Below are 57,671 nucleotides of genomic sequence, written 5' to 3' on the forward strand. Positions count from 1 at the left end.
TAAGACCAAAGTCTATGAGCCTTCCCTGCTGGCAGACGGTAAATATGTGTACGGCGTGACCGATGACGGGATTGCCTACTGCTGGTCGGCCGGATCGGGAGAGGTCATGTGGCGGAACCGACTGCGGGGGTCCTTCAGTGCGTCACCGATTTTGTGCAACGGGCTGATCTATGTCTCGAATCTGTCGGGGGAGACGTTTATCTTCAAAGCGACTCCTGACGGATATGAAGAGGTCGGCTTCAACAAGATTGGTGATGACTGCTACGCGAGTCCCGCGGTGGCGGATGGCGAACTGTTCCTGAGGATCGGTAAAGAACAGGGAGGCAAACGACAGGAGCAACTGGTCTGTCTGGCTAAGATGTCTGAATCCAAAGCTGCCGAAACCGACCAGGCCAGGTAAACCTCGGACTGACGAAACTGAATCTGACCAATTTATTTCTGATTCGGTTTCGTTTCCGGCAGTTTTTTGAAATGCTGTTCTGCTCTTGGAAGTTGGTGTGCCCAGTCAGGGCTGAGAAATTCGCGGATGCGTTTCTGATCGCGGGTGAGAAATGCACCGTGCTTCTGCGTGGTCCAGTAAGCGTAAAACTCGGTGTGAAGCCGGGGATCATCAATGCTGAATTCCCCCTGCTTTTCCCGAGCCTGCAGCCAGCGGTACATGCCGTCGAATGCTTCGATGCCGGCCTGTTGCCAGAGAATTCTTCCTTTGCCGTAAGTCAGATAAATATGTCGCTGGAATTTCCAGCGGTCGAGCATGAAACGGGCAAAGGTGCGGCAGGGCATGTCCAGACAAGCCCGGAGTTCGGTCTGCTGTTCCTGTAGTTTCAGCTTCTCTGATGATACGAGCTGTTCTGTTCTGAGTTGCTTTTCAATCGTCAGCAGTTGCTGACGGATCATGTTCTTCTCTTTGTCATCCAGCCGACGGATCTGCTGGTCGCGACAGAAAAAAGACGCCGCGTACGAGATTTCCTTTTCGGTGGGAACAAGTGACTTCCGACGGTCACTGATGTATTGTTCTTTGACAGGCTGCGCGAACAACCGAAAGAGTTCTTCGCGTTGTGTTACATTCTTGCCGGTGCGAAGCTGGTCTCGATAGACGGCGCGGCCCATCACGGTACCAATCTGCTCATGTCCCGGGTTCTTAGGGTCTTGAGATGCGGTCGTGAAAGACTGGCAGACAAAGAGAATATACAGGCAACAGACGGAGACGATGCTCCCCCTGGATAAAAAGGAATTCATTACAGGCCCTCGGAAAGAATCTAAATTCAGTGATACTAAACCGATAGAAGCATTCTAACCGCGGATCTCTGTAACACTAGTAGAATTCTTCTATTTATGGCGTTTCACACTCAATTCGCGCTTCCAGTTGAGTTTTTTCTCAATGGCGGAGATCATCATGCCGGCGATGTCTTTACCGGTGGCTGCTTCAATACCTTCGAGTCCAGGCGAAGAATTAACTTCGAGCAGCAGTGGACCATGTTTGGAACGAATGATATCGACGCCGGCAATCATCAGGCCGAGCGCTTTCGATGCTTTCACCGCCAGCTTACGTTCGGTCGGTGTGATCTTAATGATGGATGCAGTCCCCCCCTGGTGAATGTTCGCCCGGAATTCTCCCGGGGCTGCTTCCCGCTGAATGGATGCGACGACCTTGCCGTCGATGACGAAACAGCGAAGGTCCTTCCCTTCGGCTTCTTTGATAAACTCCTGCACGAGCAGGTTGGCACGCAGCGCTTTGAATGCATTGATCACACTTTCGGCAGCTTTGCGGGTTTCCGCGAGCACGACGCCGCGTCCCTGCGAGCCTTCCAGCAGCTTGACGATCAATGGAGCGCCTCCCACCATTTCAATCAAGTCGTTGGTATCGATGGGAGAATTTGCAAAGCCGGTCGTGGGGATGTTGATTCCGCTCTTGAGCATCAACTGCAGTGAATACAGCTTGTCGCGGGACTGGGTGATGGCGACAGACGTATTCACCGTCAGAACGTTCATACTCTCGAACTGACGGGCCAGCGCACAGCCGTAATAGGTGATGCTGGGACGGATGCGGGTAATGACGGCATCCAGGTCGTCGAGAATGGTGCCACCCCGGTAGTGAGCCTCAGGTTCGACCGCGTCGAGTTTCATGTAGCACTGTTTGATATCCAGAAACTCCATCTCATGCCCCCGCTCTTCTCCCGCTTCGAGAATCCGCTGGTTGCTGTAGAGTTCCTGGTTACTGGCGAGCACCGCGATTTTGAGTCCGCTACGGGTCTGTTCCCGCTTGCCATAATGTTTGTTCAACGTGTCACTGGTGACCTGCCCCTGACAGAAGCTGAGGGCGGGATCAACCAGCATCCGCCCGCTCATCGCTTCGCGTCCCAACAGCATGCGATAACCCATGGAATCCCGATTGGCGAGCGTGAGTTCAATTTCCCAGGCCTGATCGCCCATCTTGAGTGTCGCCAGAATGACGTAGCGGGTTTCCGAAATCCCACTGGAACTTTTCACCACGCGCTTGTCGACGATGGGACGTTCGCAGCGGACCACGGTGCGACGGTTATTCTGAAGGGGATGGACTTCAAAACTGACCCAGGTTTCCCCCTGGCGGCGGAACTTCTGAACGTTGAAGGCGTGGATGGAAGATGTTTTGGCTCCGGAGTCCACACGGGCTTTGATGGAGGGGATCCCCAGGTCGGGGAAAGCGCACCATTCTTCACAGCCGATAATCTGTTTGTTTTTCTCATCTTTCATGATGGGGAGTGTCGTTTCTATTTCGAACCTGCCAGGCAGGGTTGGTTTAAAAATTCGAGCAGGAGTCAGAGGGAATAGTGGTAGACGAAATACTGTTCATCCCGCTTCCAGCCTGCGGTCTGATACAGGGCCTGTGCGGTTTCGTTCGTCATTTCTGTGGACAGGGTCAGCCGGACCGCCTGGAGTTGCCGGGCATACGCGATGGCAGCTGAGAGCAATTCTGCTCCCACCCCCTGCCGGCGACCTTCCGGGGCGACAAACAGATCATTTAAGATGAACGTCCGGGCCAGCGAGATCGAGGAAAAGCCGGGATACAACTGGGTAAATCCGACGGGCGTGTCTCCCTGATACGCGATGAACAGGACCGATTCGCCATGGTTAAAGCGGTCTGAAAGAAAGTCGCGTGCCGCCTGTGGATCACTTTGTTGCTTGTAGAACTGGCGGTAGCTGTCAAACAGCGGTACGAGATCATCCAGATCTGTGAGAACGGCTTGTCTGACGGTGATCGAATTCATAATGCAGGCCACAAGGTTGAACGCGATAGGGTGGGAGTCACTATGCGTAAAATAGTCACTCTCGGCAGCTGTGTCCACAACACGTCTGTTAGTTTTCCGTGTTTGACGCAGTTCGAGAGCTTCCTGGCTGGGTAACCAGCTGTCACTACTGGAGGCGGATTCCCTGTGGACGGACCGGGATGGTCACTTTCCGCTTTCTCAAGTGTGAAAAACAGATGAAGCGGGGGCGAAATGAAATCATCCCCTCACCAATGCTGTCTCGGAGAGGGGATGATTCAAAGGGCGCGACGCGGCTCTGTTAAGCGGGCCACGGTGTTATTTTTCAGGTGTACCAATACAGAATAGTTCGGTGCCGGTACGAATCAGCAGGGCCTGGTCGACGGCTGCGGTTCCATAAACGGCGATGGGACCTGCTTCCGCGTATTCGGACTTAGGCTTAGCCTGCTGTCCTGGAGCGGTGTTGGATTTCTCAGCATCTGCAGAGTCTGCCAGGAGGGCATTGGACGCGATGAGTTTAAACTCCGGTCCGGGGGCGATGACGTCAGTAATGCCTTTTTTGGTGAAGAAATAGATCTGGTCGCCGGCGGCCAGGGGCGAACTCCAGCAGGGACCGGAGAGCCTTTGGGCGTAGTTCTGTTTGCCGGTCTTGAGATCGAGACAGAAGACCACGCCGACCTTATTGATGAAATAAGCGCAGCCCTCATACGCCAGCGGAGTACAGTAATAGGAGACGGCCTTTTCTGCTTTCCAGAGCACTTCGTATCCCGGTTTCCCGTCCTTCGTTACAAGTCGGAGGCAGCAGTTGGAATCGCTGGCATTCGCGCCTCCCGGGTTGCGGCGGTCGGTGGACGCTCCAATGAGTACGTAATCTTCAAAGACTGACGCAGACGGAATTGTATTGCCACTGATGCCCGACATGGTCCAGAGCAGTTTGCCGGTCAAACCCTGGTAGCCTTTTACAGTACCGCGGGCACTGACAATGATTTCCGGCGTACCAGCACGATCGGCAACGACGGGAGAAGTCCAGGCGACTCCTTCCTCTCGATCGGTCTTCCAGTTCGTTTCTCCGGTTTTCTTGTTGAGAGACAACAGGTAGGAGGGGCCATCGTGGGCAGTCAGCACGAACAGTTGATCGGCTGTCTGTGCTACTGAGTTTCCGATACCGTGGTTGCTGACGAATGCACCGTAATCTTTCACGAGCGAACGATGCCAGAGTGGTGAGCCATCGTGCCTGCAGGCGAAGACATCACCACTTTCATAGAACGCATAGATCCCCTGCCCGTCAACTGCGGGAGTCGGTGCGGCTCGGGAGACCATGGAAGATGATTTCCTGGTCTGGCTGGCTTTGAACTCTTTCGTCCAGTTCAATTTACCCGAGGTGAGATCATACGAGTGCAGCAGGCAGGTTTCCTGTTGTGGACCTTCGATGGATGTAACGAAGACCTGGTTTTTCCAGATTACAGGCGAAGACTGACCATAGCCGGGGACTGCCTGCTTCCAGCGAATTCCCTGGTCGGCAGACCATTTCAGTGGGAGATCGCGGGCTGAGGAAATGTTAGAGCCTGTGCCGCGAAAACCGGTCCAGGTATCAGAGGCATTCGCAGTCGTGATGGTGGACAGCAGGCAGACTGCCAGCAAAATTCGAGTCGATTTATAATTCCTGGGCACAGCTGGGTTCCTTGAGATGTGGGGGTTCCGGAGGCGCTACCAGATCTGCCAGTGACGTCTGATGCAGGGTGGTTTCCAGCATGGAAAAGGAGTTCAGCAGATGCTGGTGTAGCTGGCTGATCTCGGTCGAAACAGAGTCTGTGTGGGAAAGCGTCTCTCTGAGAGAGGTGGTATTCACGGCATTAATGATATCAAGCAGGCTGGTTTCACCGGGATCACGAAGCAGCGTGTATCCGCCGTTATGGCCGCGCTGCGAGCGGATGAGCCCGGTCCGGTTGAGTTCGAGCATGATTTTGGGCAGGTAGGCGTGCGGGACCTGGGTGACTTCAAACAGCTGATCGCGGGTCATATAGTCCGGATAACGAAACGCCAGACAGGTCATTGCTCTGAGAGCATACTCTTCGGTTTGAGAAATCATATTCATGGTGATCAGGACTCAATGGCGTATCTGTCGAGGAGGCTTCGGCAGGCGATTTCTAACGAACGGGCCTCTCTCTGATTGTGTGGGGGATTGCAGTTGCAGCAGTTTGTTCCGGCAGATGTCGTAACGCATCTGGTCATTCGCATCTTGAAAAATGGCCATGAGCCTTTCCAGGCAGCTGCTACAGTGGATCTGCTGTAATTCTGAGCGACTGATCTGTTTGACAACGCGGTAGGCTTCGTCGAACTGTCCCATGTGTTCGAGGAGGTTACTGAGTGCGAGTCTGTAATGTCGGTTCTCCGGATCCAGACTGACTGCCTTGCGGAGAATGCTGGCAACCTGTCGTTGCGGGTAACCGAGCTGATTCATAAAGTGGGCCATCCCCAGCCAGGAATCGGCCTGATCCGGATCGCGGCGGACTGCTTTGCGGCAGGCCTGCAGCGCCAGATGTTTCATCTCGGAGTGTCGTCCCAGGTAGGTCGAGAGTGCGGGCAGCAGCCGATCCGGAATATCTTCTCGCTGTAAGAGGATCGTGAATACCGACTGGGCCAGAGCGGTTTTACCGGTTTCCAGGTAGTTCTTAGCCAGAACGTATTGCCCGGAAGCCGACAGCGGGATGAGTGTTGTGGCCGTTTCGAGTGAATGGATTGAGGTGTTGTGCCAGCTGAGCGAGTCTTCAATCAGTCCTTTGAGTTCCCAGGCTTTTCCGGCATCGGGATCAACGGCGTGCAACTGAGTGATCTGGTCCAGAGCCTGGTAATGCAGTCCCTGCCGAAACAGATCAATGGCGCCCTGAAGCGTTTGCTGTGTTTCCATAGTCATCCTCTCTGAAGGAAATCGTCAGGTTTCACCTGAAAAAGAGGAGAGACAAGAGTTCCCGGAATGGGGCGTATCCAGAACAGAACTCTTGTCTCTTCAAGCGGAAAACTTGACTTTAATTCAACTGAATCTGCTCGATCGTTTTGAGGTGTCCTTTGCGTGAAGCGCCTCCGATGGCGAGCAGACCACCGTTCCTGTCAGGGAGCAGACGATGGAAGAAACGGGGTGTGGCCAGTGAGCCCACCTGCTTCCATTGGTTGTTCTTCAGATCCAACTGGAAAACGCCGCCATCCATACCGCTGAAGTAGAGCTGGCCACCCAGACTCCAGGCGGTGGTACCAAAGCCGTTCATGGTACTGCCGGGCAGTTCCGGTCCTTTGGACCATTTGCCGGTCTGGGTGTCGTAGACATCGACTTCGTGGCTGATATCGCCATCAGCATCGATGCCTCCCATAGCGTAGATTTTCCCTTCGTGGGCAGCAGCGGAGAGAGCCCGACGCTGGAAGGGTTGCTTAATGGTTTTCCATGCGGGTTTGTCTGCAGCAGCATCGAAGACCAGCATATTCTCCTGCCAGATCGATTCATCCCCTTTTCGCATCTGCCAGCCACCCACAACGTAAAGCTGGTCTCCCAGGAAGACTGCGTCATGTGAAGAGCGTCCGTTGGGCATCGCGGTGACTGGTTCCCAGCTGTTTTTGCCGGGCTCAAAGCGTTCCACACTGGGCAGCGATTCCATCAGGGATTCTTCCCCCTTTTTGTTCGTGACCGACAGGCCACCGACCCGGTAGACACTTTCTCCGTGAGGTGCCATGGCCAGGCCCTGTAAGGGAGTTTTGAGCGGCAGCGTTTCCCAGTTTTTGGGCTGCTTGAGGTTGAGCCGCTGAAAGTTCTGCGAGAGGTTGTCAGCGCTGTGCTGATGGGCGCGTCCGGTGTGCCCGGAATAGACGTAGAGGTAATCTCCACTGACGGCGGCACCGAAACTGGAAATGGCATCGGGTAGCTGAGGATATTTGCTGTCGACAGCGGTCGTTTCCGTTTTTTCGGCTACGGGCACGTAAGGGAGCGTCAGTGTGGAGTAGTGACGGATGCTGTCGTACTTGTCCCCTTTATGTTCGCCTGCTTTTTCTTCCACGTGTTTGGCGCGGATCGAATACAGGCCTTTGCTGAGTTTGAACTGGTACTGACCCTGGTCGTTGGTGCTGGCGGTGACCGTTTCGCTGGTGGTTTCAGGACCGATGACTTTGACCTCTGCACCAGCCAGCGGTTTACCGTTCAGGTTGACCTGCAGGATGACTTCTTCCCCTTTGAGAGTGGGGATGATTTCCAGGGGCAGCTGTTCGGTGCAGGTGATCTTATTCCAGACCTGCTGACTTTTCTGCGGGAAGGTCTTGGCGTAGTACTTGAGCAGGAAGTTGCTCTCGCCGCGCGTGATCACGCCATAGGTGTGATTCAGCCCATAAGCGGCTTTACCGGCGCCTTTGGGTTCGGGAGTGATAAACAGCGAGTCATCGCCGGCTGTCAGGGAGTAGGTCTGCAGTTTGCCTTTCTGCTGTTTCTCCCAGACTTTGATGCTGGTGAGTCGTTTCAGCAGATCGGGATCATCGGGTTCGGCGACCTCACCAAAGTAGAGCTGTACTTTGGCAGCGTTATTCTTGCCTTCGGCCTGGGGAAGCAGCCAGAGGAAATGGGCGTATGCCTGGTTTGTCGCGACGACTGCCAGCAGGCAGAGCATGGCGGCGGAGAATTTGAGTCTTTTCATTTCAATTTACTTTCAAAAGGCGAGTAGCTGATTAGAAATCATCTCAGTTAGTTTGTGAGAGTGCAGAGTCGGTCAGCAGGCGGTGATTTGTCAGCTTGATGGAACCGACGTTGCGTTCGAATTTTTCGCCACATTCTACGGTCAGCATAGTTGTGGGCAGGTCGAACTTGCCGACCCGGGTGAAGGCAAACGTATTGCTGCGGTTGGACAGAATTTCGCCTGTCTGGGGATTGCGATAAGTCACGGAGGTGACCTGCGGGAGGGTTTCATTTTCTTTGGTCCGCAGAACGTCCAGCGTGGAAATCGTAAACCACGATTTATCAGAGCGGCGATGGACTTCTGTCATGACATCCCCCTGCAGGCGAAACGAAACGTTCTTGCCGTCAATGTTGACCAGGCGACCGAGTGGATGATCGACTTCCTGATCAGCGAACGTGGCGGGGATTGGTTTCTGCTGACGGTATTTCCGATGTCCAATCACGGATTGCAGCTTGGGCAGACTCCACTCGGAAAGTGACTCGTCCTGCAGCGTCAGCTTGATTTTGAACTGATTGTCTGCGACGAGTTTCCCGGTGGTGCACTTCCCATTGTAGCAGACGGTGACATCTGCCGTAAAACCGGGAAAGTCACGCCAGGTCGCCCGGGCTTCTCTGACCTTCTGGTACATCTTGGTCGCGGCTGCTTTTTCCTGCTGGGAATCGGTCGATTCCTGTTCCCGGGCAGGCGTCCATTCCATGGTGGCAGAGAGCGCCAGCAAAACGATCAGGCCAGCCAGGCCCCATTGTTTGAGCTCTCGCGTGATTCTTTGGCGAAACGGCATCGGATGTCTCCATCGTTATGAAGTAAGTAGGTTCGCGTTGGCGGAAAGTGGGGATTGAAGTCAAACTTCAAACAGGTTTATTTCTTAGCAGTCGATGTCAGGGCAAAGATAAAATCGTTGTCTTGCTCTGCACTGATGGACTTGGTCAATTTGCTCTGTTTGTTGTATTGCGGAGGGACTTTGACAACTTCGATTCTTTTAATACCTTCTGCTTTCAAACGTTTGAAAGCCTCTTCATCATCCTCGGGAAAGCCGCCGTCATCAGTGGAGATGATCTCAATCCGATTGGTGCCTACAACGGGTCCGAAATCAACAGGTACATTGAAAATTCCCTCGCGAATTGAGGCTGAAGCCTGGGGGCCTTCGTTTTCACCATCCGGAATAAAGCGGATAACACCTTGGGAGAGCGGATCGCCATCCAGGGTCACGATCCCCCGCACCGCAGCACGGGGGTATTCGTTAGAAGATCCACAGCCTGTCAAAGCAGACAGAACCAGGCAGAAGCACAAAGAGATTGATACTTGTTTAGAATTCACCGATCACCTCCCCGCCATTTCGGGTTGCCAGGGCATCCAGCAGGTCGGCATCAATGTTTTCGGAGATGAAGTGTACTGAGCCATCGACAAAGACGAACTGTACGCCACCGACGTGGTCGCTGCGGAATGATTTTCTCCAGTTACTGTCAAAGACAGAGTCGTTAGCAACATCGTGAGGATTAAAGTCTGCAGCCGTGAAGCAGACGGTTGATCCCGGGTAGGGATTAGCCCAGTAAGTGAATCCGTAACGAGTCTGACCATTACAACTGGAACTGGCACTGGTGAATTTATAGTCCGGCAGGTTGTAAGCGGTTTCTCCGATTAACAGTGTCGTGGAGGTACCATCGGTGATGTCCCGGAATCGAATTTTACCGGCGGTGCTGCCTGTGTATACGATGGCACCATTCTGTGCTGGAACCGGATCGCCAACGTGGCTCCAGTAAATATTGTAGTCTTCTGTCCCTCCACAGACCGCATAGTGTCCGGGAGCACGGCCATTATCATCTGAACAACTGGGGACAGCGCGACGCATCGGCGATGTGGGGCACATATAAAACGGTAGCTTCTGTGAAGTGACCGTCACGTTGTAAGGGTCTGAGTTATTCAGATCAAAATTGTAAAGGTTATATGCGTTCGACTGATCGATGAAGGGGAGGATCGAAACAAAGAGACTACCTCCACTTGTGATGGAGTCGGAATTACCGCAGTTAGCATTGGGGAGAGTAGTGTAGACGTCGGCATAGTTGTGAACGGCCAGGCCGATCTGTTTGAGGTTGTTTTTGCATTGGGTCCGGCGGGCGGCTTCACGGGCCTGCTGGACGGCGGGGAGTAGCAGTGCGATCAGGATCGCGATAATAGCGATCACGACCAGCAATTCGATGAGAGTGAAACCACGAGGGGTGCGACGGCGGGTTAGCATGACGTCTCCTTGAAAAAGCAGAACTGAACCAGAGTGATGAAGATTGAACCGATCCGACGGATCAGCTCAACGCCCGACTGTTCTGGCTGGCTGGCTACTCATGCAGAAGCGTCATGTTCGCTGGCTGGCTGAATGAAATTGAAACTCAATCTCAATAGGAGAATGGTATAATCGCCTCCCCTGCACTGCAAGAATTTAGACAGCGAATTTTGTGAAAATTAATAAAATCAAAATGATGTGTATTAAGTGTCTATTGTGTAGTCACTTAAGAGTTGTGGCTTGTTTTGGTGATGGACAGAAAGCGGGCGTAAAAGAGACGCCGAGAGAAAAATAGGAGAGGATGGTCGAGTATTAGTCTTGAGATTCATTCTCATATTCAGCGATCGATTCCAGGAACGGAGCCCCGAAATCATCGCATTTTTTCTGACCCACGCCCCAGATTTCGAGGAATTGTGCCGTGGTTGCCGGTTTATGGCGGGCCAGTTCTCGCAGTGTGGCGTCGCCGAAGACCATGTAGGGCTGAATCCCTTTATCGCCGGCGATCTGCTTCCGCAGTTCGCGGAGCACTTCAAACAGCCCTTTATCGACCCCCTTCCAGTTCAGGTTGTCGAACTTGTCGCGGGAACGCTGTGACTTTTCAGCCTGGCTGTCCTGTGTCGTCTGCATGAGCTGTGGTGTCGCTTCCCCTTTGAGGAGTTGCCAGCCGGTCTTCGTGATTCGCAGCTGCTGGTACTCAGCGGTCTTGGTCAGGAATCCCTGGGTCACCAGCTGGTTGAGCCAGCTGCGGATTGTCGTCAGGCTTTCCCCTTTCAACAGACCGTAGGTACTCAACTGGTCGTGTCCGTTATTGAGTACTTTTTTGTCTTTGGAACCTTTCAAGACTGCTGCGGTATAGGATGCTCCAAAATTCTGATCCTGACGATAGACCGAGGAGAGGATTTTCTGTCCGATCACCTGGGCGTCGTCGACCTGCTTGAATTCTCCCCGGCAGAGATCGCAGGCCGTTTCGCAGTCCTCTTCCAGGTCCTGACCAAAGTGCCGCATCAGGTAGCGGTGCCGACAGTCGAACGCGTGACAGTAGTTCTGCATCGCCTGCAGTGATTCAAAGGCGCTCGCTTTGGATTCGTCAGGCTGATCTTCGAGGATCCGTTGCCAGATCATCGCATCCTGCTCGGAATAGAGCAGCACGCACTCGGCTTCGAGTCCGTCCCGCCCTGCCCGACCGCTTTCCTGTTGATAATTTTCCAGTGACTTGGGCAGGCCTGCATGAATTACATAGCGGACGTTAGGCTTGTCGATGCCCATGCCGAACGCGATAGTGGCGACGATCACATCGATCTGATCTTGTATGAAGGCTTCCTGGTTGCCTGCACGTTCTGCATCGGGCAATCCTGCGTGATAGGGGCGTGTTTCGTAGCCAGCGTCGTTGAGCGACTCACTCAGCGATTCCACATCGGCCCGGGAGATACAGTAAATTACACCGGGTTCATCCGGGTGGCGGTCGATGACCTCGCAGACCTGCGAGAAGCGATTGCTCCGGCGGGCGACGGTGTAACTCAGATTGGGACGATCGAACGAACCGATGAGCAGTTCCGGATCCTGCAGGCCGAGCTGACTGGCAATATCGTTGCGAACCAGTTCCGTCGCGGTGGCGGTGTAAGCGTGAATGCCGCATTGCGGAAAGATGCGTTTCAGTTCCTGCAGTTCCCGATAATGGGGGCGAAAGTCATGTCCCCACATACTCACGCAGTGTGCTTCATCGATGACGATATAAGCCAGCTTGATTTCGGCGAGCATGCTGAGCATACTCTCGAGCATGAGCCGTTCGGGCGCGACATACAGCAGCTTGATCTTGCCTGCACGCAGATCTCGAAAGACCTGCCGGGCTTCTTCCTGGTCTAGGGAACTGTTGAGACAGGCGGCGGAGATGCCACAGACGCGGAGCGCATCGACCTGGTCTTTCATCAGGGAAATCAGCGGGCTGACAACAACCGCGGTCCCTTCCATACAGAGCGCAGGAGCCTGGTAGCAGAGAGATTTCCCCCCCCCCGTCGGCAGGACGACCAGTGAATCGCGGCCTTCCAGCACCGAGGTCATCGCGGACTGCTGCAGGGGGCGAAATTCGGAATATCCCCAGTATTCGTGCAAGACATCCAGTAACGCGTCGTCCATCCCTGTTTCAGCCATGATCGTTTCCGTTATTAGTAGAGCAAAATTGCCTGTGCAGGCAGATCCCTATCGTAACGGCTGAAGCTCAAAAGCTAAAGGATGTAACGTCGCTGGAACGTCAATTCTTCTAGAGCACTTCGTGCAGTGGCTCGTAGTCGTCGACCAGGTATTGTGGACGTCCGGCGAGGTCGGGGATGGTAGTACCGTGGAAATCAATGCCCAGGTGGCGGTAGAGCGTGGCAAAGACTTCACCGAAGTGGATCGGACGGTCTGCTACTTGGGCTCCCAGACGATCGGTGGCGCCGATGACCTGACCGGTCTTGAAACCGCCTCCGGCAAGCAGGCCTGCTCCAACGGCCGGCCAGTGATCGCGGCCGCCATCTTTGTTGATCTTGGGAGTTCGTCCGAATTCGCCCCAGGCGACCACGGCGACATCGTCGGCCATGCCCCGCTCGTGCAGGTCTTCGATGAGTGTGGCCAGACCCTGGTCGAATTGTGGCAGGTGAGTGTTTTTCAGACCGCCAAAGTTGTTGCTGTGGAAATCCCAGCGACCGAAGTTCAAGGTTACGATTCGGGCACCAGCTTCCACCAGGCGGCGGGCCATCAGGAAGTGTTCCAGGTTACGCGGTGCGCCATCGCCGTAGTTTTTAGGATCGCCTTTTCCGTAGCGTTCCCGGACGGCAGGATCTTCCTGGGAAAGATCGAGGGCGTTGACCAGTCGATTGGAAGTCAGGATGTTGAACACCTGCTGGTTCATGTCATCCATCCCCTGCATCGAGCCGCTGGCATCGGCATCGCGTTTGAATTGATCGAAGGTGGCCAGCAGCTGTTTGCGATCGTTCAGTCGTGCTTCATCAATGCCATTCAGGACCATGTTCTTACGCGAAGGACCTGAAGGCCGGAAAGCGGAATGGCTCACGCCGAGGAATCCGGGAAGCCCCGGAGAGCCGTAAGGGGGATGCCCTGTATCGGGGGCGAGCCCTACGAAGGGAGGCACAGCAGGATCAGCGGAGCCTTGAATTTTGGAGACGACCGAACCGATAGACGGCCATCCGCCCGCCGGCTGGTTCCGAGTCGTACGACCGGTGTAACAGATGAATGAATCGTGAGCGCCATTGGGAGAACCATAGACCGAACGCAGGGGAATGATCTTCTCGGCGATATTACCTAAACGTGGCAGATGCTCACAGATCTGGAAGCCGGGGACGCGGGTGTCGATGGGACGGAATTCGCCGCGGATTTCCGCGGGGGCGTCCATCTTCAGGTCGTACATATCCTGATGCGAAGGTGCGCCGCACATGTAAATCATGATGACGGCTTTGTGTCGTTTACTGCTGCCTGCTGCGGATTCTGCCTGGAGAAGTTGAGGCAGACTGATGCCACCCAGTCCCAGCGCACCGATTTTCAGGATTTCCCGACGGGAAATACGATCGCAGAGCTTCTTTTCCGGTCCCCAGATAGACAGCATGAAAAATCCTTTCTCAAGGAAGGGCAGGAGTTTAGTGAGGTTATCGGGCATTGCGCCTGGCAGGAGTGATATCAATGATCAAAAAGCATTGATATATGAAATTGTAGCACTTCGCGAGGCGGAATTCCAAGCCCAAACTTCAAAACTCGGCTTTCAGATCAGGAAAAATCAGCTGAGATTCCAGACCTGGTAAACTGATCAAAGTCTGGCAATCGAGAGGCTTTTTAATCATTTCAGAAGAAATTCGTGCCCCGGGGGGACCAGTTTTTCCGTGATCGTGATTTCCGCAATATTTTCCTGCAGAATCCCCTGCTCTGACAGCTTTTTCCGGGACTGATGTGGATTGAAATCGTCAAAATTGATCAGAGGCTCTTATTAAAGAACAGGTCAATTCAATTTCTGGAAATTCTCAGAATAGTGTTCATAAAGCCAAAAAAGATTTGAATTTTAAAATCTGAGTGAGAAAATAAGGGGAAGTACTTAATTCTAAATACGTTTGAAATCGAGGGAACAGCCAGCGTTTGCTTACTGAATGAGATTCTGATCGCTTTAGTTAGGGAGATCAAAGGTGAATCCAATCAACTCTGATTTTAAGACCAGGCAAGCTTCCTCAAGTGAGTCGAGTGATTCTGAAAGTCCAGTAGAACTGGCTTCTCAACAGACTCCGTTGTTTCAACCCCCTCCCCCTACCAGCGGTGACTCTTCAAAACTGGACCGCTGGCTGATGCGGACCATGCTCGAAAAAGCCGGGAATCCGGAAGTCGAAGTGGTCTTGTGGGACGGCAGTGTCATCACTACGGCGACAACCCCCGTTTCGGTTCGCGCCCATATTCGCAATCGCAGTACATTGTACAAGCTGATATTCGATCCGAGTTTGTATTTCGGAGACGGCTATTCACTGGGAACCATCGAGGTCGAGGGGGGACTGGTCGAATTTAATGAAGCGATTGACCAGGGCACTCACAAAGTCGATACGCAGGGATTCTATCGAGACCGATTTCGCAGAAGTCTGGGCTGGTTGAAACGAAACACCATCGATGCCGCCCGGCACAACATTCACCATCACTACGATATCGGCAATGACTTCTATCAGCTCTGGCTCGACGAACAGTTGGCCTATACCTGTGCCTATTTTCCAGACCCCGACGATACACTCGAAGCGGCCCAGATCGCCAAAATGGATCATGTCTGTCGCAAAGTCGGATTAAAGCCGGGGGGCTCGGTTGTGGAAGCCGGCTGTGGCTGGGGCGCGCTGGCGATTCACATGGCGAAACATTATGGCGTGAATGTGCGTGCTTTCAATATTTCCCGCGAGCAACTTGCATATGCCCGCGAACGTGCCAGGCGCGAAGGGCTTGAAAAACAGGTTGAATTTGTCGAAGACGACTGGCGGAATATTACGGGTTCTTATGACTCGTTCGTTTCGGTTGGGATGCTGGAGCATGTCGGTTTGAAGAACTACGAAGAACTGGGACGCGTGATTGCCCGCTGTCAGCGTCCCCACGGACGTGGTCTGATTCATTCGATCGGTTGTAATTCGCCCCGGGTGCTCGACAGCTGGACGACCAAACGCATCTTCCCCGGTGCCCACGTTCCCAGTCTGAGTGAATTCATGCGGATCTTTGAGCCGCAGAAGTTTTCCGTACTCGATGTCGAAAACATCCGGCTGCATTATGCCCGGACGCTGGAGCACTGGCTGGAACGCTATGAGCAGAACATCGACCAGGTCCGCGATATGTTCGATGAAACCTTTATCCGTACCTGGCGACTTTATCTGTCGGCTTCGGTCGCTGCGTTCCGCTCCGGTTCGCTGCAGCTGTTTCAGGTGGTCTTTACGAATGGAGCCAATAACGAAATACCCTGGACCCGGGCCGGCCTGTATCAGGAGCGGGAGTCTGGTTCAGTAGAAGGATAGACCAGTGTCAGAGACAGACAGCTGTGATGTACTGATTGTGGGCGGAGGTCCGGGCGGTTCATCCTGTGCCTGGGGGCTTCGCGAGTCGGGGCTGGATGTGCTGATTCTCGACAAAGCGACATTTCCCCGGGACAAAGTCTGTGCCGGCTGGATCACCCCGGCTGTGGCAGAGCTGCTGGAACTCGATCTCAAGGATTATTCACACGGGCATGTTCTGCAGCCTATCAGTCGCTTTCGCACCGGTCTGATTGGGGGAAGCACGCTGCACACTGAGTACCCCGAAACGGTCAGCTACGGGATTCGTCGTTGCGAATTCGATCACTACCTGCTGCAGCGCTGTGGAGCCCGGGCCCGGCTGGGAGAGTCCTTTCAGTCCCTCGAACGGACAGCGGACGGCTGGCTGGTGAACGGGAATCTTTCTGCAAAAATGGTGATCGGTGCCGGAGGTCATTTCTGTCCGGTGGCGCGCGAGATCAACGACAAACATGCGGGCGATCATTCCGTGGTCCTGGCCCAGGAGACCGAAGTTCAACTCACTCCCGAACAACAGCAGCGGTGCCGCGTTCAGCCCGATACGCCGGAGCTTTATTTCTGTCGCGATTTCAAAGGCTATGCCTGGTGTTTTCTGAAGGACGGATATCTCAATGTAGGCATCGGTCGCGAAGGAGAGAAGCAACTCTCCACGGCCCGGGATGAGTTCACGGAGTACCTGGATCGGGAACAACGCGTTCCCAGGGACATCCTCGGAAAATTCAAAGGACACGCTTATCGCCTGTATGGTCTGCAGAAGCGCACAATCATTGACGACGCTCTGCTGCTGATCGGCGATGCCGCCGGCCTGGCATCACCACAAAGTGGCGAGGGAATTCGTCCGGCCATTGAATCGGGGCTGATGGCGGCAGATGTGCTGCAGAACTGTCAGCCGAATTTTGATAAAGGACAGCTACAGATCTATCAGGACCGACTGCTGGAACGATTCGGTCCCTGGCCGGATGAGCCTGCGCACAGCATGCTGCCCGATGTCTTCCGTCAGTTCCTGGGACGACAATTAATGGGAACCCAGTGGTTTACCCGCAAGGTGCTGCTGAATCGCTGGTTCCTGCAGCAGCATCTTCCCCCGCTGGTTCGCAGCTGAGACCGCGATTTAACTCAGTTGGGACCATTCAAGTTCGATACCCTGCCCGGTCAGCTTTTGCTGGAAGTCTGCCAGTTGCTGTGGCGTGTTTCTGATCTGACGTGGTGTCGAGTGACTCGACAGTGCGTGGGCACAGAGGGCGCCTGCTGCTTCGCCAATCGACCATTCCACGGGATGCAGACGATAGCAGCCGTTCGAGATATGTGTCGTTCCAATGTTTTTGCAACCCGGAATCAGGTTTTCGACACGTTCCGGAATCAACGCACCCAGTGGGACCTGGAATGGCACGCTTCCCATATCGATGTAGTTGTCACCCCCCGTACTGGGGTGCAGGTCCAGGTGATAATAACCGATGCCAACCGAGTCGGCGAAGGGCTTGGCCAGCAGCGGCTTTTGATCCTTGCCCTGCACATTGAGACGTTCGTTGTAGGTCAGGTCCTGTTCCTTGATGGTCAGCTCCGCTTTGATGCGGCGGGACTCGCGAATGTAGGGATACTTCGCCAGACCGTCTTCTGTTCCCACTATATCTTTCCGCAGACGCAGGCCTGGCCAGCCTTCTCCGCCGTCCGGGCGGGGAGCTGCGGTCTGCAGCCAGTAGAGAAGTGACAGGCTGAGCTGTTTGGCGGCATGAAGCTGTTTCTCCCGCTCTGCCGGGCTAACGTCGGTAATGTTCCCCAGCATATAGTCGTTCTGCGGCCAGTTGACGACGGTGATGTCACTGGCATACGAACCGGGAGTGAAGTTGCTGCGATCAATCATTCGGCGGTACAGCCAGAGATTGAGTGATTTCGTGCGGGGCGCAGGGCTCTCTTTTCCAGAGGGGACAAACGAGAGCGCTTTGGGTTTGAGCGTACGCGGGTGTGAGTAATCGAGTGAAAGAATCTTACCGGACCAGGCGGGTGTGAGTGGAGGCACATGGTCTTTCCAGAAATCATACATTGCAGGCCGATCGATGGTGTGGTCTTCCCCTTCCCGATGATCGATGGCAAAGCAGTGAGTGAGGGCTTGAATGTTCTGCGGATTGGCTGTTTCCGGGGCATGCGGTTCGCCGGTCTGCGCCTGCGATTCTGCACCGAGTACGTATTCCGTTTTCGTCAGCGGGAGCAGGTCCCCTTCTTCGCTGGCATCGACAAAGTAAGTGCCGTTTAGTGTGACGGGGTGACCACTGCCTGCGATCTGACATTCAACGCTTTCAATGCGGTCGCCTGTGCAGGCTGCTGACACCGGCTGAGTGTTGACGAGCAGTGTGAGCTGACCACTGCTGATCAGTGGTGCCAGCATGGACTGCAGGGCTGCGACGCCGACCTGGGGTTCATGGCAGATCCGGGAGACCGAACCGTTGCCCGGATTCAGGTTCTCCAGCTGGCGGGCTTTTTTCGTCAGCGGGTAGTGCTGTTTATAATAGTCGCGGATCAGAGCCCGGAGCTGGGCGTAGCTCTGTGTGCGTCCAAAGGACTCAATCCACTTATGCTCATCGGGGGGGACCGCCTGCTGTGAAATCTGCCCGCCGATCCAGTCGGTGGGTTCTGTCAGAATCACCGACGCGCCGTTGCGGCAAGCTGCGAGGGCGGCAGCACAGCCTCCCAGACCAGCGCCGATCACGACAACATCTGCTTTCAGTTCGCGTGGCATCGTGGCAGCGGCACTACGGGACTGCATCGCCTGCAGAAAACCAAGGCTGAAGATACCGGAACCGTAAAAGCCACACTGTTGCAGGAAACGTCGTCGATGCATGAGAATAGATTTCAGAAAACGGGTGAGATTGTCGGGGATGATTGATTAAGATAAGCGAATCACCGGTCTCACAGATAATGCGAGCTGATTTACTTTATCTTGTTTAGTATATCGGAAGCGAGACCGAACGAAAGTGAAGTTATCTGGTGAATGAATAATCGTGACAAGAAAAATGGGAGAGACTTTGATGCGGAACATCGTGTGGCTGCTGCTCATCACCTGGTGTTGTGCTCCCCGGTTGTCGCTGGCGAGTGACTGTTTCGAGATTCGTGTGATCGACGCCGCTACAAAACGGGGCATTCCGCTGGTCGAGTTGAAGACCGTCAATGAGATTCAGTATGTGACCGACAGCAATGGGATCGCTGCGGTAAATGAACCGGGACTGGTGAATCAGGAAGTCTATTTTTTCATTCGCAGTCATGGTTATGAATATCCCGCGGATGGATTCGGGTACCGGGGTAAGAAGCTGAAAGTGACATCGGGCGGGAACGCCGTTCTGGAACTGAAACGCATCAACGTGGCGGAACGGCTTTATCGCATTACGGGAGGCGGAATCTATCGGGACAGCCTGCTGACGGGGGAACCGGTGCCTTTGAAGCATCCGGTACTCAATGCGCAGGTGCTGGGATCGGACAGTGTGCAGAACACGTTATTTCAGGGGCGGGTCTACTGGTTCTGGGGAGATACGAACCGCACCAGTTATCCTCTGGGGAACTTTCAGGTTCCCGGGGCCATCTCGGAACTGCCCGAGCGGGGAGGTCTGCCGATCGAGCGGGGAATCAACCTGGAGTATTTCGTCGATGAGAGTGGCTTTGCCAGCCAGATCTGCCCGATGCCGGGACCGGGGCCGACCTGGATCGATGCGCTGGTGACCTTGGAGGATGAATCGGGCCGGGAGCGTCTATTTGCGAAATATGTGAAGGTGAAGGCTCCACTGACGGTCTATGAACGGGGGCTGGTCGAATTCAATTCAGAAACGAACCGGTTTGAAAAACGGAAGACATTCGATTTCGACGCACCGCTCTACCCGGTTGGTCATCCGGTGCGGCATGAAATGGAGGGGCGTGATTATCTGCTGTTCGGACTGGAGATTCCCCTGATCCGTGTGCCTGCAACTGTGGATGCCCTGGGACAACTCAGTGAATATGAAACCTACTCGTATCTTCAGCCGGGGGCTAAGAAAGGTCTCGGGACCGTCGATCGCGATGACCGGGGGCATGTGAAATATACCTGGCGGAAAGGAGTTCCCCCGTTGAGTGATGATCTGGAGCAGAGGCTCATCGCTGAGCAGCAGCTGCGACCGGAGGAAGCATTTTTCCAGTTTCGTGATCTGAAGACAAAGCAACGTGTGCAGCTGCATAACAGTTCGGTAGCCTGGAACGCCTATCGCGGCAAGTGGACGATGATCGCTTCGCAGAAGAACGGGACCTCGATGCTGGGTGAGATCTGGTATTCGGAAGCAGACAGCCCGCTGGGGCCCTGGAAGTGGGGCCGCAAGATCGTGACACACGACAGGTACAGCTTTTACAATCCGAAGCAGCATCCCCTGTTTGCCCGGGAAAACGGGCGGCTGATTTATTTTGAGGGGACTTATACAACGCTCTTCTCGGGGAATAAAGTTAAAACGCCGCGTTACGATTACAATCAGATCATGTATCGCCTGGATCTGTCCGATCCACGGCTCGCTGCTGACCAGTTTGCGCAATAAAAATCACAGAGCCATGTCTGCTCAGGGACTGACTCTGTGTTTTGATTTCGGTCAAACAGTCGCGAGCCGATTACGAATCATCGCCTGTGAGTTTATCGATCAGGAAGTCATTCGTGTTTTTATATTTCTCTGATTGCGAAACACCGGGAATCAGGAGATGACATTCCATGCCCGCCTTATCGGCTTTCTCTTTCATTTTGACACCGTAGACCGGGTGATGGATTCCGTGGCCGGCGTTTTCTGAAGGGAGTTTCATGTTGTTGCCGTACGTCATCAGCAGTGGTGGATCGTCGGCGGTCACGTGGTTGTAGGGAGAGAATTCCTTGTACAGGGCTGCGTGCTTTTCGTAGTTGTCCATGACTTCCTGCATGCTTTTACCACCCACTGATTTGTAAATCATGGCATGCTTGAGCACGTTCGGACCGAGCCAGGGTTCGATGACCTTGGGATCGATGGAAGTCTGGCCCCCGCCAACGGCTGCTGCGGTGACCCGCGTTGATTCACGCAGGACCGGGTCTTTTGCTTTGGGGTCGGCCATGTCGTCATGACAGAGGAGCCACATGGATGTGCAGGCGCCGGCGCTGCCCCCGGTCAGAGCAATTTTATTCTTGTTGATGTTCCACTCTTTGGCTTTGTGCCGCAGGAACTGAATCGCACGCGCCGCATCATGTACGGGAGCAGGCAGCGGTGCTTCCCCCGTCAGACGGTAATTCACTGCTGCGTAGGAAATGCCTTTGTCCAGAAACGTTTTGATATTACCGGGCAGACGGGCTTTGTCACCACCGATCCAGCCACCTCCGTGGATGTAAACCAGCAGCGGTCGCGGTCCTTCCCCTTTGGCTTCCCAGAAGTCAAGCTTGTCCATTTTGTAGGGACCGTAGGAAACATCAGCATAGGTCGGTTTCGGCTGATCTGCCGCCAGGGCCGTTGATGTCATCAGTGTCAAAGCCGCAGCGAGCGAGAGTAACAGGCGTTGCATAGGACGAGATCCTTGATATCGGGTGATCGGGTGAAAATTACCAGGAAGTATTTAAAAGAAAACGAATTCCTTTCTGATCATCTTGCGCAGTTTTGGGATGGGAATCAAGAATCTAATGCGAGGAGTTCCTTTCAATCCCCGGACGGGCTATGATGCTGGAGTGTGAAGAATGAGCTGCTCTGGAGAAAACAACCGTTGAAAAGGGAGAGTGTATTGATGAAACAATGGTTTCTAAGTGGATTGGTGCTGTGGAGTCTGTTGAGTACATCTCTGCTGCAGGCCGGTGATGAGACGCCAGAAGTAACTCCCGCACGCGCCCAGCAACTCTGGCAGCAGATCGCTCCCTTTTTTGAACCCGGTTCGGAATTTGAAGGTGACCTGGGGGATTTGAAAACACCGCTGAAATTCTACGATGGCAGTCCGGTGAAAACCAAAGCGGACTGGCAGAAGCGTCGTCAGGAAATTCTCAAGACCTGGCACACAATGATGGGCGAATGGCCGCCCGTGAATGAACATCCCGATGTGAAAACTCTCAAGCAGGAACAGAAGGAAGGTTATACGCAGTACACGGTTCAGTTCGACATTGCTCCCGGGCATCCGAATACCGGTTACCTGTTGATTCCCGATGGTGCGAAGCCGGATCACAGTCGTCCGGCTGTGCTGGTGGTCTATTATGAACCGGAGACCGGTGTCGGCCTGAAAGGCGAAAATCGGGACTTTGCCCGGGCCCTGGCCAAACGGGGTTTCGTGACATTTTCTGTCGGCCATGACTATTCACTCTACTATCCCAATCGCGAGAAAGCGGAGATCCAGCCGCTGTCTGCATTGGCTTATGGAGCAGCGAATGCCTTTCATGTGCTGGCGAACCGCAGTGAAGTCGATCCCGAACGGATCGGAGTCATGGGGCACTCGTATGGCGGCAAGTGGTCGATGTTCGCTTCCTGCCTGTACGATAAATTCGCCTGTGCTGCCTGGTCGGACGGCGGGATCGTCTTCAATGAAAAGCGTCCCAGCGTGAATTACTGGGAACCCTGGTACCTGGGTTATGAAGGGCCCGATTTCCGCAAACGGGGGTTGCCGACCAAAGAGAATCCAAGAACCGGTCTGTATAAACGGCTCGTCAAAGAAGGCTACGATCTGCATGAACTGCATGCGTTGATGGCGCCACGTCCATTCCTGGTATCCGGCGGTTCGGAAGATCCTCCCAGTCAGTGGCGGGCGCTGAATCACACGATCGCAGTAAATGAATTCCTGGGATATAAAAACCGGGTCGCGATGACCAATCGTGAAAAGCATTCACCGAACCCGGAATCCAATGAGCAGATCTATCGCTTCTTCGAATACTGGCTGCTACAGGATCAACTGGATCAGCAGCAGTAATCTGAATGCATCTGGTGAAAGTCAACCGAGACGGTCGAACGTTATTTCAGATCGAATTCCAGATCTGATGTGCCCCCTTCCGGAACGGTTGCCTTGAAAGGCGAGGTGCCGAAGTCACTGAACTTGTGGGGCAGTTGATTGATGGCACCGACGTCTGCAGGGAATTCGCTTTCGGGAACCTGGGAACCATCGGGCATCACGAAATGTTCAAACAGCACGCGGTAGTTTCCGGGAGGTACGCCATCGCGGCCGTCCTGGTAGCGGAGCATGAACTGGCCTGACTCATCGGTGGTGCCTCGTCCCCCCTGCCCGTTGGTCTGTCCATCGGGAAAGAAAACCACAGAGACACCCGGCACCGCTTTGCCTTTAATCGTTACGGTTCCCCAGGTGGGAAAGGTTTTTAAATCATCACGCTTGGTCTCTGAGCTGCCGCAGGCAGTCAGGCACACTAACGACAGGATACAAAAAAATCTTACAGCCATGGGATTCGTTTCGAATGAAATTTCTGGAGAAAGATCAACCGGCGACAACAGTGCCGCCGATTGATCAATGGAACTGTCAGTCAGAGATTAGAATTCGCCGAGTACTTTTCCATCGGCGATGTACGAGAGATAGACACGGGTGGTGGCGTCAATGTTTTCGCTGATGAAGCGAACGGCGCCATCGCCGAGCAGAACATGACATCCGCCCGTGTGGAGGCTTCCCGAGTAACCCCAGGATGCGAGATTTCCAATGGGGCCGGTGGAGTACCAGGTGTTGATGTTGGCTCCCGCGAAGTTGGTACCATTGCCAACCCATTTCGCGAAGCCCCAGGCGGTTCCTTCACCGTTGGCAACCAGACGTGTGGTCTCGACGACTGCGACCGTGTTACTCATGCCGTCGGTGACATCACGGAATTTCGCACAGCCATTAAAGCCAAACATGGGACGTGAGGAGACTCCCAGAGAACCCCAGTTGGTGCAGGTAGTGTATTCACTGTTGGTGCTGAAATCATAGTTGGTGAAGACACCCAGCAGGGATGAGTTTCCGGGAGAAATTGAGTAGTGAGTGCTGGAAGTCGTGCTGTAGACTTCGGGGGTCGCGTCGGAGGGACAATGGAAAGCCTTAACGATGGTCGAGACGACTTCGTCATTGGCATTTCCAGAAGCACCGGGAGCGACAATCGTACCGCCGGCGGGGTTGTAGGAACCCGTAGCCAGACTGGCGTTGAACTTATTGTACAAGGAGCTCTGTTCCAGATAGGGCAGCAGCAGTAACCAGCCGCGGTGATTCAGGGTGACTTTACCGGCTGTGCTGGCAGAACCCCCGCTGCATGAACCAGAGTGAGAAACAGAGTAAGGCAGTACCCCAAACGTTTCGTTGTAGTTATGCAGTGCCAGTCCCAGTTGTTTGAGATTGTTCTTACAGGTTGAGCGTCGTGCTGCTTCACGTGCCTGCTGAACAGCGGGCAGCAGGAGCGCAATCAGGATAGCGATGATGGCAATCACCACCAGCAGTTCGATCAGCGTAAATCCTTTACGGCGTGGTTTGGGACAGGACACAGAAGACTCCTTACGAAAGAATGATGACGATCGATGAGAGAACAGCCGCACGATCTCTGCCAGTCATGTAATTCTGGCGTGACCGAATTCAGAATGTTCAGTCATTAGAAAAAGATAATAAATATCGTTAAGCAAGCAGCGTGCCAATCAGTGTGAGTCGTGGCCCAGTCTGACCGTTTTTTTGTGCATAATCAGATTAAAATAGAACTTTTGAGTTTTCTTGAGTGAATCCGCGATGTTGTCCGAAGTAGAATGGAACAGCGTAATCGGGCTCTGCTTCAGCTGTTATTGCCTGATTATTGGGCACAATCTCTCACTGAAAGTGGATTATGTCCCGCTTTGAACAGTACTATAAATTGTTGATTCCCGGCACTTTGTTTTTAACCCAGACGAGGTTCTCACCATGTCGACCACTACTCCACCCGTCATCAAAAACTTCAAAATGACTGGAATCATTCTCTGTGTGCTCGGGGTGATTTCTCTGATCACACCCGCTGTAGCTGGGACTGCGGTTGTGCTGGTGATTGGATCCCTGCTGCTGTTTGGAGGGTTTCTCTACCTGTTTCAGACATCACAGGCCGGTGACACTTCTGGCAAAATGATGCACATCATCCTGGGGATTCTGATGATCCTCGGCGGCTTTGGTATCATCAGTCATCCCCTGTTCGGGTTGTCGTTCCTGACATGGATGATGGCGATGTTCTTCCTGTTTGAAGGGACCTGGAAGGTTCTGATGTCCTTCAGTCTCAAACCCGCTGCCGGTTGGGGACAGGTACTGTTCAGCGGAATTATCTCGCTGCTGCTGGGGGGACTGATCTCGGCTGAGTGGCCTCTCTCCGGACTTTGGGCCGTAGGGACCCTGCTCGGCGTCGACCTGTTGATGACCGGATTTTTCCTGATCAACGTGGGAAGTCTGCCGGGAATGCCTGGGCAGGATCCATCAGCGACTCCCCAGGATACAGAAACTCCGCAGTAATAAGCGGCGTGTAAACTACTGCTTCGGCACTGGTGGCAGTGCCGGGGCGGCGGGAGTGACCGGTTTCAGAACTTTCACGTTAGCCTTGGCTTCTGTGGATTCATCCGGTGTCTTGTAGCTTTTGCTGCCCAGCTGAGCCGTGCGATTGGGATCCATCCGGTTCCGGTAAATGACCAGTCCATCGATGGCATGATACAACGCGGAATAGTTTACCTTTTCCCCTTTGTTATCGATGATATCGTTGGCCAGCAGAGAAACTGCTTTGCGAACCCATTCTTCGTTGAGGCGATCATCGGGCAGCGCCATCATCAGGAATTCAAGCGTATGCCCTGTCGTTTCCAGACGCTCCTGGAAGTTCTCGCAGGCGCTTTTCTGGAAGAAGTAATCGTAAGAGAAAGAACCGTCTAGATTCTGCATCGCTTTGGCTTCTTCAATGTAACGCTGCAGTTTCTGATCCGCTTCCAGCCAGTAACTCGACAGGCGATGACCTGCATTCCGATAGGTGTTACGGGCATAAGCGAGTGCGAATAAAGCGTGTGTACCGCCACAGGGGGAGTCGTTGGTGATCGTGTTGTTCTGCATGTAGACCAGGTCTGACATGTGCCACTCTTCCCCTTTTTTGTCGTACCAGACAGCGTCCGGTCCGAGGTAATGGACCAGGGCCCACAGAGACCAGGTGACCTCTTCATTTTCCTGGATTTCCTTCTTGGCATTTTCGACCATGTCTGCCACGGTGATGGGGCCATCGGGAGTCTGAACCTCATGATCTAAGGGGATGTCAGCCATCGCCATGATCGCCAGTGACTGATTCTTATGACCTTCGAAGGCATTCTCTTTTGTGTAAGGATGGGGACGTCCGCCGAACTCGGTTTTCTGGAACCAGGGCTCGCCGTCGTAGGTGACTCCGGAAGAGAGCCATTCCAGGGCATTGACGGTCTGGCCATCTTTCTTGATTTTATAGTCTTTGCGAAAAGCCAGAATGCCATGGAAGATTTCCCAGGGAGAATGCTTTTCCGACTCGAGATACTTCTGCTGCGAGACTTCGATGGCCTGCTCTACTTTTTTCAGCAGTTCTTCGGGTGACTCGAGCTCTCTGCTGCTGGCGACTTCGGTTTCCGTTTCACTGCTGGAATCTGCGGATTCCGAAGGGGATGACTGATTGCAGCCCGTTGTGAAACAGAGACCGGCGAACAGAAGTGCAAACAAAGACAGACGTAACGAAACATTCATGATCGGGGAAATTCCAGGGATATTAACGTATTTCAGGGATAATCGCAGGCAGGAGCCGCTGCAGGAGCTGAGCTCACCGGCGGCTGTCTGTTTGAATGTACCACGTAAAATGGCGGAAGTAAATCATATAAGTTGTCTAAAATCGCTATATTTTCAGTCGGATGACACCGAAGCGGGTGCTGTTATCAGTGTTACGTAAAGATTGCAGGGCTCAGGGTCCAAGTACGGGCGTCATATGAGCTGAGAACTGTTACAACCGCACTGTTCCCCCGCATTTCAGCCGAGCGGTACAGTGAGCACAGCTGGCGTGTTCACCAGAAACGTCAGGATAAAACTGCTGAGCACGACTGGTGCCTGCGGACAAATGCATAGATCACTGCTGATGCTTACGACCGACGTGACATTCTGTTTCCCTCCCCCGTTCTGCCGGAAAGTCGGATTCTGACGCTGGTACGAGGACGATACGCAGAAGGAACTGTAACGGTTTCTCCAGCGAAGCCGACTCTCGGATACAGGCTCAGATACACAGACTTTGAAAATCAAACATTGTTTTTTTGACATGGGGGAAGGATGAACTGCTTTAAAACCTTTCTGGCTGTGGGAGTCACGTTGTCTGCGAGTTTCTTCTGTGCAGCAGACGCACAGGCCGGTGTTTACGAGTGCTTTAACGAAGACGATTTACTGGACTGCGTCCCCTGTGTCGAGGACTGCTGGACCGACCGTGTTTCGTTCTATATTTCCGCAAACAACTACGCGTCGGTGAATCACATGGAGAGCGGCGGGTTTAATACCTGGGCCTTTTCCGCGAACAGCGGATCAGACAATAACGTGGCCTATGATTTCGGCCTGGCCCTGGGGACCCGCATTCCCATCGGCTGCAAGTGTAAGGCACTGCGGTTTGAAGTCGAAGGCGCCTTCCGTGATCTGGGCGGACTGACGACGACCAGCTTTCAGCTCGAAGGCCCTATCCAGACCTACGTGGTTGACTACGATGATCGCTGGAGTGTGATGACCAACTGCTGGCTCGATTTTCCGCTGAAAAACAACAAGACGATTTATATCGGCGGTGGTATCGGAGCGAACGGCGGAAAAGTGAGCATTGACGATACCTACGTGAGCGGTCAATCGCGATTCAATCGCTTTGCCTGGCAGATCGGGGGCGGCGTGACCTGGGATGTCAGTCAGCGTGTAACATTGGACCTGGGTTACCGCTACATGGATTACGGTTCGACCTTCGTCGATCTGAATGACAATTTTAATCCCAATAACGCTGCCGGGAATTACATTGCCGACCTGACCTCACACCAGGTGATGCTGGGCATCCGGTTTAACTCGCTGGGGAACCTGATTGGTCGCCGGTAAGTGATTACTGAAGCAATCTGCCATCAGACAAACAGAAACAATGAAGCAACACCATCCTCGAACGACAGCAGTGCATGATTGATCCGCCTGAATCCCGACCCTGGGGTTCAGGCGGTTTTTGTTATCACAGACGTCAAGGCTTCCTTGCTCACTGTCAGCTGGCGGCTTAGAATCGAAGTCTCTCGATCGATTCCCCGAACTCAGCCGTAATAGAGGAAGAGCCATGCGTGTGTGTCGTCTTGTTGCTGGATTGATGATTCTGGCCGTGTGCCTGTCTGCTTCGGAATCGCTCTGGGCCTGGGGGAAAGGGCATCGTCTGATTCGGCTCTGGGCGGTGGCCCGGCTGCCTGAATGGCAAACCGAATTGCTTGGCCAGGAAAATCTCACCCGTCTCTGTCGGGATTACACGTCACTGCAGGACAAGCACGCCAGTGGAAAGATGCCGCAACTGGATCCCTACTGCCTGGTGCCGGGCGTGCGGCTCTCACTGCATGATGTCAACCCGCCGACACAGAGTGCGACGGCCATCCAATGGTACCTCGAGCAGATTGCTGATAACCTGAACGCGGGTAAAACGGATGAGGCGATGAAGTTCCTGGGCGTGCTCTGTCACTGGAACGAAGATCCGGGTTGTCCCTCGGCACACAGCAGTCCCGTTTCCGAACTGCAACTCAAAACACTGCTGCCTCCCCCCAAGGACAAGGCTCGCTATAACTATCTGTTTGGCGCGGGCGGCTTCATGGATTCCGGCAATTACCAGCTGGCGGACGAAGCGTATACGCCTCGACTTTTGGGACGGACGCGTGCTGAGGCGGCGCTGCGGATTTATGAGCATCAGAAGCTGTTGCGGAACAATGCCGCGGCGCACATCATTCCCATCGTACAGGACACGATGCAGGGAGACGGAACCAAGGCGGACGAACATCGAGCAGCTGCGGCCCTGGCCAACGGTCGGCATACGGCGGATGTGATCTTTACCGCGATCTGCCTGGCGACGGACCATGTGGACGATCAGGAGTTTCTGTTCGCTGATCAATCATTGACAGAGTGGTTGCCCGATTTCCGGGGGCGGATGATTCCTCACCCGTATTACGTGAAGCCGTTCCTGGTGAACCAGGCAATGGACGCCCGGCGGCAACTGCATCCCCTCAAGATTAATGAGACCAGATACGAAACCGGCTATGGCATGGGGACGCCGTTCGAACTGGACTTCGTGCTGGCCCCGGGGAGTGTCTTCAAGCGGTTTACGTGCGATGTCGGACTGCATCCCACCGCGGGTAAGAAGGGAGCAGTCATGTTCGCGGTCGAGGCAAACGGCAAGGAACTGGTCCGCACCAGACCGCTGCGTGTGGGGGATGAACCGGTCCAACTGGACGTCCCCCTGCCCTCGGCTGAGGTCTTGAAGCTGTCGCTGAAGACAATCGCCGATGAAGGTTCCGAACCAAGCCATAACCTGGCGGTGTGGGGACAGCCGGTGTTGAAGACTGAGTGAATGTTGGCGGTATCGCAGGAGGCTTTCTGTCATCATCTGAAGATTTTAGAGAAAGCATACGAGCGAAAAATGAAATTTGGGCTCTCTGTAGAAACAATACTTAAGGCAAATGGATGGACCGAAAATCGGTCTGTTGACCCAACACCCTGGATTCAAACGATTAATGAGAATGGATTTGAAGTAACGCCTGATGTTGAAGCGTTTTTAAAATGTTTTGGAGGACTCCAATTTACACCTCCCATAAATCCTGAAGGGAAATATAGACCAGAAGAACTTTCTTTTTCTCCTACCGATCCAGTGTGCGAATTTGAAAGGGTGTCTTATTGGGAAAAAAAATTGAATGAAGTGCTCTGTCCAGTAGGGGCTGTATTTCGGAGAGCAACTCTGTGCATCGGCGAGTCCGGGGCATATTACCTGATTTCCGATGTCGGAGTTTACCTGGCTGGAGAAACACTATTAGACAGCATGAACTGTCTCATCGCGGCTTCGACTAAGCCCACTGAAGTACTTCCTGCACCAGAAAGTGAGTGAAGAAGAGAATTGACAGTATAGAAATAATTTCGACCAATTTAAACCAGTTCAAAGTCACTGCTTTGTTTTGCTGTCACGTCAGTCTTCACCTTGCCAGACAGAGGATGATAGCGGAATAGTGAAGGAGCCACAGAGAGGGCTGTAGATCGAAAGAACACCAAGATGAGAGCAAGTATATGGATATCAATACATCTCTAAGCAAACTCGCCGACTCTACACCCGAAGGTAGGATTCGCCTGTTTGCCTGCGATTGCTGCAGCCGACTCATTCCTGTTTTTCCTGACTTGGACCTAGAAAAGCTAATTCTGTTTGGTCAGAACCGAAGTTCGGGGAAAACTGATCAGGACTCGTTACTCTCTTTGCGAAATCATTTTGGCAAAATCTATAATTCACTTTACCCTGGGTATGGTGATCCGTCGCCCAAAACTCTTGCTTTGAGTTCGGCGGGTGAAGTCGCATTTACCGATTCTTCACTTGACGCAGCAATTAACGCACTGGAATTCTCGGCAGATGCAATTGCAAAGAAAGCTGCATACAACGCAACCGACACTGAGTATGACAGAGTGTATGACGACGCCTATGCACTTGAGCGAGGAGCTCAGTCTGGAATGCTGCATCGTTTCTTTGGTGTCTGACCTTGCCCTTAACCGCATCCAGAAATTGATCTATTAATCAGGAACCTGGTTCCGAAGTCTGATTTACTTACTCATTCAATGTCAGTGATCAGCAGCCAGTGGCAGTAATTTACAAGCCGGACTATTCCTGCTCGGTCCCGCCCGGTTTGGCTAACGAGTATTGCCAGATGCGACCTGTGCCGCCTAATGGGAGTGTTTCTTCCGCTTCCCCGGCGACGATTGTCGCGATGGATGCGCATTGATCGTCGAGGACCTCCTGGTAAACCAGTGTTTTGTCCTGCCGGTAAACGTAGAGTACGGAACGCAGCCAGCTCTGGACTTCGACCACGACAGCAAGAAATTCCGGTTGTTCCTCCGCAAATCGCACAAGGGTTCCTCGTACAGGACGCGATGCAGGGAGACGGGACCAAAGCGGACGAACATCGGGCGGCAGCGGCTCTGGCCAACGGGCGGCATACGGCGGATGTGATTTTCACCGCGATCTGTCTGGCGACGGACCATGTGGATGATCAGGAGTTTCTGTTCGCGGATCAATCATTGACCGACTGGTTGCCTGACTTTCGGGGGCGGATGATTCCCCACCCGTATTACGTGAAGCCGTTCCTGGTGAACCAGGCAATGGACGCCCGGCGGCAACTGCATCCCCTCAAGATTAATGAGACCAGATACGAAACCGGCTATGGCATGGGGACGCCGTTCGAACTGGACTTCGTGCTGGCCCCGGGGAATGTTTTCAAGCGGTTTACGTGCGATGTCGGACTGCATCCCACCGCGGGTAAGAAGGGAGCAGTTATGTTCGCGGTCGAGGCGAACGGCAAGGAACTGGTTCGCACCAGACCGCTGCGTGTGGGGGATGAACCCGTCCAACTGGACGTCCCCCTGCCCTCGGCAGAGGTCTTGAAACTGTCGCTGAAGACAATCGCCGACGAAGGTTCCGAGCCAAGCCATAACCTGGCGGTGTGGGGACAGCCGGTGTTGAAGACTGAGTAGGTGCTGTAGAGGACAAATGAGAGATGCCAAAAATAGTGAGCATTTCAGACGCGACTCAACCGGTGTTGGAGGTGTTTCCAGCTAGTGTTTCCAGCCACTTGAAAACCTTCAATTGACCTCCCCCTGTCAGAAAAAAGTTGACAGTTGAAATTGCGCAGTCGATAATCGGGGTCCAGTCACTGTTCAAATATCTCTGATCAATCGCTACGGAGAGCAGTTCCAGGACGGCTATCGCCGTGAAAGGGAGATGCCATGCTTCGTCTTCTCGCCTCCACTGTTTTGTATGTACTCGGGAATGCTATTGGAATCGTCGTGGCTGCCCAGTTGTTGCCTGGCTTCTCCATCGACTTCTGGTCAATCGTCATCGTCGCGGCGATCTTCACGCTGATCGTAGTTGTGATCACTCCCCTGCTGATTAAGATCTCGATCAAAAACGTACCTCAGATGAGCGGCGGCGTCGCCCTGGTCGCAATCCTGGTCGGTCTGATCGGAACCAGCATGTTTTCCGATGGACTGAAAATCTCCGGCCTCACCACCTGGATTCTCGCGCCGTTGATCATCTGGGTCGTCGCTTTGATCGCAGGGCTGGTGCTGCCGTTGTTCCTTTTCAAGAAGACACTGGAAAAGGTGAAGGAGTCCTGAGCGACGTCAGCGGGATCACTTTTCACTCAGCGCATTAAAAAAGCCAGAAGCATTACTGAGAGAATGCTCCTGGCTTTCTTTCATAAGTAACGGTGGAGGACTCGGACTCCCGACACGCGGATTATGATTCCGCTGCCCAAAATCATAACCTCCCAACGAGTAACGAGAAACAACAACTGCAAAAAGTCGTTTACACCTCGATTTACACCACAGACTCTAACTTGTAGTTCATTTTAGATTCATGGGGTGAATTACCAGATGACGCTAAACAAACAATTTTACGTATTGTGAAAATAGTTCACAGTCAATTAAAGAGTTAACTAGTTTCATAAATGGGTCGAATTACAGGACGTCTGAAGAAACAAATGAGTTTATTGTATGACGTTTTGCGTAACCGGGTGGCGACGGCTGACGTTGATTTCAAATTCGGCGTGAATCGCCACTCCGGTTCACGCTGTTGTTATGCAGCTACTCGAACCCTTTTTGATCTGCATAGCTGTCGACAGGATAGCACAGAAACGTACCGGCGTATTGGAGCGTTGCAGTTCCTTTGATTGCCCATTCCATGTGCTCGCTCAAGTCCCATGCCGGAACCACGTATGCGACGGCAACATTGGGAACCTCAGGATCCAGTCGGATGCTGTTGATCTTGATGTGCGGCCAGATTTCGCCGGGCTTGGCAATTTTGGGGAGAGACTCGTCGCCAATCATCTCGACCATGTCGCGATAGTGGCGAAAGCACGCCTTCTCGATCTTTGCTTTCAGGGGCGGTGTCCACTTGGGCATCTTCTTGAACATCGGGTGTGAGTAGTCAATTGGGGCGTTGTCGTCAGTTAGCTCGACGGGGATGTCGCAACCGAGAATTGGAATGTCAACCACCAGCGACGGTTTGTATCCCTTCTTCAGTTTTTGGGCGGTGACCTTATCAGCTGCTGCCGATGCCTCGGTGGGGCTCTTAAACGACTTGGTTTTTGTCTGTCCCTTTGAGCCGACTTTCCCGTAACGGACGGTGTAAGAACTCTCGTCGATAGAGATAGACCAGAACTTAGCTGACGAACCGTCGTGGAACTCGTACCAATTACGTGCGACCATCGCTTTGCTGCATAACTTGTTATTAACCTGCACGGCCTTGTTCTGATATGATGCCAGTATGCTGTACATGATACCGGTCGTAATTAGATTTTCAAGGCGTTACTCTATTCTTGATCTATGTTTACAGCAATTACTTGCTGATATTGAAAAAAAGAAAACACAACAAGGTGTAAAAAAACATGAAACTCATTGAGTAACACAATCAGAAAACGTTCGTTTTGGTTTTCTGTCCTGCATTTGACGAGTTTCGCAGACAAAAATGAGCTGTCTGAATGGTATGGACCGATTTCAGATCAGCCCGAAGTGACGCGATGCCGTTTAATGGTCGCTTAAAAACGCATTTGCGAAAACGCTTGAATAGATCGGACGAGGGCAAGAGTAATAACCAAGCTTAAGGAATATGACCAGCGTGATTCATGGACCCAGGTCAATTCTACAGGAATTCGAATCGATCAGATTATCTTAATTAATTAGACATATGTCTAAATGCGTATTGACCAAATATAGACGTATGTCTAAATTGGTGAGGTGTCTGATTCACCAGTTACTTCAGGAGATTTTCAATGGCAAAGAATTCCAGGAGTGGTCACTCCGATTCCCAGGATTTACCTGAGGCAGAGCTTGAAGTTCTGGCTTGCCTTTGGAATGCAGGTGCTTTGACGGCTGGCGAAATCCGAAATCAATTAGAGTCATATCGACCGATGGCTCATGGTTCGGTGCTTACACTGCTCAATCGATTGTCTGAAAAGAAGCTCGTGAAGCGAGAGAAGTCAGGACAAGGCAAATCATTTACTTACCGCGCGGCACGAGGTCCAGAATCCACTCATCGTCGAATTCTGCAGAAGCTCAGACAACGAATATTTGGCGGAAACTCAGTCGCCATTGTGGCATCCCTGCTGGAAAGTCACCCCACCAGTCCGGAAGAAATTGAGGAACTCAAGGCTCTCATCGAACGTCTTGAACAGAATCAGAAATTGGAGGACAAATAATGTCCGTTGATACCATTAATTCCGTGGCCGAGGCGTGGCTCTTTATTGTGATGCACATGTTTTGGCAGTCAACTGTCGTCGCATTGCTTGTCCTGGTAGTTGTTTGCTGGAAGGATCGTATTTCAGCAAATATTCGGTATGCTTTGCTGATGCTGGCTCTGATCAAGTTTGTTGTGCCACCGTTTTTTGCGATGCCGGGTGGGATTTTCAGTCAGTGGGAAATATCAAACGGTTCTTCGGTGGAAAAGACCTCGAGTATGGTTTCCGTACTCCCGCCAGAACGTGAGAACCTGGTAGTGCCGTCTTTTGAATCAGTAACACCTGGCAGAAATGATCTGCCTGTTCCTGTCCAGAATAACCCGAAGAAAGAAGTGAGATCGACTACTGAAATAGCTGAATCCCCGGTTTCGATAATACCCTCATCATCAGTAATCCAGCAGGAACCGACGGTCAGTATTAGTCCCATTGCCTGGTTAATGATCGGCTCCCTTATCGTAACCCTGGCGTTTCTGCTGTGGATGGCGAAAAGCAGTTTTCACCTGATGCGAATCATGGCCCGTTGTAAGGATGCAGATGGTTTAATGCTGGAAGAATTCAGAGAACTGACTCGATCAATGGGATTGCGCCGCCGCATACGTTTGCTTTTAAGTCCGGCCCCCGTGACTCCGATGGCATGTGGCCTGATTCGACCGACAGTCATTGTTCCCGCAGCAATGCTGGCTCAACTGTCGGCGACTGAGCAGCGTGCTGTTTTTGCACACGAACTGGCGCATCACCGTCGTTTTGATCCTGCTGCACTTTGGATTCAGGGTTTTATTCGCGCTCTCTGGTGGTTTCATCCATTGGTATGGATGTTGCATCGCAACATGCAACGCGTCCGAGAACAATGTTGCGATGATCTTATTGTGGTTGAGAATCTGGTTACGAAAGACGAATATTGTGCAGCATTAGTCCGTGCACTGGAGTGGTGCTCTGTGCGAACACAGATTTTGCAATTATCTGCTTTGCAGATGCGACCGCTTCAGTCTCGCATCACACGCGTCCTGAATCCACGGGTCCGTCGATCGGCCAGGTTATCAAAACTCGCCTGGGGAATCGCGATACTCTTGAGTGCAGCCATACTTCCAGGTCTTGCTTTACGGTCTGGAGACGCTGTAGCCGATGTTCTCGCAACGAACAAAAGTGAGCAGCAAGAGAATGACCAGGCAGTGATAGAATCGAATCCTGACCACGCCGAAATTGGTGGTTTGATTCTCGATGAGAAAGGTAATCCCGTAGAGGCAATCGTTTATTGCAGTCAGGTGATAAATAAAGTTGTTGACTTCCAGTCAACGACGACAGATGCAGATGGCCGTTTCCATTTTGATGATATTTCAGCAGATAGATGCGCATTAACAGTCGTTGCCGCAGGGAAAAGTTACACCGGCACGTACGTAACTGTTCAAGCAGGGCAGAACCAACGGAATCTGAAGCTCATTGTTTCTCGTCCCGAATCTCTGGTTCTTAATATCCAGGACAAGCAGGGAAAACCTGTTGCCGGAGTCGAGTTTTCCTACCTCAACTGGAATGTGAAGGGCGGAAGTCGATGGTGGCTTCAGCGGGAGTGGCTTGACCGAATGAAAATTGCCTGTCCCACATCAGATGCGGAGGGCAGACTTGTGATCGAAGGAATTCCAGCAGATGTCGATTGTAATGTGCTCGTCAAACACAAGGACTATGTCAACGGTTTAATCGAAAATGTCAGAACATCTAAAGAGAACACAATCACTCTGGATAAAGGAGTGCCTGTAGAAATTCAAGCAATCGAGGCAGAAACGGGGGAACCTGCGACAGAAGCCACCATCAGAATCACAGGTTATCCGAAAAGTATTAACGTAAGTAACGTTCCCGTAGATTCGGAAGGTAAGTATCGCACTCGATTCCCGATCATGTCTCATCGCGTATATATCAATGTGCGACATCCATCGCTGGCGACAACTGAATCAGCTCGAATACTTAGTGGAACGGCTCACAGTAAGTATGAATTCAAGCTATACCGTCGAGGAGCAGTGCGCGGACGTGTATTGAGCCCAGATAACCAGATGCCGTGTTCCGGAGTGCAGGTGCAACTCATCAGCAAGCGGGCAATTATTCTAAGTAGTTACACCGACAGTGAGGGACGCTTCGAAATGAACCCGCCATCCGGCAGGTTTGGAATTGTTGTTGGTTCAGGAAATGGTTTCTATGGGGAAGACAAGAATTGGAAAGACGTCCACATTAAACCTGGCGAAACGACGGAACTGGGAGATCTAAAAGCCAAACGGCTTCCGCTGATTCGTGGGATCGTGCTATTACCGAATGGCCAACCTGCCGTCAATGCATTGGTGATGCAGGGCGATCAGCAAACTCAGTCCGTCTTAACCGATGAGAATGGACGGTTCGAATTACAAATGGAGCATAAGCCATGGGTCGCACATATCATGGCGTGCCATTTGACTGAAAAGTTAAGCTCGGGAGTGAGTCTCTCGATTTCCAGTTTAGAGGAGGGGACTGAAGCACGCATTCAACTTGAGCCGGAAACGATGTTGAGCGGCTCAGTCGTCGACGCAGCAGGAACTCCGCTGGAAGATGTAGATGTTACACTTTGGTCAGTCTATGGTGATAAAAAAAGAAGTGAATCCAGAAGACTCTCGACCCATAAAACTGATGCTTCAGGTGAATTTCGCAGTTGGGGACTAAGCAGACATCAAAAGTATCAGGCATTGGTCAGCGTAACGCGCAATACCAATTTACCTGGATTCGCCAGCGTCAAATCTGATATGACTCAACTTACAAAACCAGTACAACGCCTGGCACCAATCAAAGTTGATTCCCAGATCTATCAAGATCCTAGTCAACCCCCGTCTTCGGCTGCGGAGATCGTGTGCCGTGACTGGATCAATTCGGACGAACTGAATCTGGATACACTCCGCGGCAAAGTCGTCTTACTGGACTTCTGGGCCACATGGTGTGGACCTTGTATGGCAGATTTGCCCAGGCTTCAATTGGCGCATGAGCTTTACGGGGAAAAAGGATTGGTGATTATTGGCCTTCACCATAATTCAGTTCCAACAGACGAAGTCAGAGAGTTCGTAAAAAAACGGGGACTGACCTTTCCCATAGGACTCGATACTTTGTCTGGTGAAACGTGCGGGAATTATAATGTGAACAGCTATCCGACGAAGATCCTGATTGGCCGTGACGGAAGAGTCGTTGCAACGCAAATCAGCACTGCCGAGTTACTGCCGATTCTTCGAAGTAATGTCCTCTATCACAACGATCAGAAATAGATTGAATGCGCGAACTTTGAATTATGCCTGAATCCGCTAAAGAGTATGAGTTCTTCATGTGTGTTTAACGTTCGTTTTCGCGGAATACTGGCGAATTAGTGGTTACCACACTGAAATTCACAGACTGATTCCCATGAACTCATCTCTGAAATCAAAGTACCGGATTGCCGTGAAATCAGAGGTTAATGATACGGCACTTTCGTACCATCTTCGCTGCGAGTTCCCCTTCGTCCCGCCGTCGCGTCAGCCTGCACCCCTGCCTGGCTGAGGTGGCGACAGGATGATGATGCTTTCAATCAGCGAACACCAACAAAAAAACGCCTGAACCCCAAGTTGGGATTCAGGCGTTTTTGATTTTCTCAAAGTGTCAATGACTGACACTAAAGTAGCGGTGGAGGGACTCGAACCCCCGACACGCGGATTATGATTCCGCTGCTCTAACCAACTGAGCTACACCGCCGGATGGTGTGGGCGTCTGTGCTGAGACAGACACTCCTATCCTAGTGGAAGTTCGGTGGGGAGAAAAGGTTTCTCCGGTGCTAACTTCCTTAGATATCTCACGTTATCGGCAAAAAAGCCGTTGAGAAGTCGCAAGATTAACAAATTATTGTTAGTACGCAAGTCAACCGCCGTTTTCATTCGAAAATGTCGCAGAAATTCGTTGATTGTGGGGCTTTTCCGGGGGCGTTATACTCGAATCTGCTCATTTGATACCCCTGAATCTCGCTCTGGAGTGCCCGCATGATGAAATCGCTCGCGTTCGGTCTGGTTCTCTCGCTCCCGTTCCTCTCGGCGGCCCCTCTCCCGGCAGCGGCACCTGCGGAAACACCCCCTGCCCTTGAGACGATCACACGGACGACCGTGTTTGAGAAAGGGGAAGCCGGCTATCACGGGTTTCGGATCCCGGCGCTGCTGGTGACACCGAAGGGAACGCTGCTGGCGTTTGCTGAGGCGCGGAAGAACAATCTGGGCGACAGCGGTGATATTGATCTGGTGCTCAAGCGGAGCAGCGACAACGGGAAGACCTGGTCTCCCCTGGCAGTGCTGTGGAATGACGGGGAGAACACCTGCGGGAATCCCTGTCCGGTGGTGGATGAGTCGACCGGACGGATCTGGCTGCCGCTGACCTGGAATCATGGCAAGGACCATGAGAAGCAGATCAAGGCGCAGGCCGGATTGGATACGCGGCGGGTCTATATGAGTTATTCCGATGATGACGGTCAGACCTGGAAGCCGCCTTACGAAGTGACCGAGACGACCAAGAAGCCGGAGTGGACCTGGTATGCAACCGGGCCGGGCAACGGGATTCAACTGACGCAGGGACCGCACAAAGGGCGGCTGGTGATTCCCTGTGATCATAATGTGACGCTGGACGGTAAGGTGGTGCGGCGGTCGCATGCGATTTACTCGGACGATCATGGCCAGACGTGGCAGTTGAGTGAACCGATCGGCGAGATGACGAATGAATGTGCGGTCGTGGAACTGGGCGACGGTCGGTTGCAGATGAATATGCGGAGCTATCACGGCAAGAACCGGCGGGCGATTGCATATTCCGACGATGGCGGGACGACCTGGTCTGAGGTGACGCTCGATCCGACGCTGATTGAGCCGGTCTGCCAGGCGAGCCTGATTCGCGTCTCGTTTCCCAAATATGGAACGCCGGGGCAGATTCTGTTCAGCAACCCTGGCAGTCAAAAACGGGAGAAGATGACGGTTCGGTTGAGCAAAGACGATGGGCAGACGTGGGTGGCGTCGCGACTGGTAACGCCGGGTTCAGCCGCGTATTCCTCTCTGGCTTTGTTGAAAAATGGTCAGGCGGGGCTGTTGTATGAGCGGGACCGTTATCAGAAAATCGAATTCGTCGCGTTTGATTTAAAACATTTTACTGCCGGACGTTAGGTTGTGGTGTGGATCTGGTTTAGAGACTGCGTCCAGACTACAGCGAATCACCGGGGCTAATGCCCTGCGGCTAATGGCTATATAAGTTAGCAGGTGTCCCCTCGCTGGGGCGCCTTACTATTTTCTGAAAGATAAAGTGACCGCCGATGGATACATTACTTGATCGTTTTCTGCGTTATGTCAAAGTGGATACCCAGTCGGACGAAACCAGTCCCTCGTTTCCGAGCACGAAGAAGCAGCTGGATCTGAGCCGGATGCTGTGTGAAGAGTGCAAGCAACTGGGGCTGGAAGATGTGACGATCAGTGAGTACGGCATCGTGATGGCGACGATTCCTGGTACGGTCGAAGGGGATGTGCCAGCCATCGGCTGGGTGGCCCACGTGGATACGTCTCCTGAATTTTCCGGGACGAATGTGAAGCCGGTTGTGCATGAGAACTATGACGGGAGCGATCTGGTGCTGCCCGGCGATACATCGCGTGTGCTGCGGGTCAGCGAGGAGCCCCGGTTGAAAGAGATGGTGGGTAAAACCGTGATCACCACCGACGGGACTACGCTACTGGGAGCCGATGATAAATCGGGCGTGGCCGTGATGATGTCGGCGGCAGCGCACCTGATGAGCGATCGCTCGATTGCCCATGGTCCGATTCGGCTCTGCTTTACCTGTGATGAAGAGATTGGCCGCGGGATTGAAAAACTGGACCTGGATGTGTTCGGCGTCTGCTGTGCTTACACATTGGACAGTGACGGCAGTGGTCGCATCGATTCCGAGACCTTCTCGGCTGATCAGGCGGTGATTACCGTGCGGGGCGTGAATACGCATCCTTCGGTCGGTAAAGGTGTGATGGTGAATGCGATTCGGATTCTGAGTGATCTGATCTCATCCTTGCCGACCGAAACACTGAGCCCGGAAACGACGGACGGCCGCGACGGGTTTATTCACCCCTATCATATTGAAGGGGGCGTGGCGGAAGCGTCGGCCCGGCTGATCCTGCGTGATTTTGAAACGGAGAAACTGGCCGAGTATGCCGGCCTGCTGGATTCACTGGCGCAGCCGCTGCGCGAGAAATATCCGCGGGCGGAAATCAAGATCGACGTGCATAAGCAGTACCGCAACATGCGGGACGGTCTGGGTAAGGAACCGCGGGCGCTGGAGAAAGCGATTGAAGCGACGCGCGCTGCGGGGCTGGAGCCGAACCTGAATATCATCCGCGGTGGAACCGATGGCAGCCTGCTGACCGAAAAGGGGCTGCCGACGCCGAACCTTTCCAGCGGTCAACACAATCCGCATTCCCCCCTGGAATGGACGACCGTGGAAGAGATGGAGAAGGCCGTTGATGTTTTAGTGCAACTTGCGATTCTCTGGGGCCAGGAACGTTGAAGTTTTTCTTGTCCAGTTGAGGATTTCTGGCAACGTCCCCGCATTTTTTTCGAAACACGCCGATCAGCTTCCGGTTATTCCGCCTGTGGAAACTGGTGAATTCAACCAGACCTTGTGCATTCTGCTGCGCCTGATGTGGCAACGAGTTAAGACGATTCGCATCTGAAGGGAATCGGGCGACGGCGTGCTGTTCTCCTGTCTGTTATTTAAGCTGTAGCGATTGTGGTGATTGTACCACATCTTCGTGAAAACGATTGTTTGACCACCGTTTTTTTGTGGCTTATGTTAAACATATCGGCAAGCTACCTGTTTAAATAATCGCTGTGCATTGACGTGTGCAGCGCTGTTTGGTGTTTCGCATTTCGTTTACTTGTGATGAGCCCTGATTGTGGTGGCCTTCAAGTACGAATTACGTGCATCGACATAGAGGGGGAACAATGTTTTCTACTACCAAGATGCGACTTCTTAAGAGAGTCTACTCGAGTTCGCTGTGTATCGTGTTACTGGGATGTCAAATGGCGGTCACTACGACTGTCTCTTATGCGGATCCCGGTCCTCTGCCCATCGTGATTCCTGTTACTCAGACCCAGGCGGTTGCCAAAGGGGAAGAGTTCGAACGGACGCGGCAGTGGATTAAGGCTATTGAGCACTATGAAGAAGCGCTCAAGGAATGGCCGGACAATGACAGCATCAAATACGGGCTGCGTCGTGCCAAGATTCATTTCGGCATTGATCGACGTTACCACGACGACAGCTTCAACAAAGTTCTGCTGGTCCAGTCCCGTCGCGAATCATTCATTCTGTATGACGAAATTTTAGCGAAGATTCAATCGCACTTCGTCGACGCGTTGAGCACAACCTCGTTTGTCGCCCATGGAACAGAAAGCCTCTACCTCGCTCTGGCCAACGATGAATTTGTGAAGGTGCATTTGAAAAACGTGCCACCAGAAAAGATTCGCAAAATGCGTCGGATTCTTCGCGAGAACTACTGGAACAAAGGCGTCAACGGTTTTCACGGTGCCCATCAGCTGATCAACGAGGTCTGTGACCTGTCGTATCAGACTCTGGGTCTGCGTGACTCAGCCGTGATTGCAGAATACACGTTCGGCGGCTGCAATGCCCTGGACGATTACAGTAGCTTCCTGACTCCCGAACGTCTGGGCGACCTGTATGACAACATCGAAGGCGAATTCGTCGGTATCGGTATCGAAATGAAAGCCGAGATTGGCGAAGGCATGCTGTTGATCAACGTATTGCCCGAGAGTCCTGCAGAAAACGCAGGCGTGCTGGCAGGCGATCATATTGTGAGCATCGATGGCACCGACTGTCGTCACATGACGACCGATGCGGCAGCCAATCTGCTGCGTGGCACCTCCGGCAGCCAGGTCGTTCTGGAACTGGAAAGTCCCAAAACAGAACAGGTTCGAACGGCCCGCGTGACTCGCAAGGCGGTTCAGGTTCGCAGTTTTCCGATCGTGAAGATAATCGATCAGGAAAATGGAATCGGCTACATCAAAATGACCGGTTTCCAGAAAACCTCAGCAGCAGAACTCGACGCTGCCCTGCAGAAACTGCACGGCGAAGGCATGCGGGCTCTGATCTGGGACGTGCGTGGTAACCCGGGTGGTCTGCTCTCTGCGGCTGTAGAAGTGCTGGATCGATTCATCGATGAAGGCAAACTGGTTTCCACCAAAGGTCGCGTCTCCGATCAGAACTGGAGCTACACCGCTCACCGTCCTGGTACCTGGAAGATTCCGCTGGTATTGCTGGTGGATGAAAACAGTGCGAGTGCCAGTGAAATTGTGGCGGGAGCACTCACCGATCATCGTCGGGCGACCGTGGTGGGTCGCAAGACTTACGGTAAGTGGTCGGTCCAGAGTATCTTTCCGATCCGCGGATCTACGGGATTGCGTCTGACGACTGCCAAATTCTATTCGCCTCACGGAAACACATATGGTAAGATCGGGATCAAACCCGGAATCACGGTTGAGAAAGATGAACTGCGGACGGCCATGTATGGGGCGTCACAGGAACAGAAACTGGCAGCAGATTCTGATATCAAACGTGGCTTACAAATTCTGCAAAGGCAATATGCTGTAACACCATGATGGATGAACGTGCCGCCTGGCTGACCCAGGGAAAAGGAATTACTCCCAGCCTCCGCTGGTCATTTTCCACCGAAGCGCCACTCCTGGCGCTCGACCTGGCACGTGAAACAGGAGAAATACTGGCCGCCGATATTTCCGGCGGCCTTTATTTATTGGATCGGCAGGGTCAGTTCCTGCATCTGAACCGCGGGATCAGGGATGTGCAGCTGGTACACTGGAGCGATCACGGCAAGCGGGGGGCCGCGATCTACTCCGATAATAATATCTGCTGTTTCGATCGCGATCTGAACGTGACCTGGGCGATCTCCTTCTCCGTGGAATGCCTGGCGATTGCCATGGATTCCTACGGCGATTATGTCGCCGTCAGTCTGGCCAGCGGGAAAACGATTCTGATCGATTCCCAGAAAAAGAAGGTGGCCAGCTTTGAGACGATGAAGCCGCTGAGTTACCTCGAATTTCAGATGACCGAACCCCGGCTGATGGGGGCGGCCGAGAACGGCCTGGTCTGCTGTTACGATCTTGAAGGCAACTGTCTCTGGACGGAGAAGCACTGGTCGAACTGCGGTGGGCTGGCGATGTCGGGCGATGGTCAGCGGATCTACCTGGCGGGATTCAATTACGGTATTCTGATCTTCGATCATGAAGGCGATTCCGCGGGAACGCTGGTATTCGAGGGGACGCCGAAGGTTCTTGCCTGTGATTTTCAGGGGAACCGGATCGTCACCGCGACCATTGAACAGGAATTGTACTGGCTCAACCAGGAGGGCAAACTGCTGTGGGGCGGGATTATTCCTGATGAAGCGATCGAGGTCGCCTGCGACCCGTTCGGACAGTGGTGCGTCTGCGGTGCTAAATCAGGGCTGGTACAGTGTCTGGACTGGAGCGACTCACTTTAAATGTGTTTGTGTGGGGGGCGGTGCAAACATGTGATGATGTGCACTAACCCGATTTCTAGGCAGGATCGTAGAAAAGGGCCAAGGTCTATTTTGACTCTCCCCTTGCAAATGCTTATTATATAAGCTCTTCCTGCAACACATTTATTGCGTCTCACTTTCAGTTCCTGTTGATTCACACTTTCTCTCACACTGGCGACATGCGTTACTAACACCGGCGAATCAGATCATTTCTGGGGCAGGCGATGGCCAAGCGGAATAAAGATACTCCTGAAAAGAAAAAACGCCAGTCCGCGCGCGTGCCCAAGCTGGATTCGCTGGGGAAATACCTGATCGAGAAAGAGATTGGTGCCGGCGGCATGGGGGCTGTCTTTCTCGCCCGTGACACAACGCTGAATCGACTGGCGGCTCTTAAAATTCTGCCCCGCGACAAGGCGGAAAACCCGGTTCTGGTCAAACGATTCAAGGCTGAGGGACAGGCGGCTGCTCACCTGCGGCATGAGAATATCGTCTCCGTCTACGATGCTGGCGAAGAAGACGGATATCTCTACATTGCCCTCGAGTATGTCGAAGGGACCGACCTGCATAACATGATCAGCAAGCGGACGCGACTACCTGTTCGGCGTTCGCTGGAGATTATCACGCAGGTGACGGAAGCCCTCGCGCATGCCTATCAGCAGGGAATCGTCCACCGTGATATCAAGCCGGCCAACATCCTGATTCGCCAGGATGGGGTCGTCAAGCTGACCGACCTGGGGCTGGCCCGTTCAATTGATGACAACACCGAAACCAGCATTACAAGGGCCGGTACGACGGTGGGAACGGTCGACTATATGGCTCCCGAACAGGCACGTGACAGTAAAGCGGCTGATATTCGCAGCGATATCTATTCGCTGGGCTGCACCTGGTATCACATGCTGACCGGACGGGCCCCCTTCTCCGAGGGAAGTCTGACTAATAAACTGGCCGCACATGCTACCACTCCCCCGCCCGACCCGCGGGAATTGAATGAACGCGTGCCCGAAGGGATCGTGGCGATCATTCACCGGATGATGGCCAAGTCCAAGAACGACCGCTACCAGACGCCGGAAGAACTGCTGGAAGATCTGAAGGACCCAAATCTGAAGCGTTCCAATGTCGACAATAATGTGCTGGAAGCACTAGCCTCAGATGAGTCGGATGGGGAACAGCCGACGCGTGAAGTCGATATTATTCTCCCGGCTGACAGCAGCGACTTTCAGATCAATCAGTTCATTCCCGATTACAACAGCCAGCCGGATGAGGACGATGACGATCACGCAGATGGCGGGAACCGTCTGAGTACCAGCTTTGATCTGCAGCAACTGGCGGGAGAAGTGGAACTGGAGTCTGAAGTCACGGTGCCCGGGCTGAAGCGTTCCCCCAAGTCGACGCCTGAGAAGAAAAACGAGAAGAAAGCATCCCGCTCGAAATCGGGACCACAAAAAACAGTCGACCGTTCACGTACCCGGCAGCCGGTTGACGAACCGGAAGAAGGCTCCGTGATCTCCGATTCCGCGATGAAGACGCGGAAGGCGAACCGTACGCGCAAAAGTGAGCCGGACTCATCACAGGGTAAGCGGAGCCGACCTGCTGCAGCGGGCAAAAAACCGTCACGGCCCCAACCGACGAAACGCAGCAGCGGGGCCCGTAAATCGGTCCGGGAAACGTCGCCTGTCATGAACGGCGACGCCGATGCGAACGAGAGTGAGATTTCTTTCGACTACCGGCAGATTGGTCTGGTGCTGGGGGGGTTACTGCTGGTCATCATATTGATCTGGTGGGCTGTGAGCAGTATGGGGTCTGGTTCCGCACCGCAACAGGGACCGGGCAGTAATCCATTCGATCCGAATGCCGAGGCACCCGCGCCGGCCGAAAACACTGCGGTCGCCGCTGCGGATGAGCCAAAAGCTGATGCGGAAGCGGAAAAGGAAACGGAACAGACCAGTACCGAAGTCACAAAAACAGAGGAAAAGCCTGCTGGTTCCCAGTGGGAAGAGGTGGCTGTGCGGGGGCAGGAAAAACAGTTTCTACCCTCTTGGGGGAAAGGTTTTTCGGCACTAACGGGGGCAAATGCCAGCCAGCCGGAATCTCAGCTGACCCTGCTCAAAGTCGCCCATGGATCTTCGGCGCAGGGAATCTATTCCAGCTTGGATGACGCTTTGGCGGAGGTGGCCAACCGTGGGGCTGTTATTCGTCTGTACGGTCCCGGTCCATTCTCAATGAGTCCTCAGCGACTCGCGGGGATTTCGCAATTGATCATCATGGCTGCGGATTCCAGCGAGAAACAGCCGACCGTGATCCTGACTCCGGAGGGCGGTTCTGATTCGCAGACGATCTCTGATTACCTGAGTTTTTCCGGGGGGCTGCTGCGGTTACAGGGAATTCATTTCCTGTGTGACGCGGGCCGTCTGACTGGCAACGGCGACTGTAATCTGCTGGCTCTGAACCAGAGCGACCTGACCGTTCAGGAATGTTCCTTTTCACTGACAGGAACCGGGACACGTGAGTTTCGTCTGATCAATTCTACCGGAGTTCCCCGCACCGAGACCGATCGGCCCGAGGGGGAGTCGCGGATTCTGCTGGAGAATTGTGTCGTTACCGGCAGAAAGCTGGAAGTGGTGCGCGTGGATCAGCCCTACTCCGATGTGATGGTTTCCAACTGTTATTTTTCTGTGACCGAGGCTCCCTGCCTGGAGCTGGCGGCGTTGAATCCGAATCTGAACATCAGCAGTGTGCTGCAGGCGCGGAAGGTCCCCCGCACGCTGCGTGTGTTTTCCAGTACGCTCGTCTCTGATCAATCAATCTTTGAACTGATCGGGCCGGTGGCAAAACAGGCCCCACCTGCTGCCGAGAACCAGGAGACTCTGAAGACACAGACCGACCTGATCGTGATCAATTCGGTACTCGTGGGAGATCCGCAGGCAAAACAGGCCGCGATGCTGACGCTCGTCGACTGGCCGCAGGATAAACTGCGCCAGCAGAGCAAGAGTCGCTTCAAGGACCTGGATCTGCAGCTGGAAAGCGTCATGTTCTGGGGCTGGCCGTTGTATCTGAGATCGACCGAACCGGGCAGTCCGCAGAGTACATTTGAGATTGATGCCCATCGAACCTGGCAGCAAAGCTGGGGAAAACCGGTGGCGGTCGAGTCCTTCGATACCGATTTACCACCTAAGTACGCGGCACTGCGGAAGCCGACCTTTGACAGCAGCCTGCTCAATTTTTCCAAAGTCAAAAATGTTTATCGTGTCTCTTCAGGCGGGATCGTACCTGGCTGCGATCCGAACCGTCTGGCGACGCTTTCTGCCGGCGAGCAGGAACGGATTCAGGCCTATGTGAGCCAGCCTCAGATCGGAAAAGCGATCGCCGACAAGTTCGCGAAATCGAAGGCGGTTTCTTTCGACATGTCGAAAGGAAATCTGAGCGACTTTCTCAACAGCACTGCTGTTTCAGGACCCACCCGGGTGAATGTGACCGGACAGGGCGTCTGCTATACGGCTCCCATCAAGCTGGAAAACAAACAGGTGCAGTTGAATTTCGATACGCCTACTGGTGCGGCTCCTTTGATTGTGGAACTGAAGCTGCTGCCCTCCACTGGGAAGACGCGGTCGCGTGATTCCCGTAGTGCGGGAGTGGACTCTTTTATTTCTCTGAAGAACTCCACCCTGGCGATTCACGGTGGGAAATTTCGGATTTCGGCCGACCGGAAAGGTGTGGTCCCCCGGAATTTCGTTTCGCTGCAGAACAGCCAGCTGGCACTTGAAGATTCTGCCCTGGATGCGCTGCTGCTCAACGACAAACGGTTTCAGTCTGTTGTGCAGGTTGGCGGGGGAACGGGAAATCAACCGAACCAGGTGCTGTTGAGTCGCACCTATCTGTCGACTTCAGGAACGGTTGTTAATTCAGAGGCGACGCAGCTGGACCTGGAAGTCTCTGGAAGCCTGTTATTGAGCCAGAATGATCTGTTCGCGCTGGCGGTGAAGCCGTCGTCGAGTCCGCGGGTTCGGGTTTCTCTGAATCAAAGTACCCTGGCGCCTCGCGATTCCGTACTGGCTTTTAAGGAAAGCGACGGTTCTCAATCTACAGGAACCGCTGCCCGGGTGCTGGCGGAAGAATGTCTGTTTCTACCTGTGCCTGCCGCGTCAGGCGGTCGCTCTGACTCTTCCCGTTCCGCTTCCCTGCTCCGGCTCCCCCAGAGTCTGCAGAAGCAGGTACAGTGGTGGGGTTCGACTAATGGGTATATGGTAGAGCGGTTGCAGGCACTCGGGGAATCCGGCTCACTGTCTGCGGGGGCTGGCGGCGATTTTGAACAGACGCTCGCCCAGGTGTTCGGTGATCAGGCGGATCAACATGCACTGACGATGCCGGGCGGGGTTCTGCTGCAGGAACAGAAACTGCCTCCCCTGACGAAAATTCAGCCGGTTCACTTTCGGCTGCTGCCTGCCTGTAAGGCGGCGACCTGGTCAGACCTCAAACAGCCGCTGGGGGCCGATCCCGTTGCGCTGCAGGCGATGCTGGAAGGCAATCCGCAGGACCGGGCGAAAGCGGCCCGCAAGAAACGCTCGTTCTAAGGTCTCGCTTAGATATTCGAGAGCGTGGCGTGGGGGTGATCTTCATCCAGACGCGGAACGGTCAGCGTGAAACGGGAACCTTTACCGGCTTCGCTTTCGATGCTGATTTCTCCCCCATGTTCGCGGATGATTTTCTGACTGACTGCCAGGCCGATACCGGTGCCGCGGGCGCCCTTGGTGGATTCGAACAGGTTGAAGATTTTGCTGATCTGATCCGCAGGGATGCCGGGGCCATTATCGGAGACCATGATCAGGATCTGATCGGGTTTCGCGAGATAGCGGGTTTCCAGCAGAACGATCCCCTGCTCCAGTCCTTCGACGGCATCGATGGCGTTGATGACGATATTCAGGATCGCGCGATGAAGGCCTTCGTGGTCGAATACGCTTTCCGGCAGTTCCGGGTCCAGTTCGCATTTCAACTGAACGCCGCACTCTTCGGCACGGGCCTGCATCAGTTCGTGCACGTCTTTGACCGGCGTGTTGATGGAACCTGGTTCCAAGGCTGGCTTGCGTTCGGTACTGAAGGTCAACATGTCCATCACGAGGTGATAGATTTTGTTCTGGTTCTTCTCGACGATGTTCCACCCTTTACGGACAAGGTCTTCCTCAGACTTGTTGAGTCCCATGTCGATCAGGTAACTTCCGCCACGAACCCCTTGCAGGATGTTCTTGATATGGTGGCTCAGGGTGGCGATGGTCTGCCCCATGGCAGCAAAGCGTTCCGCTTTCAACATCGCATTCTGGAAGCGGTAGTTTTCAATGGCTAAAGCGGACTGACGACCGATGGCGACCAGGAGTCGCAGGTGTTCTTCGCTGAATTTTTCGACGGCGCCGTTCTTGAGCAGGACTTCGGGGTGGGAAGTCGTCGTGTCGACGTAGATGACGCCCATCAGTTCATGGCGGCCCTGCATAGGAACGCACATGGCTTCGCGAATGCCTGCCTGCAGAATGCTGCGGCCCCCTTCAAATCGTTGATCGCGCTGCGCGTCGGAGGTGCGGACCCCCTGTTTTTTGTTGAGTACGTAATCGACAATGCTGTGGGAGACCGGCATGCGTGCGCCGGACTTTTTCTCGGCACGACTGCTGAAGATCTGAGGTTGGATTTCACCCGACTGCGGGTCGGTGATCAGCATACAGCCCCGATCGGCGCCGACCGTATTGATGGTCAGGTCGAGGATGCGCTTGAGTAGTTCTTCCTGTGAAATTGTCGGGCTGACAGCGGCTTCTGCGATGCGGTACAGAGCCTGCAGGTCGTTTTGCACATCCTGCTGCTGGACTATTCCGGAGACATCTGCCGTGTCCAGTACCATGGAGTCAAACTCGTGATTGACTTCGTGGGTAATGCTGGACTGATTTGAATCCTCGCTGCTGATCAGGTCGATCTTTTCCGCCATGTAGCGGGAGTCTTCATCGATCGCCTGGCTGGAGAACAGCAGCAGACTGCGTCCGATCTGAATATGATCGCCGTTACTGAGCCGGGCGGATTGAACCTGGGTCCCGTTGACCATTGTTCCATTGGAACTGTTCTGGTCGGTGATGATGTAGGAGCCGTTCTTGAAGGAGATTGTGGCGTGCTGACGGGAGGCTTCCGTATCCAGAATCCGGATCTCGTTTCGCACTCCTCTGCCCACACTGGCAGGATCTGTTCCCAACTGGAAGCGGGTTCCGAGGTCCACTCCCTGGATAACCAGCAGGGTCGCTTTGCCCCCCTCTTGTGCGTTTTCTATCAGCCTTTTCATGGTCTCTGATTCTCAGTCGATGACTGGACCTGCTCATCAGGTAAACGTACGCTGCACCGAATTCCTGCAACCTGCGCGGTAATACATGAATTCAATGTGCAGTCTGTTTCAGTCGAGGAACGCCCGGGAAACGATTCCGTTTTCCTGAGTTCTCTGTGAAGGGAAATCCTTTACAGAAAAGCCCCTACGGAGAATCATATCTCAACCGGGAGCGCTGTTCAAATCCCAACATCCGTTTAGAGTGAGATCTGTCGGGAGAATCTGAGCGGACTACTGCTGAGATCGGGGCTGATTGAGCAGGCTTTCAATCGAATCGATCAGCTCTGCGTATTGAAATGGCTGGACCAGGAAGCGTGTGGACTGGTCAGTTTCGGGAGTGGCAGGAACTTTTACTGAACCGATGACAACTTTCGGGACTTCATTCCAGCCCGGCTGTGCTGAGGAAGAGGCGGCCAGGTCGTCACCGTGCAGAACGACAATGCTGGGCAGTTCGTTCTCGGTGATGACATCACCCGATTGTGGCTTGCGGATGCGATTAACGCGGCATCCCTGGGGTTCCAGGACTGCTTTCAGAACTTCTTCCGTTTCGTGTAATCCATCCAGGACGACAACATGTTGACCATTTACCACTTGAGGGTTCCTTCCCATGACCACGGTAAAGCCTGATGAGCTCCACAAATCCATTTGTCAATCAGGCAGGTCGGAAAGATAGCCTGTTCCAAAGTTTGTGTCAAAATCAGTTATGAGAGCTGAAATTGAGTTTTTGGAATTATGTAAACTTTACAACAGGACGTAGCGGTGAGTGGATTACCTGGTTTACCAGGCGGTCGGAGCCGGGAAGTTCTCGTTAAACATCGGTTCCTGGTTGATGTAGTCGTCTTCCCGTTTCATACTGTCCAGTTGAAGTTTACGCTGTTCCTGCTGGAGTTCTTCGCTGGAAATGGGGCCTCTGACTTCGGCCAGCGGTGCCACGTATTTGGGCTGTTTGACTTTTACGTCGGTCGGATAAAAGACGCCCCGGTCCTGTGGCGCAGCGGTTGCAGAGGCATCTGAGGCGGAAGCGATCGCAGTTTCAGGGTAGATTCGTTTGTGATAGGTGCTGCTGAAACCGGCGGGCTGATGATAGTCGGGAATGTTGCGGCACCCGACCTGCAGACAGGTCAGACCAAGCAGAATCAGCATGTATCTGCTGTATTGAGGCACCAGGATTCCCTTCCGAATAACAGAAAAAGCGGCCCTCAACTGGAGAGGGCCGCTTTCGTAATATCGGCGATTCAGGGGAAGGCTGTCGATTAAAAATCAGACAAATCCCGGAACCAGTGCTTAACCTTTGGCTGCCGCATAGCGTTTGGCGACTTCATCCCAGTTAATCACATTGAAAAATGCGGAGATGTAGTCAGGACGCTTGTTCTGGTAGTTTAGGTAGTATGCGTGTTCCCAGACATCCAGTCCCAGAATCGGGGTGTGACCTTCTGAAAGTGGTGTGTCCTGGTTGGGAGTGCTTTCAACAACCAGTTTGCCGCCATCGACGGAGAGCCAGGCCCAGCCGGAACCGAAGCGGGTGGCTGCAGCGTTGGCGAACTGTTCTTTGAAAGCATCGAAGCTGCCGAAGGTCGCGTTGATGTCATCACCAAGGTCACCACCGGGAGTTCCACCGCCGTTGGGGGACATGATGGTCCAGAACAGGCTGTGGTTCGCGTGTCCGCCACCGTTGTTGCGGATGGCAGTACGGATATTTTCGGGAACGGCGCTCAGGTCGCTCATCAGGTCTTCGATGGACTTGGAAGTCAGGTCACTGTGGCCTTCGAGTGCGTCGTTGGCTTTGGTGATGTAAGCCTGGTGGTGTTTGGTGTGGTGGATCTCCATCGTGCGGGCATCGATGTGAGGTTCCAGGGCATCGTAGGCATAGGGCAGGTCAGGAAGTGAGTAAGACATACGACAAACTCCTTTGTGTTTCGGTGTAATTAGTCTAAAGTTGTGAGTGACTTTACGTATATTGCCCGGCGTCTCAAATCCAGTAGATCATTAGACATAAACCGGATCTGTGTGCAAATACATCCTTCACCCCCATTGTAGAGGATTATCTGATTCTCACAACCAACTGGTCGATAAGTTTTCACATTGGCACCAGCAGCCTGCTTCCTGCCGATGTGCATAGTTGACGTTTAACCGGTGGGTTCTACAATAAAACCGTGCCGAAAAAAATTCGACAGAATTCTCCGGATTTGTAAAGGATCTGATTATGCACAGGAAAGCTCTGGTTGCTTTACCCGTATTCAATGAAGAACGTCATGTGATCGAGGTTTTGACCGAAGTCCGCAAGTACGCCGAGGCGATTCTGGTCGTCGACGATGGTTCTTCGGATCGGACTCCAGAGCTGCTCAAAGAAGTGTCGGGCATCGAAGTTCTCACGCATCCGGAAAATCGTGGATATGGTGCCGCTCTCAAAAGCGCCTTCGATTACGCGGTCGCGCACCAGGATGAATACGATATCCTGGTCACCATCGACTGCGATGGTCAGCACGAACCCACCCTGCTCCCGAATCTGGTCCAGCAGATTCGCGAACAGCCTGTTGACGAACCAATCGACATGCTTTCGGGCAGTCGTTATCTGAAGCAGTTTGATGGTGCCAGTATTCCTCCCGAAGATCGTCGGCAGATTAACGTCGCCGTCACGCGTCGGATCAACGAACAGCTGGGCTTTGATCTGACGGATGCCTTCTGTGGTCTGAAGGCGTACCGGGTCGAAGCACTGGCAAAGTTCAACGTGACCGATCTCGGCTACGCGATGCCGCTGCAACTCTGGGTTCAGGCCGCTGCCCACGGAATGAAGATTGTTGAATTCCCCGTTCCGCTGGTCTACCTCGAAGAAGAACGCAGCTTCGGTGGTTCGCTCGATGATGCGATCAAACGCAAAGCATATTACGATGAAGTGCTCGACCGGGAAATGCAGGCAGCCGGGCTGACCTGCTGTGCCTCTGATTGTTGTAACGATCGTACCGATTCTTTCAGCGAGTAATCTGCCGGGTATTCGGTTCAGATCAGCCTCTGCGGATGCATCGGACGATTTCCCTCTGAATTCAATTCAAAAGGACTCGACAATCAGTTGTGCACTCATCAAACTGAAAGCCGCTCAACCATACCGCTCGGGCGGTGGTTCTGTTATGATAGGGCTGATTGACGGATCTTCTCGCCTGCCCGTACCTGATTTTGATTCATTCCGCACACCCGTAAAGCGTTGAAATGTCATCAGTGACTCCTTTTCCCTGCCAGAATCCTGAATCCCGATTTACATCCAGTTCCGCGGTGCCGGAACCGGTGTGGGAAAAACAGGATCTGCGTGTGCCCCGCTCCGACGATGTGGTCTTTTCGCGGCCCGACCTTTCGGAGATCATCGCGGATGCTGAAGCGAACCGCAGCATGTTTGAAGCCTGCTCCCGGGAACGGAGCGGCAAAATTATTTCCAGTCTGCGGAGCTGGGCCCGGAAAGCGGTTCTGGAAGAAGCGGCCCGCTACACCAGCGAGTTGACGGGGACCACCGTCGAATTACCCGCCGATCTCGACGAACGTCTGCTGTTCATGACGGGGCATCAACCGGCGCTGTTTCACCCGGGCGTCTGGGTAAAGAACCTGCTGGTCGGAAACGTGGCCCGGCAGACCGGGGGCCTCAGCCTGAACCTGATCGTGGACAATGACCTGGTGAGTACGACTTCGATTCGAGTACCCCAGGGGACACAGGCTGATCCGGAGCTGGTCGAAATCCCTTTTGATGAAACCATTGAGAAAAAGCCCTGGGAAGAGACGACCGTCCAGAACCGGGAGCTGTTCTGCTCTTTTGAGAAACGCGTTAGCGAGGCACTCCAGCAGTGGCCCGACCTGGGAGCCCCCCTGCTGCAAGAGATCTGGCCGGCTGCCGTCGCGCAATTGGAAACTTCAGATCGCCTGGTTGACTGTCTGACTGCTGCCCGGCATGCAATGGAATCCCGGTGGGGCGTTGAGAACCTGGAACTGCCCATCAGTCGTCTCTCGGAAACCGGACCGTTCCTCTGGTTTGCCTGTTACCTGATTCAGAATGCGAGTGCGTTCCGCAAGATACACAATGAAGTCCTGGGAGAGTACCGCAAGGTCAACCGGGTCCGCAGTAAAACACATCCGGTGCCCGAACTCTCTGAGTCTGAGGGCTGGGTAGAAACCCCGTTCTGGGTCTGGCAGGCCGGCGCCACTCGACGGCATCAGTTGCTCGTTAAACGGGAAGATCAGGAAGTATTGCTGTCGGACGGTACGCGTGAAATCGCCCGCTTACCGCTCAGGGAACAGTGCGACCTGTCAGCGGCGATCGAAGTGTTGAAACAACTTCCCGCACAAGGCATCCGCCTGCGAACGCGGGCGCTGACCACGACGCTGTTTGCCCGGTTGTTTCTGGGCGATCTGTTCGTGCATGGTATCGGCGGCGCCAAGTATGATGAAATGACCGATCGGATTTTTACCCGGTTCTTCCATCTGGTGCCTCCACGCTATCTCACACTCTCTGCGACCCGTTACCTCCCCTTCTGCGAGGCCTTTAATGTGCAGGAGTGCGATGAAACCTGTCTGAGACGGATCCTGCGGGATCTGGATTTCAACTCGGATCGGCACCTGAATCCGGAGCAGCAGAAGACAGCAGCTCCCCTGCTGGAACGCAAACGGGCGTTGATTCAGGAGCAGGAGGCTGCTCCCGATGAAGAGTTAAGCCCGGCTGCCCGCCGACGTGAGAACCGACAGCGGTTCCGCGAAATTCGCGAAGTCGACGCTGCTCTGGCTGAACTGACGACACAACTGCGAAGTCAGGTCGAAGAAGATCTGGCGACCATTCAGAAACAGCGGCAGGCCAATCAGGTCATTCAGAGCCGCGAGCTTTCGTTTGTGCTCTACCCCGAAGCGACCCTGAAGTCTCTGTTCGAGAAGCTGGTTGTTGAATAACCATTGCTCGAACCTCTCTCAGTTCCAGGTTACTCCCCTGCTTTCTGGATCCGTTCAAACAGGAACTGATGGCGAGAGTTGAATAACCGTCGGTATCCCAGCACGACGGAGATGACCGTCCCCAGTGCGGTGCCGGATGCAATCAGGAACATGATCACAATCTGGTACTTCACCGATTCCAGCGGACTGGCACCAGCGAGAATCTGCCCCGTCATCATCCCGGGCAGCGAGACCAGGCCGACGACCATCATGGAATTGATAATCGGCGTCATACCGGAGCGGACCGCATTCTGCAGAGCCTGTCGAGCCGCTTCATTGCGGGTGGCACCCAGCGTCAGTTTGAGTTCCACCTCGGCCCGGCGGAGAACGAGTTCTTCACTGAGTCGATCCAGGCCCAGTGAAATTCCATTGAGGGTATTCCCGAGGATCATTCCCAGTAAGGGAATCAGATATTGCGCGGGACTGTCGGACCAGCTGTGCGGCGGAATGACGACCGTCAATGCGAAGCCGGTCACCAGCCAGGAACTTGCAAAGACCGCAACGATACTGTTGAGCCAGATGCCCGGGTAACGCCGCTGGGAACGTTGTACCGCGGTGATCCCCGCGATGAGGGTCATCGTAAACATGAGCGCGGCGATGACCGACCACCAGGAGAGCTGAAAGATCCAGTCCAGGATCAATCCGATCAACAGCAGTTGCACGATAGAGCGGAGTGTGGCTATCAGTAACCGCTTCTCCATGTCGAGCTTGAGCCAGACGGAGATGATACCGTTCACCAGAACCAGCGACGTGGCGAGAACCAGATTGAGGGTTGTTAAGTCGTACATGAAACTTGCTCGGGACAGACCGGGGGATGCGGGTTCAGCAGAAACGCAATTCAGTTTACGAACAGGGATTGTAGCAGAGGCTGCTTCATTTTTTCATCTCGAGGGCTTAATCGGATCTTCAATTTGCAGTGTTTTCCCGTCTTTTCTGAATTCGCAAGACCTTAACTTTCCATTCATCAGCAGCGAATAATTTTCTGGTAGTATCCCCCGCCATAATGAAATCAGAAAAACAAAAAGAGGTGCACACAGCCGGAGTTGTGCCAGGCATGCAGGGCATGCGTTATCGCGGAGCAATGTCATTAAGGAGGATGATATGATCGTGTCCGAGGAACGGGAATCCACAACGGCTGGTCGCGAGATACGCACGATCTTTGTCAGTGATGTCCACCTGGGCTGCATGCACTCACGGGCGGAAGAATTTCTCGCTTTTCTGAAAGCCCACAAGCCTGAGTCCCTGTATCTGGTGGGGGACCTGATCGATGGCTGGAAGCTTCGCAAAAAATGGCGCTGGCCTGAAAGCTATAACGCGATCCTCGATCGTGTCGAAGAGCTGAGTTCCTCGGGGACCGAAGTTTTTTATACTCCCGGAAACCACGATAATTTTCTCCGCGACTTCGGCAAGCGGTTTGGCTTTGTAACCCTCTCCGATGAGTTCGTGCATATCACGGCGGACGGGCGGCGTTTCCTGATTATCCACGGAGACCAGTTCGATAAATTCGAGACTGGTGCCCAGTGGCTCTCGGTGCTCGGATCGTTCGCGTATGACATTCTACTGACCGCGAATACCCTGTTTAACCGGGTCTTTCGACGCAAGGGACAGGCGAAGTTCGCACTCTCTTCCGCCATCAAGTCGCGGGTTAAACAGCTGATGCGGTTCATCAGTGATTTTGAACAGAAGCTGGCCAGCCATGCCCGCAAGCGGTTATGCGAGGGTATTATCTGTGGTCACATTCATGCTCCCAATATTCTCGATATTGACGGGATTAACTACTGCAATACCGGGGACTGGGTCGAGCACTGCACTGCCTTGATTGAATACAGCGACGGCGCGTTGGAGATTGTGTACTTCGATCAGAATGTCGCACCCGTGAAGAAACCAACTGTGAAAACCAGGACCGCGGACCAGGGGGTGAGACCCCAGATCGAGGTCGAAATGTCAGGACTGCTGAGTCGGTTCTGGAAACGTTGTCATCCCCTCAGGTTGATCAGACGCTGATCAGCCTTTTTTTATTGTCCAGTCGGAGCAGATTCCATGATTGCAGAACGGATCAGTCGTAAGAGTTTTCAATGGGTTCATCAGGGAAACCTCGTTTATAACACCTGCTGGGAGGACCCGCGCCTGGACCGCGAAGCGTTAAAACTCGGACCGGACGATGAAGTCATGGTGATTACATCCGCGGGGTGTAATGCCCTGGATTATCTGCTCGACGAACCGCGACGGGTGCATGCGGTGGATATGAATCCCAAGCAGAATGCGTTGCTCGAACTGAAGCTGGCTGCGATTCGCAACCTGGATTTCGAAGACTTTTTCGATCTGTTCGGTCGCGGGAATTCTGCCAACTGGGAGCACCTGTATGGTCAGAAGCTGCGGTGCGAGCTGTCCGTGCTCACGCGAAAATACTGGGACCGGCATGGGGATTTCTTCTCCAGCGAAGGCAAACGCCCCAGCTTTTATTTTCGCGGCTCTTCCGGTCTGTTTGCCTGGATGGTCAACGGTTATATCGACCGGGTGGCCAAGATCCGGGAAGATATCAATTCCCTGCTCTCCGCACAGGACATCGATGAGCAGACCTCGATTTATCAGTCGCGCAA

Annotated in this window: 47 protein-coding genes and 1 tRNA gene (2 of these 48 only partly in view); 23 read left to right on the forward strand and 25 right to left on the reverse strand. The window is 53.5% G+C overall.

Translation table 11 applies throughout. The annotated features are described in order from the left end of the window. Nucleotides 1–400: the final stretch of a PQQ-binding-like beta-propeller repeat protein gene (locus tag HG66A1_RS12805; RefSeq protein ID WP_145184245.1), read on the forward strand. The gene continues 950 nt to the left of window position 1, outside the view; the window shows 400 of its 1,350 coding nt (coding positions 951–1,350); its start codon lies off the left edge, out of view; the stop codon is at nt 398–400. A 32-nt stretch (nt 401–432) separates the two neighbouring features. Here the strand turns inward: HG66A1_RS12805 and HG66A1_RS12810 are convergent, their stop codons facing one another. The 12 genes from HG66A1_RS12810 to HG66A1_RS12865 all read right to left on the reverse strand — a co-directional run bounded on the left by HG66A1_RS12810 (nt 433) and on the right by HG66A1_RS12865 (nt 13,827). After that, entirely contained in the window at nt 433–1,239 is an 807-nt protein-coding gene (locus tag HG66A1_RS12810) for a hypothetical protein (protein ID WP_145184249.1), read from the reverse strand. Nucleotides 1,240–1,329: 90 nt separating this feature from the next. Continuing rightward, complete coding sequence (gene rimK / locus HG66A1_RS12815; protein ID WP_145184252.1) at nt 1,330–2,733, reverse strand: 30S ribosomal protein S6--L-glutamate ligase; 1,404 nt, start codon at nt 2,731–2,733, stop codon at nt 1,330–1,332. Nucleotides 2,734–2,798: 65 nt separating this feature from the next. Further along, nucleotides 2,799–3,248: a GNAT family N-acetyltransferase gene (locus tag HG66A1_RS12820; protein ID WP_145184256.1), complete on the reverse strand. Its 450-nt coding sequence runs from the start codon at nt 3,246–3,248 to the stop codon at nt 2,799–2,801. Nucleotides 3,249–3,563: 315 nt separating this feature from the next. Continuing rightward, nucleotides 3,564–4,916: a PQQ-binding-like beta-propeller repeat protein gene (locus HG66A1_RS12825; RefSeq protein ID WP_145184259.1), complete on the reverse strand. Its 1,353-nt coding sequence runs from the start codon at nt 4,914–4,916 to the stop codon at nt 3,564–3,566. Then, nucleotides 4,900–5,340: an Rrf2 family transcriptional regulator gene (locus HG66A1_RS12830; protein ID WP_145184261.1), complete on the reverse strand. Its 441-nt coding sequence runs from the start codon at nt 5,338–5,340 to the stop codon at nt 4,900–4,902. Before HG66A1_RS12830 ends, HG66A1_RS12825 begins: the two co-directional genes overlap by 17 nt. A 12-nt stretch (nt 5,341–5,352) precedes the next feature. Beyond that, nucleotides 5,353–6,153, reverse strand: a complete 801-nt coding sequence (locus HG66A1_RS12835; RefSeq protein ID WP_145184264.1) for a tetratricopeptide repeat protein — start codon at nt 6,151–6,153, stop codon at nt 5,353–5,355. A 118-nt stretch (nt 6,154–6,271) separates the two neighbouring features. Continuing rightward, a complete protein-coding gene (locus HG66A1_RS12840; protein WP_145184267.1) occupies nt 6,272–7,915 on the reverse strand; it encodes a DUF4198 domain-containing protein in 1,644 nt (547 codons plus the stop codon). Between the two features lie 43 nt (nt 7,916–7,958). Next, a complete protein-coding gene (locus HG66A1_RS12845) occupies nt 7,959–8,735 on the reverse strand; it encodes a DUF3386 family protein (RefSeq protein ID WP_145184270.1) in 777 nt (258 codons plus the stop codon). Nucleotides 8,736–8,812: 77 nt separating this feature from the next. After that, nucleotides 8,813–9,271: a hypothetical protein gene (locus tag HG66A1_RS12850; RefSeq protein ID WP_145184273.1), complete on the reverse strand. Its 459-nt coding sequence runs from the start codon at nt 9,269–9,271 to the stop codon at nt 8,813–8,815. Beyond that, entirely contained in the window at nt 9,261–10,190 is a 930-nt protein-coding gene (locus tag HG66A1_RS12855; RefSeq protein ID WP_145184276.1) for a DUF1559 domain-containing protein, read from the reverse strand. The genes HG66A1_RS12850 and HG66A1_RS12855 overlap by 11 nt, the downstream gene beginning before the upstream one ends. Nucleotides 10,191–10,541: 351 nt before the next feature. Further along, nucleotides 10,542–12,377 carry a DNA helicase RecQ gene (gene recQ, locus HG66A1_RS12860; protein WP_145184279.1) on the reverse strand — a complete coding sequence of 612 codons (1,836 nt, stop codon included), beginning with the start codon at nt 12,375–12,377 and terminating at the stop codon, nt 10,542–10,544. A 109-nt stretch (nt 12,378–12,486) separates the two neighbouring features. Continuing rightward, nucleotides 12,487–13,827 (reverse strand): DUF1501 domain-containing protein, encoded by a 1,341-nt coding sequence (locus HG66A1_RS12865; protein ID WP_145184282.1) that lies wholly within the window; start codon nt 13,825–13,827, stop codon nt 12,487–12,489. 568 nt (nt 13,828–14,395) lie between these two features. On the opposite strand from HG66A1_RS12865, the gene HG66A1_RS12870 reads away from it, so the two are divergent. Both HG66A1_RS12870 and HG66A1_RS12875 read left to right on the forward strand, forming a co-directional pair. After that, complete coding sequence (locus HG66A1_RS12870; RefSeq protein ID WP_232106820.1) at nt 14,396–15,742, forward strand: SAM-dependent methyltransferase; 1,347 nt, start codon at nt 14,396–14,398, stop codon at nt 15,740–15,742. 4 nt (nt 15,743–15,746) lie between these two features. Next, nucleotides 15,747–16,877: an NAD(P)/FAD-dependent oxidoreductase gene (locus HG66A1_RS12875; protein WP_145184285.1), complete on the forward strand. Its 1,131-nt coding sequence runs from the start codon at nt 15,747–15,749 to the stop codon at nt 16,875–16,877. 9 nt (nt 16,878–16,886) lie between these two features. Here the strand turns inward: HG66A1_RS12875 and HG66A1_RS12880 are convergent, their stop codons facing one another. Next, nucleotides 16,887–18,611: an FAD-dependent oxidoreductase gene (locus HG66A1_RS12880; RefSeq protein WP_232106821.1), complete on the reverse strand. Its 1,725-nt coding sequence runs from the start codon at nt 18,609–18,611 to the stop codon at nt 16,887–16,889. Nucleotides 18,612–18,798: 187 nt separating this feature from the next. Between HG66A1_RS12880 and HG66A1_RS12885 the strand changes: the two genes are divergently transcribed. Continuing rightward, entirely contained in the window at nt 18,799–20,319 is a 1,521-nt protein-coding gene (locus HG66A1_RS12885; protein WP_145184291.1) for a hypothetical protein, read from the forward strand. 70 nt (nt 20,320–20,389) lie between these two features. Here the strand turns inward: HG66A1_RS12885 and HG66A1_RS12890 are convergent, their stop codons facing one another. Further along, on the reverse strand, nt 20,390–21,298 hold the full coding sequence (locus HG66A1_RS12890) for an alpha/beta hydrolase (RefSeq protein ID WP_145184294.1): 909 nt from the start codon (nt 21,296–21,298) through the stop codon (nt 20,390–20,392). Nucleotides 21,299–21,514: 216 nt separating this feature from the next. Here HG66A1_RS12890 and HG66A1_RS12895 point away from each other — a divergent pair, with 216 nt between their 5' ends. Next, nucleotides 21,515–22,678, forward strand: a complete 1,164-nt coding sequence (locus tag HG66A1_RS12895) for a prolyl oligopeptidase family serine peptidase (RefSeq protein WP_145184297.1) — start codon at nt 21,515–21,517, stop codon at nt 22,676–22,678. A 41-nt stretch (nt 22,679–22,719) separates the two neighbouring features. Here HG66A1_RS12895 and HG66A1_RS12900 read toward each other — a convergent pair whose 3' ends face one another. Both HG66A1_RS12900 and HG66A1_RS12905 read right to left on the reverse strand, forming a co-directional pair. Continuing rightward, a complete protein-coding gene (locus HG66A1_RS12900; protein WP_145184300.1) occupies nt 22,720–23,160 on the reverse strand; it encodes a carboxypeptidase-like regulatory domain-containing protein in 441 nt (146 codons plus the stop codon). An 87-nt stretch (nt 23,161–23,247) separates the two neighbouring features. Then, a complete protein-coding gene (locus HG66A1_RS12905) occupies nt 23,248–24,219 on the reverse strand; it encodes a DUF1559 domain-containing protein (RefSeq protein WP_145184303.1) in 972 nt (323 codons plus the stop codon). A 403-nt stretch (nt 24,220–24,622) separates the two neighbouring features. On the opposite strand from HG66A1_RS12905, the gene HG66A1_RS12910 reads away from it, so the two are divergent. Further along, a complete protein-coding gene (locus tag HG66A1_RS12910; protein ID WP_145184306.1) occupies nt 24,623–25,195 on the forward strand; it encodes an HdeD family acid-resistance protein in 573 nt (190 codons plus the stop codon). A gap of 15 nt (nt 25,196–25,210) precedes the next feature. Here HG66A1_RS12910 and HG66A1_RS12915 read toward each other — a convergent pair whose 3' ends face one another. Further along, nucleotides 25,211–26,425 (reverse strand): hypothetical protein, encoded by a 1,215-nt coding sequence (locus HG66A1_RS12915; protein WP_145184309.1) that lies wholly within the window; start codon nt 26,423–26,425, stop codon nt 25,211–25,213. Between the two features lie 570 nt (nt 26,426–26,995). Between HG66A1_RS12915 and HG66A1_RS12920 the strand changes: the two genes are divergently transcribed. The 4 genes from HG66A1_RS12920 (at nt 26,996) to HG66A1_RS12935 (ending at nt 30,445) form a co-directional block, all read left to right on the forward strand. After that, nucleotides 26,996–27,787 carry an outer membrane protein gene (locus HG66A1_RS12920; protein ID WP_145184312.1) on the forward strand — a complete coding sequence of 264 codons (792 nt, stop codon included), beginning with the start codon at nt 26,996–26,998 and terminating at the stop codon, nt 27,785–27,787. A gap of 223 nt (nt 27,788–28,010) precedes the next feature. After that, entirely contained in the window at nt 28,011–29,279 is a 1,269-nt protein-coding gene (locus HG66A1_RS12925; RefSeq protein WP_145184315.1) for an NPCBM/NEW2 domain-containing protein, read from the forward strand. After that, complete coding sequence (locus HG66A1_RS12930) at nt 29,280–29,810, forward strand: SUKH-3 domain-containing protein (RefSeq protein ID WP_145184318.1); 531 nt, start codon at nt 29,280–29,282, stop codon at nt 29,808–29,810. A gap of 176 nt (nt 29,811–29,986) precedes the next feature. Further along, the gene (locus HG66A1_RS12935; protein WP_145184320.1) at nt 29,987–30,445 is read left to right on the forward strand and encodes a hypothetical protein; all 459 of its coding nucleotides are present in this window, start codon (nt 29,987–29,989) and stop codon (nt 30,443–30,445) included. Nucleotides 30,446–30,566: 121 nt separating this feature from the next. Here HG66A1_RS12935 and HG66A1_RS31990 read toward each other — a convergent pair whose 3' ends face one another. Next, on the reverse strand, nt 30,567–30,812 hold the full coding sequence (locus HG66A1_RS31990) for a hypothetical protein (protein WP_197997207.1): 246 nt from the start codon (nt 30,810–30,812) through the stop codon (nt 30,567–30,569). Nucleotides 30,813–30,835: 23 nt separating this feature from the next. Between HG66A1_RS31990 and HG66A1_RS12940 the strand changes: the two genes are divergently transcribed. Both HG66A1_RS12940 and HG66A1_RS12945 read left to right on the forward strand, forming a co-directional pair. Next, on the forward strand, nt 30,836–31,435 hold the full coding sequence (locus HG66A1_RS12940) for an NPCBM/NEW2 domain-containing protein (RefSeq protein ID WP_232106822.1): 600 nt from the start codon (nt 30,836–30,838) through the stop codon (nt 31,433–31,435). A 252-nt stretch (nt 31,436–31,687) separates the two neighbouring features. Further along, nucleotides 31,688–32,077, forward strand: a complete 390-nt coding sequence (locus HG66A1_RS12945; protein ID WP_145184323.1) for a phage holin family protein — start codon at nt 31,688–31,690, stop codon at nt 32,075–32,077. A gap of 468 nt (nt 32,078–32,545) precedes the next feature. On the opposite strand, the gene HG66A1_RS12950 is transcribed toward HG66A1_RS12945, so the two are convergent. Then, nucleotides 32,546–33,169 (reverse strand): WGR domain-containing protein, encoded by a 624-nt coding sequence (locus HG66A1_RS12950; RefSeq protein ID WP_197997128.1) that lies wholly within the window; start codon nt 33,167–33,169, stop codon nt 32,546–32,548. 563 nt (nt 33,170–33,732) lie between these two features. On the opposite strand from HG66A1_RS12950, the gene HG66A1_RS12955 reads away from it, so the two are divergent. Then, nucleotides 33,733–34,158: a BlaI/MecI/CopY family transcriptional regulator gene (locus HG66A1_RS12955; protein ID WP_145184329.1), complete on the forward strand. Its 426-nt coding sequence runs from the start codon at nt 33,733–33,735 to the stop codon at nt 34,156–34,158. Then, on the forward strand, nt 34,158–37,466 hold the full coding sequence (locus HG66A1_RS12960; RefSeq protein ID WP_145184332.1) for a M56 family metallopeptidase: 3,309 nt from the start codon (nt 34,158–34,160) through the stop codon (nt 37,464–37,466). The genes HG66A1_RS12955 and HG66A1_RS12960 overlap by 1 nt, the downstream gene beginning before the upstream one ends. Before the next feature lie 386 nt (nt 37,467–37,852). Here HG66A1_RS12960 and HG66A1_RS12965 read toward each other — a convergent pair. Beyond that, a tRNA-Met gene (locus tag HG66A1_RS12965) sits at nt 37,853–37,926 on the reverse strand. 281 nt (nt 37,927–38,207) lie between these two features. Here HG66A1_RS12965 and HG66A1_RS12970 point away from each other — a divergent pair. The 5 genes from HG66A1_RS12970 to HG66A1_RS12990 all read left to right on the forward strand — a co-directional run bounded on the left by HG66A1_RS12970 (nt 38,208) and on the right by HG66A1_RS12990 (nt 48,334). Further along, entirely contained in the window at nt 38,208–39,365 is a 1,158-nt protein-coding gene (locus HG66A1_RS12970) for a sialidase family protein (protein WP_145184335.1), read from the forward strand. A 146-nt stretch (nt 39,366–39,511) separates the two neighbouring features. Beyond that, nucleotides 39,512–40,744, forward strand: coding sequence for a peptidase T (gene pepT / locus HG66A1_RS12975; RefSeq protein WP_145184338.1), 1,233 nt, complete (start codon nt 39,512–39,514; stop codon nt 40,742–40,744). 515 nt (nt 40,745–41,259) lie between these two features. Further along, the gene (locus HG66A1_RS12980; protein WP_232106823.1) at nt 41,260–42,852 is read left to right on the forward strand and encodes a S41 family peptidase; all 1,593 of its coding nucleotides are present in this window, start codon (nt 41,260–41,262) and stop codon (nt 42,850–42,852) included. Then, on the forward strand, nt 42,849–43,748 hold the full coding sequence (locus tag HG66A1_RS12985; protein WP_145184341.1) for a WD40 repeat domain-containing protein: 900 nt from the start codon (nt 42,849–42,851) through the stop codon (nt 43,746–43,748). Before HG66A1_RS12980 ends, HG66A1_RS12985 begins: the two co-directional genes overlap by 4 nt. A gap of 242 nt (nt 43,749–43,990) precedes the next feature. After that, the gene (locus HG66A1_RS12990) at nt 43,991–48,334 is read left to right on the forward strand and encodes a serine/threonine-protein kinase (protein WP_145184344.1); all 4,344 of its coding nucleotides are present in this window, start codon (nt 43,991–43,993) and stop codon (nt 48,332–48,334) included. An 8-nt stretch (nt 48,335–48,342) separates the two neighbouring features. On the opposite strand, the gene HG66A1_RS12995 is transcribed toward HG66A1_RS12990, so the two are convergent. From HG66A1_RS12995 to HG66A1_RS13010, 4 genes are all read right to left on the reverse strand, one after another. Next, nucleotides 48,343–50,073 (reverse strand): ATP-binding protein, encoded by a 1,731-nt coding sequence (locus HG66A1_RS12995; RefSeq protein ID WP_145184347.1) that lies wholly within the window; start codon nt 50,071–50,073, stop codon nt 48,343–48,345. A gap of 270 nt (nt 50,074–50,343) precedes the next feature. Then, entirely contained in the window at nt 50,344–50,703 is a 360-nt protein-coding gene (locus HG66A1_RS13000) for a hypothetical protein (RefSeq protein WP_145184350.1), read from the reverse strand. Between the two features lie 186 nt (nt 50,704–50,889). After that, entirely contained in the window at nt 50,890–51,255 is a 366-nt protein-coding gene (locus tag HG66A1_RS13005; protein ID WP_145184353.1) for a hypothetical protein, read from the reverse strand. A gap of 141 nt (nt 51,256–51,396) precedes the next feature. After that, a complete protein-coding gene (locus HG66A1_RS13010) occupies nt 51,397–52,008 on the reverse strand; it encodes a superoxide dismutase (RefSeq protein ID WP_145184356.1) in 612 nt (203 codons plus the stop codon). A 307-nt stretch (nt 52,009–52,315) separates the two neighbouring features. Here HG66A1_RS13010 and HG66A1_RS13015 point away from each other — a divergent pair, with 307 nt between their 5' ends. Both HG66A1_RS13015 and HG66A1_RS13020 read left to right on the forward strand, forming a co-directional pair. Continuing rightward, nucleotides 52,316–53,092 carry a glycosyltransferase family 2 protein gene (locus HG66A1_RS13015; protein ID WP_145184359.1) on the forward strand — a complete coding sequence of 259 codons (777 nt, stop codon included), beginning with the start codon at nt 52,316–52,318 and terminating at the stop codon, nt 53,090–53,092. Between the two features lie 224 nt (nt 53,093–53,316). After that, nucleotides 53,317–55,032 (forward strand): hypothetical protein, encoded by a 1,716-nt coding sequence (locus HG66A1_RS13020; RefSeq protein WP_145184364.1) that lies wholly within the window; start codon nt 53,317–53,319, stop codon nt 55,030–55,032. Between the two features lie 29 nt (nt 55,033–55,061). Here the strand turns inward: HG66A1_RS13020 and HG66A1_RS13025 are convergent, their stop codons facing one another. After that, entirely contained in the window at nt 55,062–55,859 is a 798-nt protein-coding gene (locus HG66A1_RS13025) for an ABC transporter permease (RefSeq protein ID WP_145184367.1), read from the reverse strand. A 313-nt stretch (nt 55,860–56,172) separates the two neighbouring features. Here HG66A1_RS13025 and HG66A1_RS13030 point away from each other — a divergent pair, with 313 nt between their 5' ends. Next, nucleotides 56,173–57,075, forward strand: a complete 903-nt coding sequence (locus HG66A1_RS13030) for a UDP-2,3-diacylglucosamine diphosphatase (RefSeq protein WP_145184369.1) — start codon at nt 56,173–56,175, stop codon at nt 57,073–57,075. A 36-nt stretch (nt 57,076–57,111) separates the two neighbouring features. Then, a protein-coding gene (locus tag HG66A1_RS13035) for a DUF3419 family protein (protein ID WP_145184372.1) crosses the window boundary here: on the forward strand, nt 57,112–57,671 show its 5' portion. The gene runs 637 nt beyond the window's last position; the window shows 560 of its 1,197 coding nt (coding positions 1–560); the start codon lies at nt 57,112–57,114; its stop codon lies beyond the right edge, outside the window.

This window comes from Gimesia chilikensis, from assembly GCF_007744075.1.
Classification (GTDB): domain Bacteria; phylum Planctomycetota; class Planctomycetia; order Planctomycetales; family Planctomycetaceae; genus Gimesia; species Gimesia chilikensis_A.

Excerpts from the sequence above, each read along its gene's own strand:
- HG66A1_RS12810 (WP_145184249.1), bottom strand. The coding sequence starts at position 1,239 with ATGAATTCCTTTTTATCCAGGGGGAGCATCGTCTCCGTCTGTTGCCTG.
- rimK (WP_145184252.1), bottom strand. The coding sequence starts at position 2,733 with ATGAAAGATGAGAAAAACAAACAGATTATCGGCTGTGAAGAATGGTGC.
- HG66A1_RS12820 (WP_145184256.1), bottom strand. The coding sequence starts at position 3,248 with ATGAATTCGATCACCGTCAGACAAGCCGTTCTCACAGATCTGGATGAT.
- HG66A1_RS12830 (WP_145184261.1), bottom strand. The coding sequence starts at position 5,340 with ATGAATATGATTTCTCAAACCGAAGAGTATGCTCTCAGAGCAATGACC.
- HG66A1_RS12835 (WP_145184264.1), bottom strand. The coding sequence starts at position 6,153 with ATGGAAACACAGCAAACGCTTCAGGGCGCCATTGATCTGTTTCGGCAG.
- HG66A1_RS12840 (WP_145184267.1), bottom strand. The coding sequence starts at position 7,915 with ATGAAAAGACTCAAATTCTCCGCCGCCATGCTCTGCCTGCTGGCAGTC.
- HG66A1_RS12845 (WP_145184270.1), bottom strand. The coding sequence starts at position 8,735 with ATGCCGTTTCGCCAAAGAATCACGCGAGAGCTCAAACAATGGGGCCTG.
- HG66A1_RS12855 (WP_145184276.1), bottom strand. The coding sequence starts at position 10,190 with ATGCTAACCCGCCGTCGCACCCCTCGTGGTTTCACTCTCATCGAATTG.
- recQ (WP_145184279.1), bottom strand. The coding sequence starts at position 12,377 with ATGGCTGAAACAGGGATGGACGACGCGTTACTGGATGTCTTGCACGAA.
- HG66A1_RS12865 (WP_145184282.1), bottom strand. The coding sequence starts at position 13,827 with ATGCTGTCTATCTGGGGACCGGAAAAGAAGCTCTGCGATCGTATTTCC.
- HG66A1_RS12880 (WP_232106821.1), bottom strand. The coding sequence starts at position 18,611 with ATGCATCGACGACGTTTCCTGCAACAGTGTGGCTTTTACGGTTCCGGT.
- HG66A1_RS12885 (WP_145184291.1), top strand. The coding sequence starts at position 18,799 with ATGCGGAACATCGTGTGGCTGCTGCTCATCACCTGGTGTTGTGCTCCC.
- HG66A1_RS12890 (WP_145184294.1), bottom strand. The coding sequence starts at position 21,298 with ATGCAACGCCTGTTACTCTCGCTCGCTGCGGCTTTGACACTGATGACA.
- HG66A1_RS12895 (WP_145184297.1), top strand. The coding sequence starts at position 21,515 with ATGAAACAATGGTTTCTAAGTGGATTGGTGCTGTGGAGTCTGTTGAGT.
- HG66A1_RS12900 (WP_145184300.1), bottom strand. The coding sequence starts at position 23,160 with ATGGCTGTAAGATTTTTTTGTATCCTGTCGTTAGTGTGCCTGACTGCC.
- HG66A1_RS12910 (WP_145184306.1), top strand. The coding sequence starts at position 24,623 with ATGTCGACCACTACTCCACCCGTCATCAAAAACTTCAAAATGACTGGA.
- HG66A1_RS12915 (WP_145184309.1), bottom strand. The coding sequence starts at position 26,425 with ATGAATGTTTCGTTACGTCTGTCTTTGTTTGCACTTCTGTTCGCCGGT.
- HG66A1_RS12920 (WP_145184312.1), top strand. The coding sequence starts at position 26,996 with ATGAACTGCTTTAAAACCTTTCTGGCTGTGGGAGTCACGTTGTCTGCG.
- HG66A1_RS12925 (WP_145184315.1), top strand. The coding sequence starts at position 28,011 with ATGCGTGTGTGTCGTCTTGTTGCTGGATTGATGATTCTGGCCGTGTGC.
- HG66A1_RS12930 (WP_145184318.1), top strand. The coding sequence starts at position 29,280 with ATGTTGGCGGTATCGCAGGAGGCTTTCTGTCATCATCTGAAGATTTTA.
- HG66A1_RS12935 (WP_145184320.1), top strand. The coding sequence starts at position 29,987 with ATGGATATCAATACATCTCTAAGCAAACTCGCCGACTCTACACCCGAA.
- HG66A1_RS12940 (WP_232106822.1), top strand. The coding sequence starts at position 30,836 with ATGCAGGGAGACGGGACCAAAGCGGACGAACATCGGGCGGCAGCGGCT.
- HG66A1_RS12945 (WP_145184323.1), top strand. The coding sequence starts at position 31,688 with ATGCTTCGTCTTCTCGCCTCCACTGTTTTGTATGTACTCGGGAATGCT.
- HG66A1_RS12950 (WP_197997128.1), bottom strand. The coding sequence starts at position 33,169 with ATGGTCGCACGTAATTGGTACGAGTTCCACGACGGTTCGTCAGCTAAG.
- HG66A1_RS12955 (WP_145184329.1), top strand. The coding sequence starts at position 33,733 with ATGGCAAAGAATTCCAGGAGTGGTCACTCCGATTCCCAGGATTTACCT.
- HG66A1_RS12960 (WP_145184332.1), top strand. The coding sequence starts at position 34,158 with ATGTCCGTTGATACCATTAATTCCGTGGCCGAGGCGTGGCTCTTTATT.
- HG66A1_RS12970 (WP_145184335.1), top strand. The coding sequence starts at position 38,208 with ATGATGAAATCGCTCGCGTTCGGTCTGGTTCTCTCGCTCCCGTTCCTC.
- pepT (WP_145184338.1), top strand. The coding sequence starts at position 39,512 with ATGGATACATTACTTGATCGTTTTCTGCGTTATGTCAAAGTGGATACC.
- HG66A1_RS12980 (WP_232106823.1), top strand. The coding sequence starts at position 41,260 with ATGGCGGTCACTACGACTGTCTCTTATGCGGATCCCGGTCCTCTGCCC.
- HG66A1_RS12985 (WP_145184341.1), top strand. The coding sequence starts at position 42,849 with ATGATGGATGAACGTGCCGCCTGGCTGACCCAGGGAAAAGGAATTACT.
- HG66A1_RS12990 (WP_145184344.1), top strand. The coding sequence starts at position 43,991 with ATGGCCAAGCGGAATAAAGATACTCCTGAAAAGAAAAAACGCCAGTCC.
- HG66A1_RS12995 (WP_145184347.1), bottom strand. The coding sequence starts at position 50,073 with ATGAAAAGGCTGATAGAAAACGCACAAGAGGGGGGCAAAGCGACCCTG.
- HG66A1_RS13005 (WP_145184353.1), bottom strand. The coding sequence starts at position 51,255 with ATGCTGATTCTGCTTGGTCTGACCTGTCTGCAGGTCGGGTGCCGCAAC.
- HG66A1_RS13010 (WP_145184356.1), bottom strand. The coding sequence starts at position 52,008 with ATGTCTTACTCACTTCCTGACCTGCCCTATGCCTACGATGCCCTGGAA.
- HG66A1_RS13015 (WP_145184359.1), top strand. The coding sequence starts at position 52,316 with ATGCACAGGAAAGCTCTGGTTGCTTTACCCGTATTCAATGAAGAACGT.
- HG66A1_RS13020 (WP_145184364.1), top strand. The coding sequence starts at position 53,317 with ATGTCATCAGTGACTCCTTTTCCCTGCCAGAATCCTGAATCCCGATTT.
- HG66A1_RS13025 (WP_145184367.1), bottom strand. The coding sequence starts at position 55,859 with ATGTACGACTTAACAACCCTCAATCTGGTTCTCGCCACGTCGCTGGTT.
- HG66A1_RS13030 (WP_145184369.1), top strand. The coding sequence starts at position 56,173 with ATGATCGTGTCCGAGGAACGGGAATCCACAACGGCTGGTCGCGAGATA.